Below are 57671 nucleotides of genomic sequence, written 5' to 3'. Positions count from 1 at the left end.
ATAATACAAGAGTTATATTTGAATCAAATGCTGGAGAGAAGCTTTGTTTGCTCGGTGTAGATGATGTAGGGCTAGAGCGCGATCGTTTAGATTTAGCATTAGCTGATTGTCAAGAAGACGGTTTTCGAATTTTGATTAGTCACAATCCTGCTATTATACACAAAATGTCTGGAGAAGAAGGAATTTCTCTTATACTAAGTGGACATACTCATGGAGGACAAATTCGTTTATTCCATTTTAAAAAATATTTAAAGGGTGGCGTATATCATTATTCGAATATGACACTTTTTGTTAGTAATGGGTATGGAACGACGCTTGTTCCGCTTCGTTTCCGGGCACCTGCTCAAACACATATCATTACTTTAAAACAAAAAGAATAGGAGATTTTTAATTTTTAAGGTGGGGGAAATGATGCCAACTTTAAAAGGAAAATATAATATAAAAGCAGTTTCAAAGATGCTTGGGATTCAACCGAGTACACTTAGAGCGTGGGAAAGACGCTACCATATTGTTGCCCCAAAACGAAATGATGCGGGGCATCGATTATATACAGAGGAACATATACAAATCTTAAAATGGTTAATAGACAAGGTAAATAAAGGGATTACAATTGGACAAGCTGTGCAAATATTAGAGAGAAATCGGTTGCAAAATCACAATGAAATAGAAGTGGCATATAATAAAGAAATGCTTTTAGTAGACGATATTCTACATTCTTTGCTAAAATTTGATGAAGTAAAAGCTTCTTCATTCGTAAATGAGGCATTTAGTATATACCCAACTGAAAAAGTGATTACACACATATTTCTCGAAATTACAAAACAGTTGGAGAAATTAGAAGGAACAAATCAAGTTACAATGGTACAAATGCAATATGTAGAATCGTTTTTAGGCTCGCGTATCGGCATGATTTATCATAACGCGCATGTGCCGAAGTCCTCAGCTTTACAAAGTGTTTTTGCGTTTTGTGGACCGGGAGAAGTCCAGACATTACAGCTGTTTATTTTAACAATTTATTTACGATTGAAAGGTTACCAAACTATATATATTGGGACAGGCTTGCGAGAAGATGAAATCAATGAAACGATTGCACAACTGGAACCGGATTATGTAGTGATATCTTGTTTACAAATGAAAAATGTGCAAGATACAATGCATGTAGCTCATAGCTTGCAAAATCAGCATGAAAAGCTTAATGTGGGTCTTATTGGATCAGCCATCTCACATATTTCAACAGACCAATCGTTTGAGAGCGAGTATGTATTGATAGGAAATACAAAAGAAGAGTGGGATGAATGGTTAAAAATGTCAGAATAGTTGTTCGAAAAGAACCATCCATTTCCCATTTCATATAATAAAAATTAGAATCGATGGTTTTACGTAAGGAGGTTATAAGATGAGGTTGGAACGCTTGAATTATAATAAAATAAAAATTTTCCTAACGTTTGATGATTTATCAGAACGCGGATTGACCAAGGAAGATTTATGGAGAAACGCACCGAAAGTACAGCAACTATTCCGTGATATGATGCAAGAAGCGAATAAAGAACTTGGATTTGAAGCAAATGGCCCGGTTGCTGTGGAAGTATTTTCTTTACAAGCGCAAGGGATGGTTGTAATTGTAACAAAAGAAAATCATGATACGGAGATAGAAGATGATTTTCGCGATGAGTTTATTGAGATGCAAGTAACTCTAGATGAGAGTGAACATATATTATATGAATTTGCTACATTAGAGGATGTGATCAATTTATCAGAACGCTTATATAACCTAGGGGTTACCGGCGGAAAGTTATACACATGGGATGGACGTTTTTATCTCTGGATGGAGGAAGAAACACAGCTTTTAAAAGCGGATTTTATCGCGATTTTAGCGGAGTATGGTAATCCTGCAACAGTAACGATTTACCGGATTATGGAGTATGGTAAATCATTAATGGATTCTCAGGCGATTCAACAAATACATCATTATTTTATTTTAAAAGGAAACCTCAGCTAATTAGCAATAGCTTGAGGTTTTTGTTATGACTATATTTTGATTATTGAATAGAGAGATATAAAAAACATTTAAATATTTAAGTATTTTACTTTTCTAAAAGCAATAAAAGGACTATAATAATAGTGAAAACGCTTGCAATAAAAAATTATTTGCATATATTTGTTAGCGTTTTCTATTGCATTCAAAATTTAACGGTGTATACTAGGCAATGAAGGTTTACTAAACAAGTGAAATTACAGGGGGTTTACTTACTATGGTAGCCGAAAAGGGAACTCAAACACAAACACAACAAAGGGAACAACATTTTGAATTGTTGAATTCAACACAAATTGTTATTAATGAAGCATTAGAAAAATTGGGTTATCCAAACGAAGTATATGAATTACTGAAAGAACCGATTCGTATGATGACAGTAAAAATTCCAGTTCGTATGGATGATGGGACTGTTAAAATATTTACAGGGTATCGTGCGCAGCACAATGACGCTGTTGGTCCAACGAAAGGTGGAATCCGCTTCCATCCAAATGTAACAGAAAATGAAGTGAAAGCACTTTCAATCTGGATGAGTTTAAAATGTGGTATCGTTGATTTACCATATGGTGGAGGGAAAGGCGGAATCATTTGTGATCCGCGTGAGATGTCTTTCCGTGAATTAGAAAGATTAAGTCGTGGATATGTACGAGCAATTAGCCAAATTGTTGGCCCAACAAAAGACATTCCTGCTCCAGACGTATTTACAAACTCACAAATTATGGCATGGATGATGGATGAATATAGCCGTATTGATGAATTTAATTCACCAGGATTCATTACTGGTAAACCGCTTGTGTTAGGTGGTTCCCACGGACGTGAAACAGCGACTGCAAAGGGTGTAACGATTTGTATTCGTGAAGCTGCGAAAAAACGCGGTATTGATATTAAGGGAGCGCGTGTTGTTGTTCAAGGATTTGGTAACGCTGGTAGTTTCTTAGCTAAGTTTATGCATGATGCTGGTGCGAAAGTAATTGCCATTTCAGATGCTTATGGTGCGCTGCACGATCCAAATGGATTGGACATTGATTATTTATTAGATCGTCGTGATAGCTTTGGTACCGTAACAAAATTATTTAACAATACAATTACAAATAAAGAATTGTTAGAACTGGAATGTGATATTTTAGTTCCAGCTGCAATTGAAAATCAAATAACAGAAAAAAATGCAGCTGATATTAAAGCGAAAATTGTAGTAGAAGCAGCAAATGGCCCAACTACATTAGAAGCAACAAAAATTTTAACAGACCGCGGCATTCTTCTTGTTCCAGACGTACTCGCAAGCGCTGGTGGAGTTACAGTATCTTACTTTGAGTGGGTACAAAATAACCAAGGTTATTATTGGTCAGAAGAAGAAGTTGAACAGCGTTTAGAAAAAGTAATGGTAAAATCATTTGAGTCTATTTATGAAACATCTCAAGTTCGTAAAGTGAATATGCGTTTAGCAGCTTATATGGTTGGTGTGCGTAAAATGGCAGAAGCTAGTCGCTTTAGAGGTTGGGTATAATAGAATAGAGTATTTGGAAAGCGTGGTTTCCTTTCGAGGAAACCACGCTTTTTTTAGGTGAATAATGAAGTGAATATGGCTGATTCAGAAGTGAGAAAGGGCTACTATCCTTTACTTTTGGAGCGATCTATCATCATTGTATGTTAGATGATGATAAGGTTTTTTGAAAGAAAAAGATAAAAAGAACGCTTGTTCTATACGAACGTTTGTGCTATACTTTTTGTAGATAAACAAAGCGGATATAAAATAAGGAGAGATGAGAGAAATGAAAATGACAGCAGAACAAAGATTTATGATGCCAGCGGACGTTATGGAGCGAGTGGAAGTTTTACGAAATAAACATAGTAAGCGTGGATCGTTATTAAAATCAGTACATACATTTTTTGGTTTACATACGAAAGAAGATCGTATTTGGTTTTACGGCTTTTATGGAATCGCTGTAAGTATTATATTATTTATGGCAGTTACTTCTAACATTTTTGATTTATTCTTTAAATAAGAAAGATGCCATATGGACATAGCGTTTGAATACATATATAAAAGAGTGGTAATTTTTTAGAGCGGAGTTGATTAAAATGGCTATGTTCCCTATAGAGCGAAATTATATTGGCTATGGAAGTTCGAGACCAGGAATCCGGCTTTCAAAAGTAAGATTTATTGTGAGTCATGATACAGGGAATCCTGGTAGTAATGCGATAGGTAATAGAGATTATTTTCATGAAATACAGCCGAAAGCTTCGGCGCATACATTTATAGATGATAAAACGATATTAGAAATTATTCCAATTGATGAAGTAGCTTATCATGTAAGATACAATGTGCCTGCAGATAATGAACGATATGGTTATGATGCAAATAAAGCAGCGATCGGAGTTGAACTTTGCTATGGAGGAAATGTGAATTTTTGGGATGCGTATACACGTTTTACTTGGTACCATGCATATTTATGCCACTATTTTGGCTTGAATCCGAAAGCAGATATTGTATCTCATAAGATGCTGGATCCAACTCGGAAAATTGATCCTGAAAATGTACTGGGACAACAAGGGATTCGATTTCAGCAATTTTTAGCAGATGTCTATCGAATGTATGTCTCGTTTAGATGACAAATATATGAAAAAAGAATACAATAAAGATAGGTACCTACTGCTGAAAGTAGGTTTTTTCTTGTTTTATAAATAGAGTTTGAGGTAGAAGACTAGGAGTGAACCGAGTATGCAAAAAGAAGCAGCGATTATTATCGGGGGCGGACCATGTGGGTTGGCAGCGGCAATTTCTTTGCAAGAAGCTGGAATCAACGCGTTAGTAATTGAAAAAGGGAATATCGTAAATGCAATTTATCATTATCCAACTCATCAAACATTCTTTTCATCTAGTGAAAAATTAGAAATTGGTGATGTAGCTTTTATTACAGAAAATCGGAAACCAGTGCGTAATCAGGCGCTTGCCTATTATCGTGAAGTAGTAAAACGAAAAGATGTGCGTGTACATGCATTTGAGCGTGTAGAACAAGTACAAAAAGATGGAGAGTTCTTTGTTGTTCATACGAAAAAACGAGATGGAAATAAAAAAACATATAAAGCAAAGTATGTGATTGTTGCCACAGGTTATTATGATAATCCAAATTATATGAACGTTCCAGGTGAAGAACTTGACAAAGTATCTCATTATTTTAAAGAGGCGCATCCTTATTTTGATCGAGATGTAGTTGTAATAGGTGGAAAGAATTCCAGCGTAGACGCTGCGCTAGAACTTGTAAAAGCTGGAGCGCGTGTAACAGTATTGTATCGTGGTGGGGAATATTCACCGAGCATTAAACCGTGGATTTTGCCAGAATTTGAAGCGCTCGTACGCAATGGTACGATTCAAATGCATTTTCATGCTCATGTGGAGAGAATTACTGAGCATACGTTGACGTATACAATTGATGGGAAATCCTTTACAATTCAAAATGATTTTGTATTCGCAATGACAGGATACCATCCAGATCATAGCTTCTTGACGAAAATGGGAGTGGAGATTGATAGTGAAACGGGACGCCCACTTTACAATGAAGAAACGATGGAAACAAATGTGGATAACATCTTTATTGCGGGGGTGATTGCAGCTGGTAATAATGCAAATGAAATCTTTATTGAAAATGGACGATTTCATGGTGGAGCGATTGCACAAGCAATTGTATCAAGAGAGTCAAAATAAGCTGTCGAATTTCGACAGCTTATTTTTTAGTCATGCATAAACATTTTTTGGATTTTTTCGTGCGAATGAGCACATTCTAAAGCAACAAGCAATTTAATACGAGCTTTTTGTGCATTTAAACCGTATGTGAATACAACACCCATATCTTTTAATTGTTTTCCGCCACCTTCATAAGAATACACATCTTGAACGATGCCGTTGAAGCAACGGGAAACGAGAATAATCGGGATTCCTTTATGAATTAAACGTTGTAAGCTAGGCAATGTTCTTGGAGGTAAGTTACCTTGTCCGAGTGCTTCAATTACGATTCCATCTACTGGTAAAGTTTCGATTGCAGCTAATAATGTATCATCCATTCCAGCATATGCTTTTAATACAACAACATTTTTTGAAATTTGTCTAACTGTATAGGTCTCGTGATGGACTAAAGCATGATGGAATACGACGCCGCGTTTTGTTACCATACCGATTGGTCCGTACTGAGGACTTTGGAATGTAGCAACATTACTCGTATGCGTTTTCGTTACATTTGTAGCACAGTGAATTTCGTCATTTAATACAACTAAAACACCTTTTCCAATCGCTTCGTCACTACTTGCGACTTTGACTGCAGATAAGAAGTTATATAAGCCATCAGCACCTAATTCATTACTAGAACGCATTGCGCCTGTTACAACGATTGGGACATTTGCTTGTACTGTTAAATCAAGAAAATAGGCCGTTTCTTCTAAGGTATCTGTACCATGTGTAATGACTACACCATGAATATTTTCATGCTTGACTCTTTCGTCAATGATGACTTGCAATTGTAACATCTCACTCGGTGTCATATGAGGAGAGGGAAGATGGAATACATCTTCAACAATTAAATCAATATCATTTTCTAAATCAGGTATAAATTTCAAAAGAGGGTTTTGTTTTCCTGGTTGCACAACCCCAGTTTCTTTATCTTCCTCCATTGCAATTGTTCCACCTGTGTGTAAAACTAGGATCTTCTTCAATGCCTATACCCCTTTCGGTTGAAAATACATTTAGAACATATCATGATTTTAGCAATTTCGACAATGAAAATGTATAAAAGTTTAGAGGGAAAATGAGAATAAAATGAGATTGGTTCGTAATTTTCTATGTAGTAAAGATAGAGAGATAAGGGAGTAGGGAAAAATAAAATGATAAAGAGGAGCGAATTTGTTGAAAAAAGTGGAGAAGTTTATCATACATATATTGATTGTCCAGTTCATTTGTATATGTCTGATACAGTTGCTACTTATGCAGGGATCTTCCATTACATATTTATCGAAAATCGTTTATTATGAAGGAGTCATGCTTAAAACGAAGACAGACATTTTAGAAGTGAATAAGTAGTTTTCATTTTCTTCTTATGAGGATTATGCTACAATAATTAAGGATGAAAAGGATCGAAACTGACAGAGGGAAGCAGGGGGAACATACCTGCTTTTCATTTTGTTTTATAAGTGAAAAATGAGGTGTTACAAATGGATAAACGAATTTCAATTGCGATAGATGGTCCAGCAGCAGCTGGGAAAAGTACAGTTGCAAAAGTTGTAGCAAAACAACTTTCTTATGTTTATATTGATACAGGTGCAATGTATCGTACACTTACATATGCTGCTCTTGAGAAGAATATTGATATTGAAAATGAAGAAAAATTAATGGAAGTTTTGCAAAGCATACGTATTGAATTTCAACAAGGAAAAGATACACAACAAGTCTTTTTAAATGGACAAGATGTCTCTGAAGTGATTCGTACACCAGATGTAACAAATCGTGTATCAATTGTAGCAAAGCATCGTCTTGTTAGAGAAGAGATGGTACGCCGTCAACAGGAGTTAGCTGTACAAGGTGGCGTTGTGATGGATGGACGTGACATTGGGACGCATGTACTTCCTGATGCTGAGGTGAAAATCTTTATGCTCGCTTCTGTTGAAGAAAGAGCGGAACGAAGACATTTAGAGAATGTGAAGAAGGGTTTTGCCTCTAATTTAGAACAATTGAAAAAAGAAATTGCTCAGCGTGATAAACTAGACTCAGAACGTGAAGTATCTCCGCTGAAAAAAGCTGAAGATGCGTTTGAATTAGATACAACTTCTTTATCCATTGAAGAAGTTGTTCGAAACATTATGGATATCGTCTCTGAAGCATTGCAAAAATAAAGAAAGGGGAATCGTCCTCTTTCTTTTTTTATAGAAGAAATGATACGGCAGAGTACACTTTTCTTGACAAATATGTAAATTTATAAGAAGTTAGTTAAAGAGGGATTGAACTGTCAGAATATATTCGCTATTATATTTCAAAACATACTTTATTCAAAACGATTTTGCTGTATACTATTTATAGAGGGTTAAAATCGCTTTCTACAAAATGTATTGTAATGGAATATATGTTACACTTTCTTATTAACATGCAAATGAAAGCATTTGTTTTCATTTCGTATATACATAAAAGCTTTGTCAATTCTGTAGGGAGGTATTTCCATGGTAGAGAAAATGAATGAAGAAGTTGTGGATTCAAAAGTATTACAAGTAGGTGATATTGTTACAGGTTCTGTAATAAAAGTAGAAGAAAAACAAGTGCTTGTAAATGTTGGATACAAAACAGATGGTGTAATTCCAATTAGTGAATTAGCTAACGTTCATATTGAAAAAGCAAGCGATGTTGTAGAGGTAGACCAAACTCTTGAATTAAAAGTAATTAAATTAGAAGAGGATGATCTTGTATTATCAAAACGTGCTGTTGATGCAGAAAAAGCATGGGTAGAATTACAAGAGAAATTCACTTCTGGTGAAGTGTTTGATGTTACTGTAAAGGATATTGTGAATGGTGGTTTAGTGGTAGATTTAGGTGTCCGTGGATTTATTCCAGCTTCACTTGTCGAAGTACATTATGTAGAAGATTTTACTGAATATAAAGCGAAAACATTAGCTGTAAAAATTGTAGAACTAGATCGCGAAAAAAATCGTGTGATTCTTTCTCATAAAGCAGTTGTAGAACAAGAGTTAGATTCTAAGAAAAAAGAAGCGATTTCCTCTTTAAAAGAAGGCGAGATTGTGGAAGGCACAGTGCAACGTTTAACAGATTTTGGTGCCTTTGTAAATGTTGGTGGGGTAGATGGATTAGTTCATATTTCGCAAATTTCTCATGAACGCGTGGGACAACCGTCTGATGTGTTAGAACAAGGACAAAAGGTGAAAGTGAAAGTATTAGCTGTTGATGCGGATACACAACGCATTTCGCTATCAATTAAAGCAGCAGCACCAGGACCTTGGGAAAATGTCGCTGATGAAATAAAAGTAGGCGATGTTCGTGAAGGTACAGTAAACCGCATTGTTACATTTGGTGCTTTTGTTGAGATTTTACCAGGTGTCGAAGGACTTGTGCATGTGTCACAAATTGCAAATCGTCACGTAAAAAATCCAAATGAAGTATTAGAAGTTGGACAAGAAGTGAAAGTAAAAGTGCTTGAAGTAAATGCAGCAGAAAAGCGTATTTCTTTAAGTATAAAAGAAGCTCTTGAAGAAAATAATGTAACAGAAGATTATAGTCAATATGAGCCAACTTCTGAGTCTGCAACTTTCCAATTTAGTGATATTATTGGAGAACAATTGAAAAAATTAAAGAAATAAAGAGGGATATAAGTGGCAAGAGAGAAACGTAAATTAGAACATATTGAATATGCTCTTTCCACTGGACAGTCTCGTACACATGGCTTTTGTGATATTGAATTTGTCCATAAAAGCTTACCAAATTCAAGTTTTGAAAGTGTTACATGTGAAACTAAAATCGGCGAACTTTCACTAAGTTCGCCGATTTTTATCAATGCGATGACTGGTGGTGGAGGAGAGCGTACATTACACATCAATGAACAACTAGCATATGTAGCAAAGTATCATCATCTTGCGATGGCCGTCGGTTCCCAAATGGCAGCGTTAAAAGAGAAACGAGAAGTAGACTCGTATCGAATTGTAAGAAGAGTAAACCCAAATGGTATTGTGTTTGCAAACTTAGGAAGCGAAGCGACAGTTGAACAGGCAAAATGTGCTGTTGATATGATTGAAGCGAATGCTTTGCAGATTCATTTAAATGTGATTCAAGAATTAACGATGCCAGAAGGAGATCGAGATTTTACAGATGTATTAAAACGAATTGAAAACATTGTCCTTACTTCTGAAGTTCCTGTTATTGTGAAGGAAGTGGGGTTTGGGATGAGTAAAGAAACGGTTCAGCAGTTAGCTAACATAGGTGTAACAGCTATAGATATTGGTGGTCAAGGCGGTACAAACTTTGCTGCTGTAGAAAATGAAAGAAGAAACCGTATGCTCTCTTACTTTAATAATTGGGGCATTCAGACAGCTCCTTCCATAATAGAAGCGTCCTCTACAAATAATACCCTCTCGCTCATTGCATCAGGTGGAATCCAAACGGCACTTGATGTAGCAAAAGCGATTGCTTTAGGAGCACAGGCAACGGCTTTTGCTGGCTATTTTTTGCGGATATTGATGAATGAAGGCATGGATACATTAATTGAAGAAGTAGAATTGTTACATACCGATTTACGATTTATCATGACAGCTCTTGGGGCGAAGAACATTTTAGAACTCCAGCAAGTCCCTCTTGTTGTGAAAGGTGATACATATCATTGGTTAACGCAGCGTGGCATTGATACGATGTATTATAGTCAGAGGTAACAGAGAATCTTTTTAATCTTCTGTTACGATATGAGGAAAAATAAGAAATTAACCAAAAAATCAACCGAATGGTTGGTTTTTTTTATATATTCGTTTTATGCAATGAAGTGGTGAGGGCTAGTACGGTCCTAAAATAGCGAGATAAAAGATAATAAGATTTTCAGCTAGAGAGAAGTAGAAGTGTTGGCGAGTGTAGCTAGGGGTTTACAAATAAGGAGATTGGAAAAGAACTTTGTATTTCTATTTCCACAGTAAAAACACATAGTATTAATATATATACGAAGTTTCAAGTTTCTAATTGTGTAGAAGCAGTAAAGAAAGTGTTGGAACTTGGAGTTATCACGAAGAAGAACTGAAAAAACAGCTAGTATGAGCTGCTTTTTCAGTTCTTTTTTAATGCTGATTTTGCTTGCGAGCTTGCTCTGGTGTATCAAGCCCTGTGGCACCTGGATATTGAAGCGACTGATCACGATCAGATTCAACGCGGCGCGATTGTTTTAGTTTCTTTTCTTGACGATCTTTTCCCATTGTTTCCTACACCTCCTTATTACAAAGTGTTGCTGATATACGAAAAACTATACCGAAAGAAGAAAGAGATTAATTTTTATAAAAAGTTCCCATAATGGAAATGATAGGAGGGAAAAATATGGATGGAGGTTATTTTTATTTTTTGGCATGGATGGGCTGGATTATTACTACGTTTTTTATGAAAAAAGAATCCATTAGGTGGAGAATGAGTGCTTTCATTTTACTTTTTATTGTTTGCTCGCAATTTACATTTTCTATCGCGTCTTTCTCACTCTCGGTGAACGCTCTTTTTATTAGCATCATTGCTTTCGGAATCGTTGGAATATATTCGGTATGGCAAAAGTTATACACGCTGTTTTCAGCTCTTATTGTTGCGATGCTATATACAAGTTTTCATTTATTAGAAGTGTATGACCCAATTTGGATTATAATCAACCGAACCTTAATGTTAAGCGCAGCTCTTGTATATGCATCTGTGTTATTGCATCGAGATCGCTTATTACGTCTTTGTGCTTTATATATAGGGATGATACAGGGAGAAATCTTAGTAGCGTTTATCTTTCGTAAGTTGCATTTTCCGTATGAACTTGGCAGTTTGCTGTTTTTTGATAGTATCGCTGTTTCTACGTTATTTGTAGCTATTTTATTTTGGGTTACGAAAGTCTCTGCCTTTACCGGGCAATTTAGAAAAAAACATGTAAAAGAAAGGCAAGGATAATACATGACTGAATATACACCAGCCATTTTGTGTGGCGTTATTGCGGGAACAATAACAAGAATCTTTATGCTTCGTACGGATACGAGGCAATATCCTACTCGTCTGCATGGGAAAATTATTCACATTGCGATGGGGTTAATTGCAGCTGCTCTTGGGGCGATTGCGATTCCATCTATTTTGAAGAAAGATTTTTCAGCAATTACATTTTTAACACTAGCAGCATCACAATTTCGAGACGTGCGAAATATGGAACGAAATACATTGCAACAATTAGATGGATATGAGCTTGTACCGCGCGGGCATACGTATATTGAAGGAATCGCGTTAGTATTTGAAAGCCGCAATTACTTGGCGATGTTAACATCGTTTGTAACAACCCTCACCTATATCGGATTTCGTTCATGGATAGCTGGCATCATCGCTGGTATCGTGTGTTTCTTTATTGCTAAAATATTAATGTCAGGCAAAAGGTTGCGCGATCTTGTCGAGATTGAGCATGTGCCACTTCGATTTGAGGGGGCGGGACTTTATATCGATAACATTTATATGATGAATATTGGGTTGCCAGCGAGGCAAGAAGAAATTATGAAGTATGGAATGGGGTTTATTTTAAAGCCAAAATCGATTGATGCAAGAGTTACAATTTCTAATCTTGGGCAAAGGCAAGCGATATTACATGACGTTTCGGTAGCGCTAGGTATATTTAGAGATTCCGGAACGCCTGCTTTAGTACCATTGGCAAAACGTGATTTAGAAGATGGAAGAGTAGGTATATTTGTGCTTCCGCAAGATCAAGATGTGGAAAAAGCCATCGCCGTCATAGGGAATGTCCCAACATTAGAAAGTGCGGTTCATATGTCATCTGAAGCTCCAAAAAGAAGGGGAGATGTGAGATGATTTTGGAAAGTTATATTCTTGCTGTTATTACGACAGCGCCAGAAAAATTTGCTGGAGGAGCACCGCTATTTGTTTGTGAATCGAAAGAGGAAATGGAGTTTGTCGCAAACAATTTAGAAGCCATTTTAGATGGAATTGCTCATCGCTTACAAGAGAATGTATATATTATTGTGAAACATTAGTAACGTATGATATAATATGAGATGTTTTGATATAATGAGAAATATTCTGGAATGCAAATCCCTTCTTGCACAAAGAAGGGTTTTTTACATAATAAACAGAAGCAAGTTGAAAGGATGAGAGCATATGCCAAAACCAGTAGTGGCAATAGTGGGACGCCCGAACGTAGGGAAATCCACTATTTTTAATAGAATTGTTGGAGAAAGAGTTTCTATTGTTGAGGATATTCCGGGAGTAACACGAGATCGTATTTATAGTGCAGGAGAATGGTTAAATCATGAATTTAACATTATTGATACAGGTGGAATTGATATTGGAGACGAACCGTTTTTGACACAAATTCGTCAACAAGCAGAAGTAGCGATTGATGAAGCGGATGTTATCATTTTTATGACAAATGGTCGCGACGGTGTAACGGCAGCTGATGAGGAAGTAGCAAAAATTTTATATCGTTCTAAGAAACCTGTTGTACTTGCGGTAAACAAAGTAGATAATCCAGAGATGCGCAATGAAATTTATGACTTTTATGCATTAGGATTTGGCGAGCCGTTCCCAATTTCAGGTACACATGGATTAGGGCTAGGGGATTTACTTGATGAAGTAGCACAGCATTTTCCTAAAGTGGAGGAAGAAGAATATGATGATGAGACAATCCGTTTCTGTCTCATTGGTCGTCCAAATGTAGGGAAATCATCACTTGTCAATGCGCTTCTTGGTCAAGAACGTGTTATTGTAAGTAATGTGGCAGGGACAACGCGTGATGCTGTCGATACACCATATACGAAAGATGATCAAGATTATGTTATTATTGATACAGCTGGAATGCGTAAAAAAGGGAAAGTGTATGAGAGTACCGAAAAGTATAGTGTACTTCGTGCATTAAGAGCAATTGAACGCTCTGATGTTGTCTTAGTCGTATTAGATGGTGAAGAAGGAATTATTGAACAAGATAAAAAGATTGCTGGATATGCGCACGATTCAGGACGAGCTGTTGTGATCGTTGTGAATAAGTGGGATGCAGTGAAAAAAGATGAGAAGACAATGAAGGCGTTTGAAGAGAATATTCGTGCTCATTTCCAATTTTTAGATTACGCACCGATTGTATTTTTATCTGCAAAAACGAAAAAGCGTACGCAAACATTGCTGCCAGTTATTAATCAGGTGAGCGAGAGCCATAGCATCCGTGTACAAACGAATGTATTAAATGATGTAATTATGGATGCGGTAGCGATGAACCCAACGCCAACACATAACGGTAGCCGCTTGAAAATTTTCTATGCAACACAAGTAGCGGTGAAACCACCAACATTTGTTGTGTTTGTAAATGATCCAGAATTAATGCACTTTTCATATGAGCGTTTTTTGAAGAACCGTCTTCGCGAATCGTTCGGATTTGTAGGAACGCCAATTCGAATTATTGCTAGAGCAAGAGACTAATGGGAGAGGATGTGATTTTATGACAAAAATCACAGTAATAGGAGCAGGTAGCTGGGGGACAGCGTTAGCGATGGTATTAGCTGACAATGGTCATGATGTACGAATTTGGGGGAATCGTCCTGAGCTTATGGATGAAATAAATACGAAGCACGAGAATAAACGATATCTTCCGGGGATTACATTGCCAAGCACAATCGTAGCCTACTCTTCTTTAGAAGAAGCGTTAGTGGATGTAAGTACGGTACTTTTAGTTGTACCAACGAAAGCGTACAGAGAAGTATTGCAAGATATGAAAAAAATAATTTCAGGACCAATGACTTGGATTCATGCAAGTAAAGGAATTGAACCTGGAACATCAAAACGAATTTCAGAGATGATTGAAGAAGAAATTCCAGAACATCTTATTCGAGATGTTGTTGTGTTATCAGGACCGAGCCATGCGGAAGAAGTTGCTCTTCGCCAAGCGACAACAGTTACTTCGGCTGCGAAGCGTATGGAAGCGGCTGAAGAAGTACAAGATTTATTTATGAACCATTATTTTCGAGTATATACGAACCCGGATATTATCGGAGTAGAACTTGGTGGAGCGTTAAAGAATATTATTGCGCTAGCTGCTGGGATTACAGATGGACTTGGGTTAGGTGATAATGCGAAGGCTGCTTTAATGACACGCGGATTAACGGAAATTGCCCGTTTAGGAAGAAAGATGGGCGGGAATCCATTAACATTTGCAGGCTTAACAGGAATGGGTGACTTAATTGTGACTTGTACAAGTGTGCATAGCCGCAACTGGCGAGCTGGAAATATGCTTGGTAAAGGACATTCTTTAGAAGAAGTACTCGATAGTATGGGAATGGTCGTTGAAGGTGTTAGAACAACAAAAGCCGCTCATGAATTAGCAGAAAAAATGGAAGTTGAAATGCCAATTACAGCAGCTTTATATGATGTATTATTTAATGGGAAAAATGTGAAAGATGCAGTCGGTTCATTGATGGGCCGTGTTCGTAAACATGAAGTTGAAGCGATACCTGATTTATCTCGCATTAACAGGCAGTAAGGATCTCGCTTCAAGAACGAGGAACAGTTTGATTGGTGAAGGCGGGGACGCTGATTCAAGCGTCACTCTCTTTTAAGAAAGAGCGACAAAAGTGCAAATGTACTTTTGTCGCTTTTTTTATAGGTTTTTTCACCATTTTTTCTTTTTTGCATAGGATAAAGAGTAACTTGAGGAGAGGGTGAAGGAAAATGGATCATAACATTTTCAATAACATTGAGAAGGAAGCGAAAGTGAACAAAGAAGATATTTTTAAATTGGCATCGTCTGTGCAAAATGCCAATTTACGAGATGAGAAAGTGCTGCGCCAATTAATTCATCAAGTGGGAGCCATAGCGGGGCGCGAAGTACCAAAAGAGCAGGAAGATCAAATTGTAAAAGCGATTATTAATAATAATATGCCAACAGACTTTAACTCGCTAAGTAAAATGTTTAAAAAATAAAGGATAGGAAACACAATGTTTATAGATTGCATATAATAACTTTGAAAAAATGGGAATAGAGGGCTGTTTGGGGCGTATTTGGTCAACCGGAGTGAATCTGTTCACTTCGGTTTTATTTTGTTGTTCTTGTGCAGAGTATGATATAGAAATGAAAATAAAAGGTTAGGAAGAGTGATTGATGATAAAAATATATTTGTTTAAATTTTTCAATTTGTTAAAATAATATAAAAACCATTAATGAATAGAGAGGTGTGTATATGTCTGAGGGGCTTATGAAAATGTGGTTTTCTTTGGGGGCAATGGGGTTTATGTTCATTGCAGTTATCTTTATTTTGCTGAGTCGGCATAAAATCAAGAATGAATTTTTGAAAGGGATTACAGCTAGTATTGCGTATACACTTATGATCGTATCTGGCATTGTTATTTTTCTTGTTGTGTTTAGCGGACCGGTGGAGCAATAAAGTGAACATGATTTTTTTAATAGGTGTTCACCAATTTTACGTAATCATGTAGCGACTTTCGAAATGATAATGATGAAGAAAAGAAGGTTAGCAAGGGCATAAAGGGTGAATGTTCGATGAAAAAAATTTATATTATTTTAATATTTTGCTGTACAAGCATGTTAGTTGGATGTATGTACCCGCGAGAAAATATGAAGCAAAACGCAGTTCCTTATGAAGATCAATTACAAATGGTTCAAAAGGCAGTTGATACATATAAGGAACAAAATAATGGGCTACTTCCTATTAAGACGCGTGACATGAATACACCATTATATCAAAAATATCCTATTGATTTTCAAAAAATAGCACCACGTTATATACCGGAGGCACCGGGGAATGCTTATGAAAGCGGTGGTGTATATCAATATGTGTTGGTGGATGTTGAAACAAATCCAATGGTAAAATTAATTGATGTAAGAATGGCAGAACAGATTCGCGATATTACGCTAAAATTGCGGATGTATCGTGATGAACATCAGTATCCTCCTTATAAAAAAGTGATTGCTGATGGAGTGTATGAACTTGACTTTAAGAAGATGGGGTATAAAGATGTACCACAGGTAACGAGTCCTTATTCTGGAAAAGGGTTGCCGCTTGTCATCAATGAAAAGGGAGAAATATTTGTCGATTATCGAATGGATTTATATGAAATGCTGCAAAGAAACAAAGGGACTGCTAAGGAGGGAGACGATATTCGAAATATGCTATTTAAAGATTCGCCGTTTGTACCTGCTTACTCTTTACCTTATACAGTAAAAGATGGAGAACCAATTTTTTTTAAATGATAAGTCATGAACCTTTCTTTTAGCGAATAAGTTCTAAAAGAAAGGTTTTTTTCATGCAATCCAACTTATGATATAAACAAAAAGTTCTTTTTAAATAGTCATATGAAATTAGGACAAAATCATATGATATATTGTCCGAATCTCTATAATATCTAAGATATTCATAGAGAACAGCATATGTATGATTCGTTCATGGAAAATGAATTATTCCCAAAAATCTTGAGGGAGGGAATCACTTGGAAAAGGTAGATATTTTTAAAGACATTGCTGAGCGCACAGGCGGTGATATTTACTTTGGGGTGGTAGGAGCTGTTCGAACTGGAAAATCAACATTTATTAAGAAATTTATGGAATTAGTTGTTATTCCAAACATTGAAAATGAATCTGATCGTCAACGTGCACAAGATGAATTACCCCAAAGTGCTGCTGGACGTACCATTATGACAACTGAACCAAAATTTGTTCCAAACCAAGCGGTTTCCATACAAGTTGATGACGGTCTTGAGGTAAATGTTCGATTAGTAGATTGTGTGGGTTATACAGTTCCTGGAGCGAAAGGCTATGAGGATGAGAATGGTCCGCGCATGATTCATACACCTTGGTATGAAGAACCGATTCCATTTCATGAAGCTGCAGAAATTGGAACGCGTAAAGTAATTCAGGAACATTCTACTATTGGGGTTGTCATTACAACTGATGGAACGATTGGTGAAATTCCAAGGCGCGACTATATAGAAGCAGAAGAACGAGTTGTAAATGAGTTAAAGGAAGTTGGAAAACCATTTATCATGATTATTAATACAGTACAGCCATATCATCCAGATACAGAACAGTTACGACAAAGTTTATCTGAAGAATATGATATTCCCGTTATTGCAATGAGTGTGGAGAGTTTAAGAGAAACAGATGTATATAATGTACTTCGTGAAGCTCTATTTGAATTTCCTGTCTTAGAGGTGAATGTTAATCTTCCGAGCTGGGTGATGGTATTACATGAGGGGCATTGGTTACGACAAAGTTATCAAGAGGCTGTTCAAGAAACAGTAAAAGATATAAAACGACTTCGTGATGTAGATCGTGTCGTTTGGCAGTTTAGTCAATACGAATTTATTGATCGAGCAAGTTTAGCGGGAATTGATATGGGGCAAGGGGTAGCGGAAATTGATTTATATGCACCAGATGAATTATATGATCAAATTCTAAAGGAAGTTGTAGGAGTAGAAATTAGAGGAAAAGATCATTTATTAAAGCTCATGCTAGACTTCTCTCATGCAAAAACAGAATATGACCAGGTATCAGATGCTTTACGAATGGTAAAGCAAACGGGTTATGGGGTGGCGGCTCCAGCTTTAACAGATATGAGCTTAGATGAACCGGAAATCATTCGCCACGGTTCACGATTCGGTGTTAAGTTAAAGGCTGTTGCACCATCTATCCATATGATTAAAGTGGATGTTGAATCTACATTTGAGCCCATTATCGGTACAGAAAAACAAAGTGAAGAACTTGTGCGTTACTTAATGCAAGATTTTGAGGATGATCCGCTATCAATATGGAATTCTGATATTTTTGGACGTTCACTTAGTTCGATTGTTCGTGAAGGAATTCAAGCAAAATTATCGTTAATGCCAGAAAATGCCCGCTATAAATTGAAAGAAACATTAGAGAGAATTATTAACGAAGGATCTGGCGGATTAATTGCGATTATATTATAATGAAAATCCCTCTGCGTGCAGAGGGATTTTACACTTTTGTAGAGTATATACTTGAAAAATAAATAGTCATTATCTAATACTTTATTGTATATTGTCAAGTTTCAACAGATTTTCACATTTTCAGAGCAACAAATTCCTTAAAAATATTGAATTATAAAGAAGAATCGTATAATATAGGCGTTGATAATGATTTATCTACGTCTTTGTAGTATAGAATTTGTAAAAATTGCCTACAAATGAAAGTAAGACTCATTTTATGATCATTATACAGTCTTATCTTTGGGAGGAGGTGAATGGCATGAACAAGACAGATTTAATCAATGCTGTTGCAGAAGCAAGTTCCCTTTCTAAAAAGGACGCAACAAAAGCAGTTGACGCTGTTTTTGATTCTATCTTAGAAGCTTTAAAACAAGGTGATAAAGTACAATTGATCGGATTTGGTAATTTCGAAGTTCGTGAGCGTGCGGCTCGTAAAGGTCGTAACCCACAAACTGGTGAGGAAATTGAAATCGCGGCAAGTAAAGTACCTGCATTTAAACCTGGTAAAGCGTTAAAAGATGCGGTTAAATAATCCTTACATATTACAGGGAAGAAGAGTTTCCTTTTAGGAGGCTCTTCTTTTTGCTTTTAAAAACATAAATATGCTAGAATGTGTTCGTATCATTTTTAGGTTTCTTGGGAGGGCTAGCGGATGGCAAAAGTTAACTTAGAGCAAATTGAACATGCAGTGCGCCTTATTTTAGAGGCGATTGGTGATGATCCAACTCGTGAGGGAGTACTTGATACACCAAAACGAGTTGCAAAGATGTATGCAGAAGTATTTTCAGGAATGCATGAGGACCCAAAAGAACATTTACATAAAGTGTTTGGGGAAGATCATGAAGAACTTGTATTAGTAAAAGATATTCCATTTTACTCCATGTGTGAGCATCATCTTGTTCCGTTTTATGGAGTTGCTCATGTTGCATATATCCCACGTGGCGGAAAAGTAACGGGCTTAAGTAAGTTAGCTCGTACTGTAGACACGATTGCGCGCCGTCCACAGCTGCAAGAGCGTATTACATCAACAGTAGCAGACTCTATCATGGAAGTGTTAGAACCGCATGGTGTTATGGTCGTGGTGGAAGCAGAACATATGTGTATGACAATGCGCGGTGTGAAAAAGCCAGGTGCTAAAACAGTAACTACAGCTGTACGTGGTGTATTAGAAAACGATGCAGCAGCACGCAGTGAAATTTTGTCTTTTATTAAGTCTAAGTAAAGAAAAGCGGGAAACTGCTTTTCTTTTTTATTTATGAGTAGTTGAGATCAGTGCGGAATGAAGAACAATGTACATGGATGAAAGCTTCACTTTATTTGAGACAACCAAGTTTTCATTATAGAAAATCAAATGTATGTGTTATAATAGGTTTTATGAATTAGAAAACAAGGGTGATTTTTTGTGTGTGACATCTACAGAGGATATGCGGATATAAAGGAGCAGTTGTTAGAAAAACTGCGCCATCCTTATTTTATAAATTATATTGAGGAACCATTTGTTGATGAAGAAAAGGTAGTACTTTTATACACCGCTTTAAAGAATGCAAATTTACATAAAGAACAAATTGAACATTATGTAGTAACAATTATGCTTGTACAAATTGCGCTTGATACACATGAAAAAGTATCGAATAAGGCAGATCAAGAAGCAAGTGAATCACATAAGTGTCGTCAACTCACAGTTCTTGCAGGAGATTATTATAGTGGTTTGTACTACTATTTATTATCAATGAATTGTGATATTGTTTTAATTCGTGCGCTTGCAGAAGGGATTAAAGAAATTAATGAGCATAAAATCATGCTGTATCAAAAGGCATATCACACAGTAGATGAAATCATTGAAAGTGTTATGACAATCGAATCGGCGCTTTTACAAAAAACATGTGATCATTTTCAAATATCACATTGGAAACCATTTATAGCACATGTATTAGGGAAAAATCGTCTTCAAAAAGAGTATCGATTGCATGCTGAAAAACAAAGTGCACCTGTTTTTGAAGCGGTTCGAGCCATTTTATTAAATGATGATGAAAAAAATGTGAAAACCGTCTTTGAGGATTGGTTAGAAAAATTGAACAAGCAGAAACAAATATTTTTGCAAAATCATAAAGAATTTGGAGATATCGTTTCTACTTTAAAAGACAATTTGAACACTTAAGCAATTTTATATTGGAGGAAGGGTAAGAGCATGCAGCAATCAAAAGAAGAAAGAGTACATGACGTCTTTGAGAAGATCTCTGATAAATATGATGTAATGAATTCAGTAATTAGTTTTCAAAGACATAAAACGTGGCGTAAAGAAACGATGCGCATTATGGATGTTCAACCTGGTAGCAAAGCATTAGATGTATGCTGTGGAACCGCAGATTGGACGATTGCACTTGCAAATGCAGTAGGGCCAAATGGTGAGGTGAAAGGTTTAGACTTTAGCGAAAATATGCTAGCTGTTGGGAAAGAAAAGGTGAAGGCTTTAGGATTAGAGCAAGTAGAACTTATGCATGGGAATGCGATGGAACTCCCATTTGAGGATCATACATTTGATTACGTAACAATTGGATTTGGTTTGCGGAATGTTCCAGATTATATGCATGTATTGAAAGAAATGACACGAGTAGTAAAACCTGGCGGGAAAGTAATTTGTTTGGAGACGTCACAACCAACGATGATTGGTTTTCGTCAAATGTACATCTTGTATTTTAAATATATAATGCCGCTATTTGGAAAATTGTTTGCGAAAAGTTATAAGGAATACTCCTGGCTTCAAGAGTCAGCAAGTACATTCCCAGGAATGAAGGAATTAGCTAGAATGTTTGAAGATGCTGGACTTGAGCGGATACAAGTAAAACCATTTACCTTTGGAGTAGCAGCTATGCATTTAGGGGTTAAGCCAGAATCAGAATAGAAAAAAGATGTTTTAGGTTAAGGTGAACAATATGAAGTTACAACTTATGTACTCTTTTTTACGATCAGATATTAATGTGATAGAAAAAGAATTAAAAAAGACGGTTGCTTCTGAGCAACCGTTAGTGGAAGAGGCAGCACTGCAACTGATTGAAGCTGGTGGGAAACGAATTCGCCCTGTATTTGTACTTCTTGCAGGGAAATTTGGGGAATATAAATTAGATGCGATTAAGCATGTAGCGGTTGCATTAGAACTTATTCATATGGCATCCCTTGTTCATGATGATGTGATTGACGCTGCTCTATTGCGACGTGGCAGTGCAACAGTGAATGCAAAATGGGGAGATCGTATTGCGATGTATACGGGAGATTATTTATTTGCAAAATCTCTTGAATGCATTACGAATCTAGAGGTTCCAGAAGCTCATCAAGCCTTGTCTTATACCATTTTAGAAGTATGTAAAGGTGAGATTGAACAAATTAAAGACAAGTATAACTATGATCAAAACTTACGAACATATTTGCGTAGAATAAAGAGAAAAACGGCGCTGCTCATTGCTGCAAGTTGTCAGTTAGGTGCAATTGCTTCTGGGGCAAGTCGCGATACGGTAAATCGCTTGTTTTGGTATGGGTATTTTGTCGGCATGTCGTATCAAATTATCGATGATATTTTAGATTTTGTTTCGACAGAAGAGAAACTTGGCAAACCTGCTGGTGGAGACTTATTGCAGGGGAATGTTACACTTCCAGCTTTGTATGCGATGGAAGATCCGAAGCTTCGAGAGAAAATTGTATCTGTTCATGAAAATACAACAGCAAGCGAAATGAAGGAAATCATCTATGCTATTAAAATGAGCCCGGCAATTGATCGAGCATTTGCATTTAGTGAACGTTATTTACATAAAGCTTTAGAAGTGATTAAACCATTGCCGAGAGGACAGGCGAAATATGCTTTGCAAAATGTAGCAAAGTATATTGGAAAAAGAAAATTTTAATATTTTTCTAAAAAACAAAAAAATCTCTCTATTTCAAAACTATTGCACAATTGTGATAAGGGTGTTAATATGTGTGTGGGGATATACAATTACATACATAATTCAGAAGTGGAGAGATTTTTTTATGGAAAAAACATTTCTAATGGTAAAACCAGACGGCGTACAACGTGCCTTCATTGGGGAAATTGTAGCTCGTTTTGAGAAAAAGGGCTTTCAATTGGTTGGTGCGAAATTAATGCAAGTTACTCCGGAAATTGCAAAGCAACATTATGCTGAGCATGTAGAAAAGCCTTTCTTTGGTGAATTGGTAGATTTTATTACATCTGGACCTGTATTTGCAATGGTATGGCAAGGAGAAGGTGTAGTAAATACTGCTCGTAACATGATGGGGAAAACAAGACCACATGAAGCAGCACCAGGTACAATTCGTGGCGATTTCGGTTTAACAGTTGAGAAAAATGTAATCCACGGTTCTGATTCTTTAGAAAGTGCTGAACGTGAGATCGGTATTTTCTTCAAAGAAGAAGAGTTAGTAGATTATTCAAAATTAATGAATCAATGGATTTACTAATTATTTTAAAATAATTTGTAAACGCTTTAATAACTGTGATAATAGTGAAAAGTGCAAGAGGATGATGATTTTCCTCTTGCACTTTTTCGTTTCTAATAGTTACGAAGCTAAGTTTAGTGTGATATATTGATACATAAAGTAAACGTTCGATTCATAAAGAGCTTTCCTTTTGACAATTAACGGAATCGAAAATTATAGTTAAACAAATAGCGTGTTCTATCATGCGATTTCAGTGTTTTTAGCATGGCGCGTAGAACATGAAATACATATAAGAAAAGAGGAATAACCGATGAGATATATAACAGCTGGTGAGTCGCATGGTCCACAACTGACAACGATTTTGGAAGGGATTCCGGCAGGTTTACCTCTAGTCGCGGATGATATAAATGCCGAGTTAGCGAGACGACAAAAAGGGTACGGCCGCGGGAGACGCATGCAAATTGAAAAGGATCAAGTTCAAATTGTAAGTGGTGTAAGACATGGTCACACAATTGGTGCACCCATTGCACTTGTTGTAGAAAATAAGGATTTTACCCATTGGACGAAAATTATGGGAGCAGCCCCTTTAACTGAGCAGGAAAAAAAGGAAATGAAACGACAAATTACAAGGCCAAGACCAGGGCATGCCGATTTAAATGGTGCCATTAAATATGGTCATCGAGATATGAGAAACGTACTTGAGCGTTCTTCAGCGCGTGAAACAACAGTTCGAGTAGCGGCAGGCGCTGTGGCAAAGAAAGTGCTAGCAGAGCTTGGTATTAAAGTCGCAGGACATGTGATCGAAATTGGTGGTGTGCGCGCTGAACAAACAACTTACGAAACAATTGAACAGCTGCAAGAAATTACCGAAGCATCTCCTGTTCGTTGTTTAGACGAAGAAGCTGGGAAAAAGATGATGCAAGCGATAGATGATGCGAAAGCAAGTGGCGATTCTATTGGCGGTATTGTAGAAGTTGTTGTGGAAGGCATGCCAATTGGAGTTGGAAGCTATGTGCATTATGATAGAAAGCTTGATGCGAAATTAGCAGCAGCAGTTATGAGCATTAATGCCTTTAAAGGTGTGGAAATTGGTATTGGGTTTGAAGTGGCTCATCGTCCAGGAAGTCAAGTTCATGATGAAATCCTTTGGAACGAAGAAGAAGGATACACGAGAAGAACGAATCATGCTGGCGGTCTAGAAGGTGGTATGACAACAGGCATGCCAGTTGTCGTTCGCGGGGTTATGAAACCTATTCCAACATTATATAAACCTCTCCAAAGTGTTGATATTGAAACGAAAGAGACTTTCTCAGCGAGCATTGAGCGCTCTGATAGTTGTGCTGTACCAGCGGCAAGTGTTGTAGCGGAAGCAGTTGTTGCATGGGAGCTGGCTACAGCTTTAGTGGAGCAATTTGGAGCAGATCGCATGGATTGTATTCGTGAAAATATTGAGAGACATAATGAATACGCGAGGGAATTTTAATGGAAAGTATACACATTCAAACAACATCAAAAAAATATGATGTATATGTTGGCAAACATGTACTATCCTCTTTGAAAGAGTTTGTTCAACATATGAAACCAGCTGTTTCAAATGTCATGATTATTTCTGATGAATCTGTTGCAACTTTGCATTTACAGAAAGTGAAAGAGGCTTTGCAAATAAAGCAAGATGTGTTTTCATTTGTTATTCCAAGTGGAGAAAAAGAAAAGTCATTTGAAAATTTCTATGCAGTCCATACAGCGGCACTTGAGAACAAGCTCGATCGCAATTCTTTAATCATTGCACTAGGCGGCGGAATGATTGGCGATTTAGCAGGATTTGTAGCAGCTACATTTATGCGGGGGATTCGCTTTGTTCAAGTACCGACAACACTGTTGGCACATGATAGTGCAGTGGGCGGGAAGGTAGCTATTAATCATCCTTTAGGGAAAAATATGATCGGGGCGTTCCATCAACCAGAAGCGGTGTTATACCATACGCCATTTCTAGATTCACTGTCTGAAACAGAATGGCGCTCTGGATTTGCTGAAGTAATCAAACACGCTTTAATCGGAGATGTAGAATTATATCATTGGTTAAAAAATAATGTGACAACATTAGCGGATTTACGAGATGATAAATTAGTTTATGTATTAAAACGTGCAATTCCTGTTAAAGCGAAGATTGTAGCGCAAGATGAGACAGAAAAAGGAGTGCGTGCGCATTTAAACTTTGGGCATACGTTAGGACATGCTTTAGAAAAAGAATTAGGATATGGCAATATCACACATGGTGACGGTGTTGCAATCGGCATGTTATTTGCTGTATTTTTAAGTGAACAAATGTATAAGATTGACCTCGGGTATAAAGAGTTAAAACAGTGGCTTTTGCAGTATGGCTACCCAAGCATGCCAAGGCATTTGAATGTGGAGCGTCTTGTAAATGTGATGAAACAAGATAAAAAAGCAAATGCTGGAACAATTCGTATGGTACTTATGCAGGAATATGGGGGCGTGCATGTCGTATCTATTTCAGATAAGACCGTTCACACTTCATTAGAAGCATTTCAAAAAGATATGGCATTGGATGAAGAAATGAATTTTTAATGATGGTGACGGCTGTAAGAGAGTATGTAGTATAAGAAACGGTTTCTTATATTGCCGCTGGATTAAACAAAATGACTGGGGGAAGAAAAATGAAAGTGAAAGAGCAGTTGTTAAGTTTAAATGCGTATGTACCTGGCAAAAACATTGAAGAAGTAAAGAGAGAGTATGGACTATCGAAAATTGTTAAGCTAGCATCGAATGAAAATCCATTCGGTTGTTCGAAACGTGTAAAAGAAGCATTAACTTCATTAACTGAGCAATATGCACTATATCCAGATGGCGCTGCATTTGAACTTCGTCAAAAAGTAGCGAATCATCTGAAAGTGCAGCCAGAGCAACTTCTATTTGGTAGTGGATTGGATGAGGTTATTCAGATGATTAGTCGTGCTTTATTACATAAAGACACGAATGTTGTGATGGCGAGTCCGACTTTTTCTCAATATCGTCATCATGCTGTTATTGAAGGGGCTGAAGTTCGTGAAGTACCGTTAAAAGATGGGGTTCATGACCTAGATGCCATGTTTGAGCAAGTAGATCACAATACACGCATTCTCTGGATCTGTAATCCGAATAATCCGACTGGTACATATGTAGAAAAGCAGAAATTACTTTCATTTTTAGAGAATGTTCCAAAGTCATCACTTGTTATTATGGATGAAGCATACTATGAGTACGCAGGTGCTGAAGATTATCCGCAAACATTACCACTTCTTGAAAAATATGAAAACCTTATGGTGTTACGTACATTTTCGAAAGCTTACGGATTAGCTGCTTTTCGGATTGGGTATGCTGTAGGACACGCAGAGTTAATAAAGAAGTTGGAAGTAGCAAGATTGCCATTTAATACATCGACTGTTGCACAAGTCGTGGCATCAGTGGCAATAGATGATCAATCCTTTCTGCAAGAATGTGTGAAAAAGAATGCGGAAGGTTTAGAACAATATTATCAATTTTGCAAAGAATATGATGTGTTTTATTATCCATCTCAAACGAATTTCATTTTTTTAAAGATTGGTCTTCCGGGTAACGAAGTGTTTGAGAGATTAATGCAAAAAGGATATGTTGTTCGATCGGGTGCACCGTTTGGTTTATTGGATGGTATTCGTATCACCGTTGGTTTAAAAGAAGAGAATGCTGAGGTTATTGCGTTGCTTGCAAATTTCGTGAAAGAACATGTGAAGAAAGAAGAGACATACTCTTAATTGATAATAGCGGCCTCCTATAAGGGGAGCCGCTTATTTTATTCCGCTATTTTAGGGCAGTAAGACTCTCACCGCGAGATTCAAGGAGAGTGGTGAAAGTGAATATCGATGCTTGTAGTCTGATCTGTAATTTGTGAAATGACATTGTGAAAAGTTTCGTTTTATGTGTTTGCACGGCAGAGAAAGAAAGCTGTACAATAGAGATAGATAATACATATATAAGTAAACATATAGGAGGGAAAAGGATGGCAAATATAAGGCGAGAAAAAGGATTAAATGGAACGATTACGATACCTGGAGATAAATCGATTTCACACCGCGCTGTTATGTTTGGAGCGATAGCGGAAGGTACAACAAAAGTTTCAAATTTTTTATTAGGAGAAGATTGTTTAAGTACCATTGCATGTTTTCGAAAACTCGGTGTGAAAATTGAACAAAGTGGAAACGATGTCACGATATATGGAAAAGGATTAGGTGGGTTGCAGGAGCCAAAAGAGGTATTAGATGTGGGGAATTCCGGAACGACCATTCGTCTGATGCTTGGTATTTTAGCAAATGTACCTTTCCATTGTACAATAATAGGAGATGATTCTATTGGAAAACGTCCTATGAAACGTGTTACAGGTCCTCTTCGTCAAATGAATGCACAAATAGATGGTCGAGAAGATGGACAATATACACCATTATCGATTCGAGGCGGGAATGTAAAAGGGATACATTATCATTCTCCTGTTGCAAGCGCACAAGTAAAATCAGCAATTTTACTTGCTGGATTAAAAGGAGAGGGTATTACAACGGTAACGGAACCATTACAATCACGCGATCATACTGAGCGTATGCTACGTGCATTTGGCTGTACAGTAGAAGTAACGGACCAAACAGTTTCACTGCGAGGAGGACAATCTCTCATAGGAACGGAGATTGAGGTGCCTGGTGACATTTCTTCAGCAGCCTTTTTCCTAGTTGCAGGTGCGATTGTTCCGAATAGTAAAATCGTCTTAAAAAATGTTGGCTTAAATCCAACGAGAACAGGGATAATAGATGTTTTGCAAAAAATGGGGGCAATTCTTTCGATTGATCATGTACGAAATGAAGAATTTGAGCCATGTGGAGATATTACAATTGAAACTTCAAAATTACAAGGAATAGAAATTGGAGGCTCGTTAATTCCAAGATTAATTGATGAAATTCCTATTATTGCTTTACTAGCGACACAGGCAACTGGCACAACGATTATTAAAGATGCTGAAGAACTAAAAGTAAAAGAAACAAATCGTATTGATACAGTTGTAGAAGAACTGCAAAAGCTAGGCGTAAAAATTGAAGCGACATCAGATGGTATGATTATATATGGAAATCAGAAGCTACAAGGAAGTATTGTTGATAGTTATGGGGATCATCGCATTGGAATGATGCTTGCGATTGCTTCTTGTATCGCTGATGGCAAGGTTGAAATACAAAGAAGTGAAGCGGTTTCCGTATCTTATCCAAACTTTTTTGATCAGTTGGCATCTTTGTAAATAAAAGGAATGCACTTTATTTGAGAAAATTCTTTTCCACTCCTTTTAGTTGCTTAGTAGTCAACTGTTGTTTATGATTAAGTGAATAGATGAGAATATTTTTAGATTAAAGGAGATATATATGCAAAAGTTTGAACAAGCTGTTTCCTATATTGAAAATGGAGAGGTAGAAAAAGGTTTACAGCAATTAAAAGAACAGGTGAAGCAAGGGACGGACGAGGAGAAATACGATATTGCTCGCTATTATCATACACTTGGGTTTGTGGAGGAAGCGCTCGCGATTGTAGAAGATTTACACCTTCTATATCCTGAAGAAAGTGAATTTACAATATTTTTAGCAGAGCTATATATTGATTTGGATAAAGAAGATGAAGCAATTGAGGTACTTCATGATATTCCTGAAGATGACGATTTTTATGTACAATCTTTATTACTTGTTGCAGATTTATTCCAAATGCAAGGTTTTGATGATGTTGCCGAACAAAAACTATTAAAGGCGAAAGAAATCATGCCAGAAGAGCCTGTCATTATATTTGGTCTTGCTGAATTGTATAGCAGTAAAGGAGAAGAGAAAAAGGCGATTCAGTATTACCAATCATTACTTGCTGAACATAAAGTAATGGGAGGTGTTGTTATTGCTCTTCGCCTTGCAGAAACGTTAAGTGCGATTGGAAATTGGGAAGAAGCAATCCCTTATTATGAAGAAGGATTGGAAGAACAGAAAGATATTCATTCTTTATTCGGATATGCATTTACTCTTTATCAAGGAGAAGAATATCAACGAGCAATTAATGTTTGGCAAGAATTGAAGGAATTAGACCCAGAATATGCATCATTATATATGTATTTGGCGAAATGCTATGAAAAAGAAGGGATGCTTCAAGAAAGCTATGAAACACTTCACGACGGTATTAAAGTCGATGAGTTGTCCGTGCCGCTTTATGTAGAAATGGCAAATATTGCAGCGAAGCTAGGAAAGATGGCGGAAGCAGAAGAAGTTCTTCAAAAGGCTCTGCAATTAGATCCAGGACATTTAGGAGCAACATTAAAATATGCCTATATCTTAAAAGAGCAAGAGAAATACGAAGAATTAATTCGTGTTGTAGAACATGCAAGAGAAAGTGGAGAACAAGATACGCAATTACTTTGGGATCTTGCGTTTGCTAAAAAACAATTAGAAATGTATTCGGATGCATTAAAACACTATGAAAGTGCATATACTTCTTTTAAGAATCATCCAGATTTCTTGGAAGAGTACGGTTACTTCTTATTAGAAGAAGGTATGCGAAAAGAGGCGAAAGAAGTATTTACGCGCTTAATACAACTAGATCCGACACAAATTCATATTGAGGAATTGTTATATAATTTAGAGGATTTTTCATAAGTTGGAAGGAAACTGAATGCTACTTCTTGAATCTAAATAAAAAAAAGAAAGACAGAGGAGGGACTTAGGCGCTATGAATACCCCTGTTTCTGTAAACGAGAAGAAGGATTTTGTGAAATGGTTTTTAAATAATTACCAACTGAAACAGCGTGAATGTGTATGGATTTTAAATTATTTAATGAGTCACGATCAATTAATGCATAAAGTTCACTTTGTAGAACATGCAAAATATTGTCCGCGTGGCTTGATTATGTCAGCTAATTGCGTGAAAGAAACTCCGTTTCATTTTTTTAAACAAAATGTAATGACAACGGATGCGGAAAAATCTTTTCATGATATTCGTCTCAATCGGGATGAAGATATTTATATTCAACTTAATTTTAAATCATCGTTCCAAAACCCAAATTATGTGGCAGTATTGGAGGAAAATCCATATTTACCAAAGCATATTGAAGTAAATGAGAAGGATCGTTTACTTGCAGAGCGCTTTTTAGAAGAAAGTGTTTTTTCATTCCGAAGAAATCGTCTTTTAAAGCAAATTGACGAGGCGTTAGACAATCATGATCAAGAAGCTTTTCGTAGACTAACAGCTGAATTGAAAACTTTATAAATATTTTTGTTGTTTATTCCGCTATTTTATGAGAAGCGAGACTCCGCCTTAAGATGTGGAGCAACAAGAAAGATAGTAAGAAGTAGGCCTTTTCATCAGTAGGGATGAAGAAAACTCCTGCTGCTTAAATCTTCATTTTATTTTTGACAACTTTCTGACTTTTTAAGAAAAACTACCTATATTGGGTGGTTTTTCTTTTTTTACCTGTTTTAGTATGGTTTAATATATATAAAGTGAAAGTTCTGTCAGTTGTATAGAGATTTATGAGAAGGAGGGATGAAAGTTGAGATGGGCTGTAAAAGATGCAGAACAGTTTGTACAAGCAAGGGAATATGTAGATACGTGTATTATACCTCTTCTCTCAATTTCAGTAGCGAAAGAGATGAAGGCGCTTGTAGAACAAGGAGAATTTATTGAGGTTTTGAGCATGGCGTTAGAGAGAGAATATAAAGGGAGAGTTCTGCTATTACCAGCTTTTACTTACTTAGCAGAAAATCAAGAAAAAGAGAAAGAGAGACTGGAAGGATGGACGAATCATTTACAAGAGCAAGGGATACAGCATATTGTGTATGTGACAAGTGACGTTGCTTGGAAACAAGTTAATGTATCACAAGGACAATTATTTTGGTTGCCAGCTATATCATTAGATCAACTTAGCGATCAAGCAAAAAGAGAAGTCATTCATGCTCATATTAAAAATATAATGGACTTATTAACTGAAAAATGGGAAAATATAAAATAAATATATATTTCTCATTATTGGGAGAAGTGTGATATTGACCTGCGAATGTGGGTATTATATCATGATAGTGTCCTAGTTTTTATTTTTATACGATTTTGTCACGAGGGGACAATTTCTGATAGAGGGGGGAAATTTTCGTGAGTGAGAAAGAGCATCGTGTATCAAGAAGACAGTTTTTGAACTACACACTTACAGGTGTGGGAGGATTTATGGCAGCTGGAGTTTTAATGCCGATGACACGCTTTGCACTTGATCCAGTATTAAGAAAAGAAGATGGGGGAGAGCTGGTTGCTGTTGCACAAGTAAAAGAGGTTACGACAGAGCCAAAACGTTTTGATTTTAAAGTAAAACAAGTTGATGGATGGTACAAGTCTGAGGAGCCTAAATCTGCATGGGTGTATAAAGATGAAAGCGGAGACATTGTTGCGCTTTCTCCGGTTTGTAAGCATTTAGGTTGTACAGTAAACTGGAATTCTGACAAGGCACATCCAAATCAATTTTATTGCCCGTGTCACGCTGGACGGTACACAAAAGATGGCGTCAATATTAAAGGTACACCGCCTCTTGCTCCATTAGATGTGTACGAATCGAAAGTAAAAGGTGGAACACTTTATTTAGGAAAAGCTAAGCCACGAGGGGGTGCGAAATAGATGTTAAATAAAATTTATGATTGGGTAGACGAGCGGCTAGATATTACACCGATTTGGCGTGATATTGCTGATCACGAAGTGCCCGAACATGTCAATCCAGCACATCATTTCTCAGCATTCGTTTACTGCTTCGGAGGACTTACATTTTTTGTAACAGTTATTCAAATTTTATCAGGAATGTTTTTAACGATGTACTATGTACCAGATATAAAAAATGCTTGGGAGTCAGTTTACTATTTACAAAATGAAGTTGCATATGGACAAATTGTTCGCGGTATGCATCATTGGGGCGCTAGTCTTGTAATTGTAATGATGTTTTTACATACACTTAGAGTTTTCTTTCAAGGTGCTTATAAAAAGCCTCGTGAACTCAATTGGATTGTAGGCGTTCTTATTTTCTTTGTTATGCTAGGTCTTGGTTTTACCGGATATTTATTACCGTGGGATATGAAAGCGTTATTTGCAACAAAAGTAGGGATTCAAATTGCTGAGCAAACACCGCTCATCGGTCCTTATATTAAAACTTTACTTGCTGGTCATTCCGAAATTGTCGGTGCTCAAACATTAACTCGCTTCTTCGCTATTCACGTCTTCTTCTTACCAGCAGCACTTCTAGGCTTAATGGCCTTCCACTTCATCATGATTCGCAAACAAGGTATTTCCGGTCCGCTATAAGAATTACAAAATTAAAGGGGAAAAGAAATAAAGGAGGGAGATTATGCATCGCGGCAAAGGGATGAAGTTTGTAGGAGATTCGCGGGTACCTGTAGTTAGAAAACAAAATATTCCGAAAGATTATTCCGAATATCCGGGCAAAACGGAAGCGTTTTGGCCAAATTTCTTGTTAAAAGAATGGATGGTTGGTGCCGTTTTTTTAATCGGCTATTTATGTTTAACAGTGGCCCATCCATCACCGCTTGAGAGAATGGCAGATCCCACAGATGCAGGATATATACCATTGCCAGACTGGTATTTCTTATTTTTGTATCAGCTCTTAAAATATTCATACGCTTCAGGGTCATTTACAGTAATTGGAGCATTTATTATGCCAGGTATCGCTTTTGGGGCATTAATGTTAGCGCCGTTTCTTGATCGTGGCCCTGAAAGACGCCCGTTGAAGCGTCCGGTAGCAACTGGATTTATGCTGTTAGCAATCGCGTCTATTGTTTACTTAACTTGGGAGTCTGTAGCACATCATGATTGGGAAGCTGCTAAAAAACAAGGTGAAATTGTTAAGACGGTACAAGTTGATAAAAACGATGAAGGCTATAAATTATTGGAAAAGAATACATGTTTAACATGTCACGGCGATAATTTACAAGGTGGAGCAGCAGCGCCAGCACTACAAAACTTAACGTTAAAGCCAGAAGAAATTGCTAAGATTGCAAAAGATGGAAAAGGGGCAATGCCGAAAGGGGTATTTAAAGGAACGGACGAAGAATTGAAGAAACTTTCGGAATTTATAGCAAAATATAATGAAAAATAAGAAGGAAGCCGACTGCAAATTTGTAGTCGGCTTTGTTAATGAAAAGAAAAACTTTGCTATAATAGAGTAGAATTTTTCTTTATTATTTATGCGTAACAAGATTTTATGTTGTGTGAAAGGTGTTGTACAGAGAGAGTGATATATTTATATGCAATTTTAAGGCAACGTTCTGTTTTATGGTTGTTGCTGATTGTTAATATATTGGGAACAATTTATGGATTTATTTGGTATGAAGAGCAGTTGAGAGAGACATCGTATTTATTTTGGCCTTTTGTTCCAGATAGTCCGATGGCAAGTTTCTTTTTTGTATTTGTTTTAATCGCATTTTTACAAAAGAAAAATTGGGGGTTGATAGAGGCTTTAGCAATTGTTACTTTAATGAAATATGGCATTTGGGCTGTTGTGGTGAATGGGATTCTATTTGTAATAAAGGAGCCGCTTGGAATGATGAGTTATATGCTCGTTTTGTCGCATCTTGCAATGGCTATGCAAGGGCTATTATATGCACCGTATACCCGCATGAAAAAATGGCATCTTATTATTTCAGGTCTATGGATTTTACATAATGATGCGATTGATTATTTATTTTGGCAAATGCCACGGTATGGCATTATGCATTTGTTCGTAGATAAAATTGGTTATTTTACATTTTGGCTCAGTATAGCTGTATTAGGAATTACGTATTATTATTGTTTCAGTAGCAGACGAAAACAATTTTCATTATGAAATAAATAAAGGATTGGGGAAAGTAAATGAATAAAAATCAGATAGGGATAAGGTTACTACATCGCTTCATAAACTTAATCGTCTCGTATTGCATCGCATTTTCTATTTTTGCGATCGCAACGGTAATCGTTGTCTATGGAAAATGGTTATATTATGCGGATATACATCTTTTAAATATACCAGATTTAGCAAATATGAGTGAGTCAGAAATTAAGAAGAATTATGATGTACTGATTACATATCTTTCACCTTTTTATGAAGGATCATTACAGTTTCCGACATTACATATGTCCGCAGAGGGAAGAATTCATTTTGTGGATGTGAAAAATATTTTAGTACATATTCAATACGGAATGTGTGTAACGATCATAGTGGCCTTGCTAGGTGGATGGTATATGTTACGTAAGCGACAAATTAAGTTTTTATTAAATGGTGCTATTTTAACGATTACTATTCCGGTTATACTGATATTACCGATTGCTATAGATTTTGAAAAGAGTTTTATACTATTTCATAAACTTTTATTTCGCAATGATTATTGGCAATTTGATAGTGAAAAGGATCCGGTTATTAATATGTTACCAGAGGTATTCTTTATGCACGCGGCATGTGGGATATTATTGCTCATTTTAGGTGGAAGTCTACTATCTTATTGTTTATATAGATATGTAAAAAGAAATTTTGCTTAGCTGGAGAAATAATTTTCAGCTTCATTCTGTTCTATTCTTGTCCATCTCAACATATTTTGTACTAGTAGTTATAGGGGGGACAGGAATGAAGCGAGCATTGTTTGGAATGATAGCATTTCTGCTTATCATGTTTCCAGTACGTATATATGCTGAAGAATGGAATGAATTAGCAGGACTGTTAGATGACTCTTTGCAACTTGTCAAACAAAAAGAGGATGAAAGAGCAATTCAAGTGTTACAACATTTCTCTAAGCAATTTGTACAAAGTGAATATACAAAGCAAAAAAAAGTGACACCTGCTCATTTTCGGATTATTTCATTAGCATATGAGAAAGCGCAGCAATCTCTTGAAGGAAAACATGTAGATAGACAAATTAAGATAAATGATACGTTAGCGCTCCAATTGGCAGTAGATGCTGAGGTGTCTAAATATCAACCGCTATGGATGGAGCGAGAAGAGTCGGTGATGGGAGCCTTTGCAAAGATGGAAAAAGCCATGCAACAAGAAGATGAGGCTGATTTTCAACAATCATTAAATACCTTTTTGTATGAATTTGATATTATTTATCCAAGCCTTATGATTGCGTTGCCAGAAAATCAAACGCAGCGTGTGAATGCTCATTTATCCTATTTGGATGAATTTCGGAATATGATGTTGAAACATAAAAGTGGTCAAACGCAATTAGGCATTATTAAAGGAGATTTGCAAAAAATATTTCAAACAGTAAAGAAAGATGGGATAGATACATCTCTTATTTGGTTTATGACTATTACGGGTGGGATTATTTTATTCACATTAACATATGTTGGATGGAGAAAATATAAAGGAGAGAAGGCGAAGCGTAAAAGTAACCTTACATCTAAAAATCGTTAATATTACGAATAAAGGGAAGGATTGTAAGGTTTCTTTATTGACAATGTTTCAAGAAAAAAATAGAATGAAAAGTACTAATAATTAAGACTTAGGTGGAGGTTCATGATGTTTTACTTAATTTACTTCGCAATCATTATGATCATACCGTTATATGCACAGTCTAAAGTACGCAGTGCTTATAGTAAGTATTCACAAGTATATTCTACATCAGGTATGACAGGAGCGGAAGTAGCTCGAAAAATATTAGATGAAAACGGTTTGTACAACGTTGCAGTAGAAGAAACGCCAGGGCATTTATCAGATCACTATGATCCAACAACAAAGACAGTTCGATTATCGACAGATAACTATTATGGACACTCTGTTGCAGGAACAGCTGTAGCAGCCCATGAAGTAGGGCATGCGATTCAGGACGCAAAAGATTATAACTTTATGCGTGTTCGTCATTCTCTCGTTCCCGTTGCGAATTTTGGATCAAATATGTCATGGGTTTTTGTTTTAATTGGTATATTTGCTCAAATGTCTGGTTTATTACTATTAGGAATCTTTTTAATGGCAGCAGGTGTACTTTTTCAGCTTGTTACTTTACCAGTTGAGTTTGATGCATCTAAACGTGCGATGCAACAAATTGAGGCACTTGGGATTGTATCAACGGATGAGTACGGTCAAGCTCGTAAAGTATTGAATGCGGCGGCGTTAACATATGTAGCAGCAGCGGCTGTTGCAGTATTTGAATTATTGCGTCTCGTATTAATTTATACAGGTATGCAGCGCAGTGATGATTAAAGGCTATCGATTTTGATAGTCTTTTTATTTTCTATCCATATAGGATAAAACATTTCGATTCTTTAATTTGAGAGTAGAAGTATAGGAAGACAGCGTGCAGTGAAAGGATAAAAATGAGAAAATAAAGAACAAGTACAATAAGTGCAGGTGATCAGATGCAATATCCAGATTTTTTAATTCAGCATGTGAAAGAAAAGAGCACACCTTATCAATTGGAAGGTTTTTTAAGTGGACAAGGCCCAAAAAATCCGAAATTCATGCTTGTTGGCGAAGCACCTGGTGAGACAGAAATTCACAATGGTATTCCGTTTAGCGGCCGGGCAGGAAAACATTTGATGGAATTTTTAAATCATCTTCATATTACGAGGGAAGAAGTGTATATTACGAGTGCAGTTCGAAGTAGACCTTATAAATGGAAAGAAAAAAAAGAAAAAAGCGGGGAAGTGATTCAGAAAAAGTATAATCGAACACCAAATCAAAAAGAGATTGTTGCGCATGCTCCGTTATTAGATTATGAATTGGAACAAATAAAGCCGCGAATGATTGTCACGCTTGGAAATATTGGACTGCAGCGTTTAGTGGGACGAAATAAGAAGATTACGGATGTTCACGGAAAACTACTGAAGCAATCCGTACGAAAGCTAAAAGATATAAATAGCTCGGAATTTGTATGGACAAGAAAAGAGTATTATATCTTTCCTACCTTTCATCCAGCATCTATTTTTTATAATCGAAGTTTATTGGATATTATATACGAAGATTTAGAAAAGTTGAAGGAGTACATACATCATTAAAAGAGAGAGAAAACTTTTCTCTCTCTTTTAATGATGTAACGGATTTTTATTTTCATCGAGGGTGAATCCTTCACCGACGACATCGTGCACATCACTAACAGCAACGAAGGCGTGAGGATCAATGGAAGTGATAATGTTTTTTAATTTAACAATTTCATTTTTAGCAACGACACAATATAATACATTTCGCTCCACTTTTGTGTAGGATCCAACCGCTTTTAAAAAAGTTGCTCCGCGGCCCATTTCTAATGAAATTTTGTTAGCAATTTGGTCATTTTTATCAGAAATAATGGTAGCACCTTTTGCAGCGTAAGCACCTTCTTGCATAAAATCAATGACTTTCGCCCCGATAAAAACAGCAACTAATGTATACATGCCTTCACGATAAGATAAGTATGTAAGGATGGAAACAACAATCACAACTGCATCAAACATAAACATCGTTTTTCCCATACTCCAACCGATATATTTATGGGCGAGCCGCGCAATAATATCAACGCCGCCGGTCGTTCCGCCATACTTAAATATAATTCCAAGGCCAATACCAATAAATGCACCTGCAAAAAGTGCTGCCAATGTCATGTCGTTTTGCAAGTTTACATGTAGTTTAAACAGTTCATAACGTTGAAAAATCCATAAGAAGAAAGATACGCTAAAGGTTCCAATTAACGTATATAAAAATGTTGTTCGACCAAGCAATTTCCAACCGACGAAAAATAGAGGAATGTTTAAAATTAAGTTTGTATAGGAAGGGTCGAGTGAAAAGAGGAAGTATAATAGTAATGTAATACCTGTAAATCCACCTTCTGCTAGATGGTTTTCAATATTAATATTAACAATACCGAAAGAAAAGATAGCGGAACCAATAAGAATGAAAATAACATTGTGAATCTGCAAGTTTGTCTTCATATAGAAAGCCCCCTCAATCATGTAATGATTTGCATTGCTCCGCTTAAACGGCCAATAGATGACAAAAAAGAATAGCCAGTAAGAGTTCAGGTAGTTTAGGCGAATCTTTTATAAAAACAGCATTGTGAAAGAGAATTTCACTTTATTATAGTCTATCCAAAAAAACGGAGCAAATCGGTAAATATGGGGGAATAATATTTGTCAAATTGCGATGAATTGGCTAACATGAAAGAGGAAGGAATAGAGGTGAACAAGATGCAATCAAAAACGATGAAAGATATGCAAAAGGAAGTAGATGCATATATTGGTCAATTTAAAGAAGGCTATTTTAGTCCGCTTGCAATGATGGCTCGCTTAACAGAAGAAATGGGTGAACTTGCAAGAGAAATCAATCACTATTACGGTGAAAAACCAAAGAAAACGACTGAAAAAGAGATAACGATTGAAGAAGAGCTTGGCGATGTATTATTTGTGATGATTTGCATGGCAAATAGTTTAAATATTGATTTAGAAACAGCGCATAACACTGTAATGAATAAATTTAATACACGTGACAAAGATCGTTGGACACGCATTGAAGAGGGAGAGGAAGAATGATGAAAGACATTAAAGTAATTATTGCAGGACCTAGGGGTCGTATGGGACATGAAGCAGTTCTTCTTATGGAAAGAACACCGCATTTTCAATTTGTAGCAGCTGTTGACTATAAACATGGTGGGGAAAAGATTTCAGACTTACCAGGAATGCCTGCGTTAGATGTTCCGATTTATGAAGATTTACATACTTGCTTAGGTGAGATTGAAGCAGATGTGCTATTAGATTTAACAACACCAGAGGTAGGCAAGAAGCATGTGACACTTGCGGTTGAACGTGGCCTTCGCTCCGTTATTGGCACAACTGGATTTACAGAAGAAGAGTTACAGCACTTAACAGATACAGCGAAGGAAAAAGAAGTGGGAACCATTATTGCACCAAACTTTGCAATCGGGGCAGTATTGATGATGAAATTTTCTCAAATGGCGGCGAAATATTTCCAAGATGTTGAGGTAATTGAATTGCACCATGATCAAAAATTAGATGCTCCTTCTGGAACGGCTGTAAAAACAGTAGACTTAATTCGTCAAAATCGTGAGCCGAAGCAGCAAGGTCATCCAAATGAAACAGAGCAATTGAAAGGAGCACGTGGTGCAAATGTGGATGGTATTCATATTCATAGCGTGCGTTTACCAGGTTTAATTGCACATCAGGAAGTTTTATTTGGCGGGGATGGACAAATGTTAACAGTTCGTCATGATTCATTCAATCGAGCTTCCTTTATGTCAGGGGTAAAACTTTCTATCGAAACAGTAATGAACTTGGATCATCTTGTATACGGTTTAGAGAATATTATGGACTAAGGGAGAGATAACGGATGAAAATTGCCTTAATTGCACATGACAAAAAGAAAGATGATATGGTTTCGTTTGCATACGCATATAAACCAATTTTTGAACAACATGAACTTTTCGCGACAGGAACAACAGGCCTTCGTATTATGGAAGCAACAGGGCTTGCTGTTATAAGATATCAATCAGGTCCTCTTGGTGGTGATCAAGAAATTGGTGCTATGATTGCAAAAAATGATTTAGACATGGTCATTTTCTTCCGAGATCCGTTGACAGCACAACCGCATGAACCAGATGTAAATGCACTACTTCGTTTATGCGATGTATATGCAATTCCACTTGCAACAAATATGGCAAGTGCTGAAATGTTAATGCATGCATTAGATCGGGGAGATTTAGACTACCGAAAGTTTAGAAGATGAGGGGAACTATTATGAGTGGATTACATATATTAGCGTTTGGTGCTCATGCCGATGATGTTGAAATCGGCATGGCAGGCACTATTGCCAAATATACGAAACAAGGATATGAAGTTGGTATCTGTGATTTAACAGAAGCGGACTTATCTTCGAATGGAACAATTGAGCTAAGAAAAAAAGAAGCTCAAGAGGCCGCGCGCATTATGGGTGTAAAGACGCGAATAAACTTGGCGATGCCTGATCGCGGTCTATATATGAAAGACGAATATATACGTGAAATTGTAAAGATGATTCGTACATATAAACCGGCGCTAATTTTTGCACCATACTATGAAGATCGTCACCCTGATCATGCCAATTGTGCAAAGCTTGTAGAAGAAGCAGTCTTTTCAGCTGGTATTCGCAAATATATGCCAGAAATTTCACCGCACCGCGTGCAATCTTTTTATTATTATATGATTAATGGTTTTCATAAGCCAAACTTTTGCGTAGATATTAGTGAACATCTTTCTGAGAAGGTAGCAGCATTAGAAGCATATGAAAGTCAATTTACAACGGGAAGTGATGGCGTAAAAACGCCTTTAACAGAAGGATATGTGGAAACAGTAGTAGCTCGTGAGAAAATGTTTGGAAAAGAAGTTGGAGTTATGTATGCGGAAGGATTTATGAGCAAGAAGCCAGTTTTATTACATGCTGATTTAATAGGAGGATGTAAATGAGATTAAAAATAGGTATTACATGTTATCCTTCTGTAGGTGGTTCTGGAGTTGTTGGAACAGAACTGGGCAAGCAATTAGCTGAAAGAGGCCATGAAATTCATTTTATTACATCAGGTGTTCCATTTCGTTTAAATAAAGTATATCCAAACATTTATTTTCATGAAGTAACAGTGAACCAATATTCTGTTTTTCAATATCCGCCGTACGATCTAGCATTGGCAAGTAAAATGGCAGAAGTTGCACAGAGAGAAAATCTTGATATATTACATGTGCACTATGCAATACCACATGCGATTTGTGCCTATTTAGCAAAACAAATGATTGGAGATCATATTAAAATTGTTACAACACTACATGGAACGGATATTACTGTACTTGGTTCAGACCCTTCACTGAATAATTTAATTCGATTTGGTATCGAACAATCCGACGTTGTTACTGCCGTATCTCACTCTTTGATTAAGGAAACGAATGAACTTGTGAAACCAAATAAGGATATTCAGACTGTATATAATTTTATTGATGAGCGTGTCTATTTTCAGCGAGATATGTCTCAACTAAAAAAAGAATATGGTATAAGTGAAGAGGAAAAGGTATTGATCCATATTTCAAATTTCCGCAAGGTGAAACGTGTGCAAGACGTTGTGCAGGCTTTTGCTAAAGTTGTAAAAGAAGTCAATGCGAAGCTATTGCTTGTTGGCGATGGACCAGAGTTTTGTACGATTTTACAGTTAGTGAAAAATTTACATATAGAGGAACGTGTCTTGTTTTTAGGGAAACAGGATAATGTAGCAGAGCTACTTGCTATGAGTGATGTGATGTTACTTTTATCAGAAAAAGAAAGCTTTGGTCTTGTTTTACTAGAAGCAATGGCTTGTGGTGTGCCATGTATTGGTTCGCGAGTTGGGGGCATTCCAGAGGTTATTAAACATGGTGAAACGGGATATATATGTGAAGTTGGTGATACGTCAGAGGTAGCGAAGCAAGCTATACAACTTCTTCAAAATAAAGAGCTCCATCAAAATATGGCGGACCAAGCATTAGAAACGGTGCACGAGCAATTTCGTTCAGAAAATATCGTTTCACAATATGAGGCAATTTATTATGACATATTAAGGGATGACAACAATGAAACGATTTAAAAGAGCTGGAGCAATTATTGAGACGTTAAAGCAACATGGACATGAGGCCTACTTTGTAGGAGGAAGTGTACGTGACTTTATTATTGATCGGCCGATAGGAGATATTGATATCGCTACATCTGCTCTTCCAGAAGAAGTGATGAAATTATTTCCAAAGCACGTTCCTGTTGGTCTTGAACACGGAACGGTTATCGTTTTGCAAGATGGTGTACCATATGAAGTAACTACGTTCCGTACAGAGAGTGATTATGAAGATTTTCGCAGACCAAGTAGTGTACAGTTTGTTCGCTCGTTAGAAGAAGATTTAAAACGGCGTGATTTTACAATGAATGCGATTGCGATGAGTGAGGATGGAGAAATCATTGACTTATTTGGAGGTCAAGATGCCATTCAAAAGCGAGAAATTGTGACAGTAGGGAATGCGGCAGAGCGTTTTCAAGAAGATGCGCTGCGCATGATGCGTGGTATTCGATTTGTGAGTACGTTAGGATTTTCTTTAGAAGAGAAAACAGAGTGTGCGATTGAGCGCTACGGTCATTTATTAGAACATATAGCGATTGAAAGAATTACTGTTGAATTTGAAAAGCTATTAACGGGTCCATACTGTGTAAAAGGACTTCAAAAATTAGTAGAGACGAAATTGTTTATGCATTTACCGTACTTACAAATGTCAGAGGAGAAAATTTTAAAGGCTACGGAGTATAACTGGGGGCCTTTTGAAACAGAAATTGAAGCATGGGCGTTTTTCTTATATTGTATAGGGGAAGAACATCCATCTGTATTTTTGCGTCAATGGAAATTTTCAAATAAAAAAATAAAAGAAATTGTGGCTGTTTTGTTAGCCATTCGTGCTCGAAAGACAAAAGAGTGGGATGCAGTTTTCCTATATCAAACTGGTGTACAAATTGCTCTTATGGCAGAGAGAGTCTATCAAGTGATGATAGAAGAATACAATATGTCTGTAGTAGGCGAAGTGCAAAGATTATTTGATTCATTACCAATTCAGAAGCGTCAAGAAATGAACGTAAGCGGTAATGATTTATTAAGTTGGACAGATAAAACACCAGGCCCTTGGGTAGCGGAAGTATTACAAAAAATTGAAGAAGAAATTTTGCAGAAGCGATTGGAAAATGAGAAAGAGGCGATAAGGGGGTGGATTGAAGAATGCAATCTACTATGAGAAAACAATTGTTACAAATTTTTTCCGAGGCAAATGGAGAATTTGTATCTGGACAAACGATAAGTGAAAAGCTTGGTTGTTCTAGAACGGCTGTGTGGAAGCATATGGAGGATTTGCGCACAGAAGGTTATGAATTGGAGGCGGTTCGCCGCTTAGGATATCGAATTACGAGTAAACCAGATAAAGTGACAGCAAATGAAATTCAATTAGGGCTACAAACAGACTTTATAGGGAGAACGGTATACTTTGAAGAGTCGGTTGAATCTACGCAGCATATTGCAGCGAAGCTTGCATATGAAGGTGCAGCGGAAGGAACAATAGTCGTTGCTGAAGAACAAACAGCAGGGAGAGGACGCTTAAGTCGAAAATGGTATTCGCCAAAAGGAACTGGAATTTGGATGAGTATTATTTTACGTCCATCCATTCCTGTTCATCATGCGCCTCAGCTTACTTTATTAGCTGCTGTTAGCGTGGCGCAAGCAATCGAGAAATGTACGGGCGTGGATGTAGGGATTAAATGGCCGAATGATATTTTAATAAATGGAAAAAAAGCTGTAGGTATTTTAACAGAAATGCAAGCTGATCCAGATAAAATTAATGCAGTTATTATGGGGATTGGAATTAATGCCAATCAACAAATAGAACATTTTGTTGATGAGATTAAACAAATTGCTACCTCTTTAGCCATCGAGTCAGGAAAACCAATTGTTCGTGCAGAACTTATGCAGCAAATCTTTTTACAAATGGAGAAACTGTACAAAGAATACTTAAATAATGGATTTACGGTTGTTAAGCTTTTATGGGAAAGTTATGCAGTGAGTATTGGAAAAGAAATTATAGCTCGTACAATGAGGCAAACGATTACCGGTGTAGCGAAAGGGATTACCGATGATGGCGTCTTACTATTAGAAGACCATCAAGGTCATATTCATCATATCCATTCTGCTGATATAGAAATGAACTAAAAAGAAGCTTCTATGGAGGAGCTTCTTTTATTGTGTAAATTTCATGTACTGTAAGAGGAAAGAAGATTATTTTTTCGAAAAAATGTAGTCATTTTTATTCTCAGTTTGCTATAATTATTTCGAATATGGGCAGTATCGAAGCGAACTGCACCGTTATTCCAAGCAGGGAACAATAATAATTTGGATTCTGCCTTGATCCAATAATGGACTGGGACAGAGGGATGAATCATGCCGATTTACACATACTACCCTTCTGCCCTTTTATGGTCAGAAGGGTTTTTTTATATCATTTCGGCCATCGCCTCTCTCCTAAATAAAGGAGGAGTAATGTTTGAAAACGAAAACGGATTTTTTGAAAATGAAACAGAAAGGTGAGCCGATTACGATGCTGACAGCGTATGATTACCCATCAGCTAAGCTAGTAGAGGAAGCTGAAATCGATATGATTTTAGTTGGAGATTCTCTCGGAATGGTTGTACTTGGATATGATTCCACAGTACCTGTGACGGTAGAGGATATGATTCATCATACAAAAGCTGTCCGCCGAGGAGCGAAGAACACGTTTGTTGTAACAGATATGCCATTTATGTCTTATCATGTATCGCTGGCAGAGACTATGCATCATGCGCGCCGCATTGTGCAAGAAGGCGGAGCGCATGCTTTAAAAGTAGAAGGAGCTGGAGAAGTCATTTCCACTATTCATTATTTAACGAACGCAGGAATTCCCGTTGTTGCCCATCTTGGGTTAACGCCACAGTCTGTCGGTGTATTAGGTGGTTATAAAGTACAAGGGAAAGATGCTGAAAGTGCAAAACAATTAATAGAAGATGCGAAGAAATGTGAAGATGCTGGAGCAATCGCTCTTGTATTAGAATGTGTACCGATGCAGTTAGCAAAGATAATATCAGATGAGTTAGTTATTCCGACAATTGGCATCGGTGCTGGTAAAGATGTGGATGGGCAAGTGCTAGTCTATCATGATTTGATTTCTTATGGAGTAAATAGAGTTCCGAAATTTGTCAAGCAATATACGGCTGTTCAGGATGAAATTGTGCGCGGGATTTCACAATATGTTGCTGAAGTAAAAACAAGACAATTTCCAGAAGAACAATATTCATTTACGATGAAAGAAGAAGAGTATGTAGCGTTATATGGGGGAAAACAGGGATGAAAATGATAACAACCGTGCAGGACATGCAACAAATTGCAGGCGAACTTCGGGCAAGTGATAAAGAAATCGGGTTTGTTCCAACAATGGGATATTTACATGAAGGACATGCAACTTTATTGCGTCAGGCGAGAAAAGAAAATGAAATTGTCATTTTAAGTGTATTTGTGAATCCGTTACAGTTTGGACCAAATGAAGATTTCGATCGTTATCCAAGGGATATAAAGCAAGATGAAAGAGTGGCAAAAGAAGCGGGCGTTGACTACTTATTTTATCCGAGTGTAGAAGAAATGTATCCAGCAGAACAAACAACAAAAATAGAGGTTGTAAAACGTACAAATGTTTTATGTGGGAAAAGACGACCAGTTCACTTTGCAGGTGTTGCGACGGTGTTGATGAAACTGTTTCATATTACAATGCCAACTCGTGCTTATTTTGGGATGAAAGATGCACAACAAGTAGCAGTTGTTGAAGGGGTTGTCAGTGACTTTCATATCCCAGTTACAATTGTGCCTGTTGAGATTGTTAGAGAAGCAGACGGTTTAGCGAAAAGCTCTCGCAACGTATATTTATCGGAGCAAGAGCGTAAGGAAGCGCCACATTTATACCGCAGCTTATGTATAGCAAAAAAGAAAATAGAAGAGGGAGAGCGTCATCCACAGAACATTACCACATTTGTAAAAGAATACATTGAAACGAATACAAATGGCATAGTTGATTATGCAGATATATATGCATATCCAGCCTTAACGCCATTAGAAACCATCAAAGGAAGAATGATTTTAGCAATTGCAGTTCAGTTTAAGAATGCACGATTAATTGATAATATAACATTAACGGTGCAATAAGGAGGAAACATCCATGTTTCGCACAATGATGAGAGCAAAGCTACATCGCGCAACTGTAACAGAAGCCAATTTAAATTATGTTGGAAGTATTACAATTGATGAAGATTTAATGGATGCTGTGGAAATTGTTGAAAATGAAAAAGTACAAGTTGTCAATAATAACAATGGAGAGCGCCTAGAGACATATGTGATTAAGGGGGAGCGTGGTAGCGGCGTCATTTGTTTAAATGGAGCTGCAGCAAGACTTGTACAGCCTGGAGATAAAGTGATTATTATTTGTTATGGCCTTGTATCAGCTGAAGAAGTCTATAAACAAATACCCAAAATTGCAGTGCTAGATGATCACAATCAAATGATTGAAATGTTAAGTACTGAAAAGGCAGGCAGTGAAATATAAAGTGAAACTTTAATTAGCGGGAGATTTTTCATCTCGCGCTGATTATGAGCCCTTACGAATCGGGCTACTGCTCTAAAATAGCGGGATAAATGGTGGGAACAGGAGTCAGAAGGCTCCTGTTTTTTTATTGGCTATTATAAGAATTTCTTTTCTATATGGTTCCCTTTTGGAAAAGCAGCATCATTGGAAGCGTAAAATCCGTTCATTTTATGCATCTTTTCATTAAGATAAGACAAAACGTGGTATAGTAACAATATATGAATTTTTGTTGTTTGAAAGGTAAGAAATTGAGGTGTTACATATGAGTAAACGTTATGTCGTTGTCGACTTAGAGACGACAGGGAACTCTTGGAAAGATGGGAAAGATAAAATTACCCAAATCGCCGCTGTTGTGGTGGAAGGTGGAGAAATATTAGAAATTTTCTCGTCTTTTGTGAATCCAAAGAGGGAGATTCCCCCATTTATTACAGAATTAACAGGGATTGATGAAAATCTTGTAAAACAAGCCCCGCTATTTCGAGATGTAGCCCCGATGATTGTTGAGCTATTACAGGGTGCTTCTTTTGTTGCACATAACGTTCACTTTGATTGGAATTTTTTAAAAGAAGAATTAAAGCAGGCTGGCTATGCAGATATACATTGTCCTAAAATTGATACGGTTGAATTGGCACAGATTTTATTGCCGACAGCTGATAGTTATAAATTGAGAGATTTAGCTAAAAAACATGAGTTAGAGCACGATCAACCACATCGTGCAGATAGTGATGCTCTTGCAACGGCAGAATTATTTTTACAATTTCTCACTCAAATTGAAAAACTACCGCTTGTTACTTTGCAATCTTTATATGAACTGAGTGATGTATTTCAAAGCGATATGTCTCATATTCTTTCAGAAAATATTCTCAAGAAAATGACGGATGGCAAAGAAGAAACTGAGAAATATGATATATATCGAAATATTGCACTGCGAAAGCGCAACTATTCGTTGCACTTAGGTGAAACTCAATCGTCTAAATTTAGCGTTTTTTTGCAGAAGTCAATGGAACAACTTGAGAAAAAGATGCCTAAATTTGAAAAAAGAGAAACGCAACAACAAATAATGAAAGAAATATATGCTGCACTACAAGACGCACGTTTTTCATTAATAGAGGCTGGAACAGGGACAGGGAAGACGTTAGCTTATCTTCTTCCAAGTATTTATTTTGCGAAGAAAAAAGAAGAACCGGTTGTGATTAGTACGCAAACGGTGCAGTTGCAGCAACAAATATTGGAAAAGGAAATACCATTATTACAAAGTGTACTGCCATTTCCTTTTGAAGTTGCTTTACTAAAGGGAAGGAAACATTATCTTTGTTTACATAAATTTGAGTATGCTTTACAAGAAGATGAGAAGAATTATGATGTTGCTTTAACGAAAGCGAAAATTTTAATATGGTTATTGCAGACGGAAACGGGTGATTGTGACGAACTTAATATTCCAGAAGGTGGAAAATTACTATGGAATCGAATTTGTAGCGACGCATATAGCCCAAGTGGAGTTCAAAGTAGTTGGTTTAGTCGTTGCTTTTATCAGCGGGCGAAGAATCGGGCATTATTTGCAGATATTGTGATTACAAATCATGCATTACTATTTCAAGATTTTATTAGTGAGGAATCGCTTTTTTCATCTTATAAGTACATTATTTTTGACGAAGCACATCACATTGAAGAAGTGGCAAGTCGAACGTTAGGAGAGCGTTTTTCATGTATGTATTTTCAAATGGTTTTATCACGCCTTGGTACGTTGGATACAGATGACGTACTAGCTAAGGTGTATAAAATGATGAAGGAATCAGGACTAGCCTCTCGCTCTACATTTCGGAAGATCAGTCATAGGTTGAAGGAAATGAAGTTTGATGCTGATGAACTTTTTCAAATGTTGCGCGCATTTATATTGCAGAAAACAAAGCAAGAACAAAGTCAAAATAACAATATACCACTTATGTATCGATATCATACTGAACGAGAGTACGGAAAGCTATGGAGTGGTATTATAGAATTAACAAGTCGATTTATATTTGAATTAAAAGATTTGAGTACGGATTTGGAAAAGCAAGCTGATTTGCTGCAAAGTAGAATGAAGTGGAAAATGCATGTTGTTACGGGTGAGTTTTTCCATTTAATTGCCGCACTCCGAAAGATGACTCATTCTTTACAAGTACTTTTATTAGAAACAAATACATATGTGACATGGATGGAAACCGAAACAAAAGGGACCATTCATTCAACAATGTTATATGCACAGCCTATTCATATTGGGGAAAGACTTGCGGATGAGTTTTTTGCGGAGAAAAGAAGTGTTATTTTTACATCAGCTACATTAACGGTGAACCATACTTTTGACTATATAAAAGAAGAACTTGGGTTAGAGGATTTTGCGCCAGCTACATTAACTGTTCCATCACCGTTTCGTTATGAAGAGCAAGTGAAATTAATGGTTCCAACAGATATTCCCCTTATTAAAGAAGTAAAGGAAGAGGAATATCTTAGTGAAATTTCTCAACAGATTAAAAAGATTGCGCAAGCTACAAATGGAAGAATGCTCGTATTATTTACTTCCTATGAGATGTTGAAAGAAACGTACGCAAAGTTAAAAAATGAAGCTGCATTAGAAGAATATATATTGCTCACCCAAAGTGTTCACAATCGTAGTCGCAGTCGTTTAATCCGGAAATTTCAAGAGTTTGATAAAGCGATATTATTAGGAACTAGTAGTTTTTGGGAAGGAATTGATATTCCAGGGGCGGCATTAAGTCATCTTGTCATTGCTCGTTTACCATTTACCCCGCCTCATCAACCGATGATGGAGGCAAAAAGTGAATGGTTGAAGAAAAACGGAGAAGATGTGTTTACAAAGTTAGCGCTTCCGCAAGCAATTCTTCGGTTTAAACAAGGTTTTGGTCGATTAATTCGAACTACTTCGGATACAGGTACTGTATTTGTGTTAGATCGCCGGTTAACAACATCTTTTTATGGAGAAAAATTTTTACAATCAATCCCGAATGTTCCGCTTTATGAAGAATCGTTAGATGAACTTTTACGCCGCTTATAAAATGAATAAATATGAAAAATACGCCTGAAGTAGCGTATGCTTCAGGCGTAAACGATGTGGGGAGGAGGAATTTTATTTTTTTCTTACTTCTTATATACAAATTGTATTGCTTTTCGACTTGAAACCTTTTTTTGCTGTACATGTCCTGCTATAATAGATGGGTGATGAAGCAGGGGTTGTAAAGAATGTACTATTATTGTAACCGCATTGCGTTCTTCTATAATTAGAAATTTTGTGTAACGGAGGAGTTTTCATGGAGAAGAAAATAGAAGTGCTATCAACAACGCGTATAAAATATTCATCTGATTTGTATAAAATTGTTGATAGTTTAAATCGCACTTTAAAGGAACAGGACCTCATGTTCGGATTGGCGTTAGACGAAAACGAAAAAGAAACAGCAATATTTACGATATACAGAACGTAGTGGTACAATGAAAAAGTGGATCTTTGCCATCATTATCGTTATCGTTGCTATTGGATTGTATGGGGTGCATGTTTATCATGCTACATTGGAAAAGAAAATTCCGAAAGAATCAAAAGTTGCAGCAATTGCAAAAGAAAAAGCGAAGCTGACAAAGGTAAAATCCGTTGATTATTATAACGGGAAATCTGCATATGCAGTCGTACAAGGTGTAGATGAAAAAGGAGAACAACTGATTGTATGGGTACCTGAGAAAAAAGGAAAAGTTCTAGTAAGGAAAAAGAGTGAGGGCATTTCTGAAAAGCAAGCTATACAAAAAATGATGGAGTATTTGGAAGCGGTAAACAAAGAATCAAAGCCGCAACTTCCAAAAGAAATTGTAAAAGTAAAATTAGGTATCGAAAAAGATGTTCCGCTTTGGGAAATTACATATATTGATCAAGAAGGTCGTTATAAGTATTATTATCTGAGATTTCAAGATGGGGAATTTGCTGCATTTTACAGCATTGAAAAATAGATACAGGGGGAAAACCACAAATGAAATTAGCAAAGCGAGTAGCTGCTTTAACACCGTCTGCAACTTTAGAAATTACAGCAAAGGCTCAGGCGCTAAAAGCCGAAGGGCATGATGTCATTGGTTTAGGAGCAGGAGAACCTGATTTTAATACGCCGGAGCATATTATAGATGCTGCACATAAAGCGATGTTAGAAGGACATACAAAATATACACCTACTGGTGGATTACAAACGCTAAAACAAGAAATTGTAAAGAAATTTATGCGTGATCAAGAACTAACGTATGATCCGACAGAAATTATTGTATGTAACGGTGCAAAACATGCACTTTATACACTCTTTCAAGTATTGCTTGATGAAGGAGACGAAGTGATTATTCCAACTCCTTATTGGGTAAGTTATCCAGAACAAGTGAAACTTGCTGGTGGAAAACCAGTTTATGTGGAAGGGTTAGAAGATAATCAATATAAAATTACAGCAGAGCAGCTACGTGAAGCGATTACAGAGAAAACAAAAGCTGTTATCATTAATTCACCGAGCAATCCAACAGGAATGATTTATAGCAAGGAAGAATTAAAACAGCTTGGAGAAGTATGCTTAGAACATGACATTTTAATTGTTTCTGATGAAATTTATGAAAAGTTAGTTTATGGCGGAGTAAAATATACTTCAATTGCTCAGCTTTCTAATGAATTGAAAGAACAAACGATTATTATAAATGGTGTATCTAAATCACATTCTATGACAGGGTGGCGAATTGGATATGCAGCAGGAAATAAGCAACTTATTAAAGCAATGACAAATTTAGCAAGTCATAGTACATCAAACCCTACTTCAATTGCTCAATACGGTGCAATTGCTGCATATGCAGGGCCACAAGAACCTGTGGAAATGATGCGACAAGCATTTGAAGAAAGATTGAACATCATTTATAATAAATTAATTCAAGTTCCTGGTTTCACTTGTATCAAACCACAAGGTGCATTTTACTTATTCCCAAATGTAAAAGAAGCGGTAGCGCTAGCTGGATACAAAACAGTAGATGAATGGGCAAAAGCGTTGTTAGAGGAAGAAAAAGTAGCACTTGTTCCTGGAACAGGATTTGGTGCTCCAAACAATGTCCGTTTATCATATGCTACATCTCTTGAGCAATTAGAGAAAGCTTTAGAGCGAATTCATACATTTATGAAAGGTAAAGTGCAGGCGTAAAAAGAATATTTTTGATTTGCACTTTCAATCCATTACTTTGAACAAATGAACATGACCTCCCTATATAGGGAGGTTTTTTGACGAATTGTGGAAAAAGAAATGCTATGAGGTTGTGTTATACTAGAAAGCGAGGTGTTTTGGTCATGAAGAAAAAAATGATGTTACAGTGGTTTGAACAGGGGAGTATTGCCATTCCAAAATTGCTTATGATGCACTATAAAAAATTAGGCTTAAATGAGATGGAATTTATGGTTGTACTTCATGTTCATACTTTTTTAGAGTCGGGTAATTCGTTTCCAACTCCTTCTGAAATTGCAGAACGAATGACAATTTCAGAAATGAAGTGCATGGAAATGATTCAATCATTAATTCAAAAAGGTTTTCTTGCTTTAGAAGGTGGACAAAAGTCTGAAGCGAAGATGTGCGAAAGTTATTCTTTACAACCACTTTGGGAAAAAATATTACATTATTTAATGAATGAAACAATAGAAGAAGAGCAGAAAGAACAAAAACAGTTACAAATGAATTTATATACTATTTTCGAACGTGAATTTGGGAGACCATTGTCACCATTTGAATGTGAGACATTAGCAATGTGGCAAGATCAAGATCAATATCATCCTAATTTAATTCAAGCTGCTCTTAAGGAATCTGTAATGAGTGGAAAGCTTAATTTTCGATATATTGATCGGATTTTATTTGAATGGAAAAAGAATGGCATCAAAACAGTAGATCAAGCGCAAGAGCAAGGACGGAAGTTTCGAGCGAATCAGCAACGCTCACATCAGATAACAAAACAAGAGACAAAGTACACAGGGAAAGTCCCTTTTTATAATTGGTTGGAGCAATAATGTAGGAGGAAATGTATGTTAAATAAAACACAAATTCGCTATTGTCTAGATACAATGGCGAAAATGTACCCAGAGGCACATTGTGAATTAATTCATGATAATCCATTTGAACTTGTCATTGCGGTTGCTTTATCTGCACAATGTACAGATGCACTTGTAAATAAAGTGACAAAAAATTTATTTCAAAAATATAAAACGCCAGAGGACTATTTGAAAGTTTCTTTGGAAGAATTACAACAAGACATACGTTCAATTGGGCTTTACAGAAATAAAGCAAAAAATATTCAAAAGCTATGCAGAATGCTAATCGATGAGTATGATGGGAAAGTTCCTGCCGATCGTGATGAATTAACAAAATTACCAGGAGTAGGCCGAAAGACGGCGAATGTAGTTGTTTCTGTTGCTTTTGGCATTCCGGCAATCGCAGTCGATACACATGTGGAACGAGTGAGTAAGCGTTTAGGAATTTGTCGATGGAAAGACTCTGTTTTAGAAGTTGAAAAAACATTAATGAAAAAGGTACCTATGGAAGAATGGGGCGTTACTCATCATAGACTGATTTTCTTTGGACGTTATCATTGTAAGGCACAAAGGCCACAGTGTGAAGTATGTCCGTTATTAGAAATATGTCGTGAAGGGAAAAAGCGGATGAAGGTGAAGTAGGGAATGGAAAAAAAAGTTGTGGAGATACCGCCTGAGTTTCAATGTGAGCCGTTTTTCAAAGAAAGTGAAACAAAAATAGTATACACATGTAGTCAATCATTTAAAGAATTAATCCAAAACACTTATTTTTTGTTTGATATAGAACAAAAATATCAACCGTGGCGTAAAGTAGAGAAGAGTATACCGGCAGTGCTGCAAATGTGGGCGGATAAAAAAGAAGATCTTTCGAAGTTATTTAAAGAGAGAAAAAGAAACGAAGCGAAAGCGCCTATGGTTCATTTCAGTGCTTATTTATTATCAATCTTATATTGGATGAATGAAAAAAGAATATCTAGTTTAAAGGATATAAAACAGAATACGGAGAAGTTAAAACTACAGCCTGTTAATTTTATGGAACGCTATACATTTATTATAGAGCAACCGAACCATTACCATTCGTACATCCAATTGACACAGCTATATATTGAAATAGAAAAAATATATGCCAAAAACATGATGATAAAAAAGAAGTCACTATCTTAAAAGTAGATAGTGACTTCTTTTTTATTGTCCATCTGGTTGAGGATTCGATTCTCCACTAGTTCCACCAGTTGGCTGTTCTGGTGGAGTTTGTTGGGGTTGCTGATTCTGCTGTTCTTGTTGTTTTTTTGCTTCTTCTTCAGCTTTACGCTTTTCTTCCTCAGCTTTTTTCAGTTCTTCTTCGGCCTTTTTCTTCAGTTCTTCTTCAGCTTTACGCTTTTCTTCCTCAGCCTTTTTCAGTTCTTCTTCGGCTTTTTTCTTCAATTCTTCTTCAGCTTTACGTTTTTCTTCTTCAGCTTTTTTCTTCGTTTCTTCTTCAGCTTTCTTTTGAGCGTCTACATTTTGACCAGGAACGGTAAAGGAAACGCCAGCTGGACTACTTGTGCCAGTCCCTTTTTTTGCTACGACAGAGAAGCTATATGTTACACCTGGTTTTACACCGCCAAGTGTAGCAGATGTTCCTTTTACGGATAAGCTACCACTAGAACCGTCATTTGCTTTATAACTTGCCGCATAAGATGATGCATCAGAAGGACCAGACCAACTTAATGTAATTGTATTTGATCCTGCGTCATAAGAAGGCGTTACACCAGTTGGTGGATCTACCTTAATTTGTTTAATCGCATCTTTTTTCGCACCTTTTACGTAAAGTTCGCCATTGATTCTTTCTACGGAAGAAGGTTGCTCAAAACGACTGCGGTCTGTTGCAAATTTACCCATCATGACTTTAAACATTTGTTGAGCAATTTTTGTTGAGCGGTCGCCTATATAGTTTTCTGAACTATCCTTTTCGTAACCTGTCCATACCGCCATTGTATATTGCGGTGTATATCCGGCAAACCAACTATCGCGGTTCGCATCTGCTGGAATATCATATTTTTCAATAACCGATTTGTCATAGTTTTGCGTCCCTGTTTTACCAGCAAGATCGACGCCTGAAACATAAGCTGCTGAGCCAGTACCGCCAGATCCTGGTCTGACAACATCGCGAAGCATATCTGTAATCATATACGCCGTATAGTCTTTCATTACTCGCTCTTCTTTTGGTTTAAAGTTTTTCTTCTTACCATCAGGGAAGACAACTTCTTTTACGAAATGAGGTTTATTATAAATACCGTCATTCCCAAATGTTGCATAAGCACCAGCTACTTGTAACGGAGAACTTTCATTACTACCGATTGCTGCTGATTCATATGGTCCTTTTTTAAATGTCATACCGAGTTTTTCAGAAAACTCTTTTGACTTATTTAGTCCGACTGCTTGAGCAGTTTTTAATGCTGGGATGTTTAAAGATTTTTTTAATGCTTCACGCATTGAAACGTCCCCTTTATAGCTGCTCGTTGCATTTCGAATTTTTGTACCATCTGAGTACGTATATTCTGAGTCATTTAATTGATGATAAGTTGACCATTGCATATATTCAATTGCTGGGCCGTAGTCAAAAATAGGTTTCATTGTAGATCCAACTTGTCGATCTAAATCAATGGCTAAGTTATGACCTTTAAATGTTGATTTACTTTCTTTACGTCCAGCACCTACTGCACGAACTTCACCAGTTTGTGTGTCCATAAATACGAAAGAGCCTTGGAATTTATCATTTGGATATCGAATAACATCTCCATCTAAAATCTTTTCAGCATAATCTTGCGCTTTTGTATCAAGAGTTGTATAGATTTGTAATCCATCAGATCCAATATTTACATCAGGGATTTGCTTTTCAACTTCTTTTACAACTGCATCTAAAAAGGCAGGATAAGGCATTTCAGTAATCTCTTTAGAGGGAAGGAGTCCTTCTGTTACTGGAATTGCCATCGCTTCTTCCATTTGCTGTTTTGTAATAAAGTGATGACGATGCATTAATGTTAAAACAACGTTGCGACGTTTCGTTGCACGCTGTTCATTTTCTTTTTTCGTTGGATCATAAATATTAGGACCTTGTGGTAAGCCAGCGAGCATTGCAGCTTCATGTAACTTTAAATCTTTCAAATCTTTTCCATAATAATTTTGTGCTGCTGTTGCTACGCCATAAGAGCGATTACCTAAATTAATTTTATTTAAGTACATTTCTAAAATTTCATGTTTAGAGTATTTCTGTTCTAGCTTGTAAGCTAAATACCATTCTTGTACTTTTCGTTTTGATGTTTTTTCCATCGTAAGGAAGTAGTTTTTAATTACTTGCTGTGTAATTGTACTACCACCTTGTGAACCGAACCCGCCTGTGATGTTTTCCATAATGGCTTTTCCTGTACGCTTAAAGTCAATTCCGTCATGGTCATAAAATCGAGCATCCTCGGTGGCAAGAAAGGCATTTTCAACTACTTTTGGAACTTGATCATAAGTGATAGCAGTCCGTTTCTCAGCACCATATTCATAAAAGAAGTTACCATCTTTATCATAAAATTTAGTTGATAGAGGATTGACAAGTTTCGCTTTGTCTAGTTTTGGAGCATCTTTCACTATGACAAAGAATGCCGAAACTCCAGCTACAAGTCCGACAATGCCAAGAAGCAGGCAAGTCACTAAAAATTTCTTGAAAAAGGAGCCTTTTTTCTTGGGTTTATCCTTTTTATTTTTATCTTTCGTTTGCTGTTTTGCATGTTTTCGTTCTGTACGAGAACGATAATTTTCTGACATTATACTTTCTCCTACCTTTCATCTTCTCCCCAAAAGTCGAAAAAAGAGCCTTATTTTTGACTCTATCACGAAAAATAAACCATGTCTAGTATAGAAATATAATCGATTCGAGGATGATAACCGCATGATAACAAAGAGCCGTGTTCTTCAATTTCTTGTTTTGTAATTGATTTTCGGCCCCCGGTATCTTTGCGATTCCAAAATGAAATAACGTGTTTTGCATCGAGTAAATAAATTTCGTCATAAAGTGTAAATTTAATAATGACGAATGCAATTCCATCATGAGCAATAACTTGTTTCATATGCTCAATTTGGTGCAGATGGAAGTTTTGGAGCGGGAAACTTGTTTTGTTTTTTGTTTCCTTTGCTTCAAAATCAATGTATTTCCCCTTATAAACACCGTTGTAATCTGTTGTAGAAGGCTGTTTAAAATAAGCTTCTCTTACAACTGCAGCACTTCGGGCAGGATAATCCACTTTTACAATTTGAAGAGGTGTTGGCTTTTTATGTACACAGGCAATATTATGACTCAAATAATATTGATTTGTTTCATTTAGTTCCTCTTCAAGAGACATCCCCCTGTTACTATAAGTATGTTTTTTCATTTTTGTTTTTTGAGGTTGTAAAGCTTGATTATATCTTTTTCCGTTTGGGTAACGAATGGTCATGTTTTGTCCACTCCATCTTGCTTAGAATCACTTACACAGGTGATTATATCAAAAAAAACAACGAAAATGCGATTTTTTTAAAGAGAGGTGGTGAATGAATGCGACGTAACGGGAGTGAAGAAAAGAATTGGAAACGAGATGAAGAAATGGTTTCGTTTACAAAAGAGGAGAAACAACTCATTACCTATATTAAGGAAAAGACTGCTATCGCAAATATGGATAACATTTCGCGTACACGAACTTATCAAGAATACTATTTGCGAAATAAAGAGGTTGAGTGGTCTTTTTTAGCGAGTATGGTTTCGAGAAATGCTGGCTGGAATATGACAGATTTAGAAGGAGAAAATTACTCGAATATCCTATCTAAAGGGATGAGAAAACAATTATTTCTTACATATGAGAAAGCGAATTGCCTTATTTTTTTAGATGCTTATCCACAGTTATTACTATATGAAGAGAGTAAAAAGAGAAATAGAGCTTTCTTTCATTTGTTACCTTCTTTTTATGTGTCTGCTTTTATGGAAAAGGAATGGAAACGTTTTTGGAGAGAAGGAAATAAAAAGCGGTTAATGATAGCATTAATTATTAATGAGCAAAATAAAATTCAAAAACCAGTTATTGAAAATCGGTATATTCAGTCTCGTGTATTGGATCGATTACTTTTTAAAATGCAAGAACGATTTCATTTAAACGCAGTTGTTTTTCCGACTTTAGAAGGGAATTTATATG

At 36.6% G+C, this 57671-nt stretch carries 64 protein-coding genes and 1 pseudogene (2 of these 65 running past the window's edge); 60 read left to right on the top strand and 5 right to left on the bottom strand.

Annotated features, from left to right (window positions below; genetic code table 11):
* From MR063_RS06110 to MR063_RS06080, 7 genes are all read left to right on the top strand, one after another.
* Positions 1–380, top strand: the final stretch of a protein-coding gene (locus MR063_RS06110; protein WP_242195247.1) for a metallophosphoesterase. Its footprint begins 397 nt before the window's first position; the window shows 380 of its 777 coding nt (coding positions 398–777); its start codon lies beyond the left edge, outside the window; the stop codon is at positions 378–380.
* Between the two features lie 31 nt (positions 381–411).
* The gene (locus MR063_RS06105; protein ID WP_242142634.1) at positions 412–1317 is read left to right on the top strand and encodes a MerR family transcriptional regulator; all 906 of its coding nucleotides are present in this window, start codon (positions 412–414) and stop codon (positions 1315–1317) included.
* A 79-nt stretch (positions 1318–1396) separates the two neighbouring features.
* Complete coding sequence (locus MR063_RS06100; RefSeq protein ID WP_242142635.1) at positions 1397–1999, top strand: genetic competence negative regulator; 603 nt, start codon at positions 1397–1399, stop codon at positions 1997–1999.
* 253 nt (positions 2000–2252) lie between these two features.
* On the top strand, positions 2253–3536 hold the full coding sequence (gudB, locus tag MR063_RS06095) for a Glu/Leu/Phe/Val family dehydrogenase (protein WP_242195243.1): 1284 nt from the start codon (positions 2253–2255) through the stop codon (positions 3534–3536).
* Positions 3537–3801: 265 nt separating this feature from the next.
* Positions 3802–4035, top strand: coding sequence for a DUF3961 domain-containing protein (locus MR063_RS06090; protein WP_242142637.1), 234 nt, complete (start codon positions 3802–3804; stop codon positions 4033–4035).
* A 76-nt stretch (positions 4036–4111) separates the two neighbouring features.
* Positions 4112–4642 (top strand): peptidoglycan recognition protein family protein, encoded by a 531-nt coding sequence (locus MR063_RS06085; protein ID WP_242195241.1) that lies wholly within the window; start codon positions 4112–4114, stop codon positions 4640–4642.
* A 109-nt stretch (positions 4643–4751) separates the two neighbouring features.
* Positions 4752–5735 (top strand): YpdA family putative bacillithiol disulfide reductase, encoded by a 984-nt coding sequence (locus MR063_RS06080; RefSeq protein WP_242195238.1) that lies wholly within the window; start codon positions 4752–4754, stop codon positions 5733–5735.
* Between the two features lie 26 nt (positions 5736–5761).
* Here MR063_RS06080 and MR063_RS06075 read toward each other — a convergent pair whose 3' ends face one another.
* Positions 5762–6736: an asparaginase gene (locus MR063_RS06075; RefSeq protein ID WP_277927783.1), complete on the bottom strand. Its 975-nt coding sequence runs from the start codon at positions 6734–6736 to the stop codon at positions 5762–5764.
* A gap of 190 nt (positions 6737–6926) precedes the next feature.
* Between MR063_RS06075 and MR063_RS06070 the strand changes: the two genes are divergently transcribed.
* From MR063_RS06070 to MR063_RS22080, 5 genes are all read left to right on the top strand, one after another.
* Complete coding sequence (locus MR063_RS06070) at positions 6927–7100, top strand: DUF5359 family protein (RefSeq protein WP_242142640.1); 174 nt, start codon at positions 6927–6929, stop codon at positions 7098–7100.
* A 131-nt stretch (positions 7101–7231) separates the two neighbouring features.
* Entirely contained in the window at positions 7232–7909 is a 678-nt protein-coding gene (gene cmk, locus MR063_RS06065; RefSeq protein ID WP_242195235.1) for a (d)CMP kinase, read from the top strand.
* A 321-nt stretch (positions 7910–8230) separates the two neighbouring features.
* Entirely contained in the window at positions 8231–9379 is a 1149-nt protein-coding gene (gene rpsA / locus MR063_RS06060; RefSeq protein ID WP_242142642.1) for a 30S ribosomal protein S1, read from the top strand.
* 12 nt (positions 9380–9391) lie between these two features.
* The gene (gene fni / locus MR063_RS06055) at positions 9392–10441 is read left to right on the top strand and encodes a type 2 isopentenyl-diphosphate Delta-isomerase (protein ID WP_242142643.1); all 1050 of its coding nucleotides are present in this window, start codon (positions 9392–9394) and stop codon (positions 10439–10441) included.
* A gap of 218 nt (positions 10442–10659) precedes the next feature.
* Complete coding sequence (locus tag MR063_RS22080) at positions 10660–10797, top strand: LuxR C-terminal-related transcriptional regulator (protein ID WP_396021821.1); 138 nt, start codon at positions 10660–10662, stop codon at positions 10795–10797.
* Between the two features lie 37 nt (positions 10798–10834).
* Here MR063_RS22080 and MR063_RS06045 read toward each other — a convergent pair whose 3' ends face one another.
* Positions 10835–10969 (bottom strand): YpzI family protein, encoded by a 135-nt coding sequence (locus MR063_RS06045; protein WP_003206535.1) that lies wholly within the window; start codon positions 10967–10969, stop codon positions 10835–10837.
* Positions 10970–11087: 118 nt separating this feature from the next.
* Between MR063_RS06045 and MR063_RS06040 the strand changes: the two are divergent.
* From MR063_RS06040 to MR063_RS05895, 30 genes and pseudogenes are all read left to right on the top strand, one after another.
* Positions 11088–11698, top strand: a pseudogene (locus MR063_RS06040) (YphA family membrane protein).
* The gene (locus MR063_RS06035) at positions 11691–12584 is read left to right on the top strand and encodes a YIEGIA family protein (RefSeq protein WP_242142644.1); all 894 of its coding nucleotides are present in this window, start codon (positions 11691–11693) and stop codon (positions 12582–12584) included. The pseudogene MR063_RS06040 and the gene MR063_RS06035 overlap by 8 nt, the downstream one beginning before the upstream one ends.
* Positions 12581–12766, top strand: coding sequence for a capping complex subunit for YIEGIA (locus MR063_RS06030; RefSeq protein ID WP_242142645.1), 186 nt, complete (start codon positions 12581–12583; stop codon positions 12764–12766). The genes MR063_RS06035 and MR063_RS06030 overlap by 4 nt, the downstream gene beginning before the upstream one ends.
* Before the next feature lie 124 nt (positions 12767–12890).
* On the top strand, positions 12891–14201 hold the full coding sequence (gene der / locus MR063_RS06025) for a ribosome biogenesis GTPase Der (RefSeq protein WP_242142646.1): 1311 nt from the start codon (positions 12891–12893) through the stop codon (positions 14199–14201).
* Positions 14202–14220: 19 nt separating this feature from the next.
* The gene (locus MR063_RS06020) at positions 14221–15258 is read left to right on the top strand and encodes an NAD(P)H-dependent glycerol-3-phosphate dehydrogenase (protein WP_242195232.1); all 1038 of its coding nucleotides are present in this window, start codon (positions 14221–14223) and stop codon (positions 15256–15258) included.
* 188 nt (positions 15259–15446) lie between these two features.
* A complete protein-coding gene (locus MR063_RS06015) occupies positions 15447–15698 on the top strand; it encodes a stage VI sporulation protein F (RefSeq protein ID WP_011984303.1) in 252 nt (83 codons plus the stop codon).
* Positions 15699–15955: 257 nt separating this feature from the next.
* Positions 15956–16159, top strand: coding sequence for a DUF2768 domain-containing protein (locus MR063_RS06010; protein WP_242195229.1), 204 nt, complete (start codon positions 15956–15958; stop codon positions 16157–16159).
* A gap of 116 nt (positions 16160–16275) precedes the next feature.
* Complete coding sequence (locus MR063_RS06005; RefSeq protein ID WP_242195225.1) at positions 16276–16986, top strand: hypothetical protein; 711 nt, start codon at positions 16276–16278, stop codon at positions 16984–16986.
* Positions 16987–17222: 236 nt separating this feature from the next.
* Complete coding sequence (spoIVA, locus tag MR063_RS06000; protein ID WP_242142650.1) at positions 17223–18701, top strand: stage IV sporulation protein A; 1479 nt, start codon at positions 17223–17225, stop codon at positions 18699–18701.
* 298 nt (positions 18702–18999) lie between these two features.
* Complete coding sequence (locus tag MR063_RS05995; RefSeq protein WP_001043860.1) at positions 19000–19272, top strand: HU family DNA-binding protein; 273 nt, start codon at positions 19000–19002, stop codon at positions 19270–19272.
* A gap of 120 nt (positions 19273–19392) precedes the next feature.
* Positions 19393–19962: a GTP cyclohydrolase I FolE gene (gene folE, locus MR063_RS05990; RefSeq protein WP_242142651.1), complete on the top strand. Its 570-nt coding sequence runs from the start codon at positions 19393–19395 to the stop codon at positions 19960–19962.
* A gap of 180 nt (positions 19963–20142) precedes the next feature.
* Positions 20143–20898 carry a heptaprenyl diphosphate synthase component 1 gene (locus tag MR063_RS05985; protein WP_242195223.1) on the top strand — a complete coding sequence of 252 codons (756 nt, stop codon included), beginning with the start codon at positions 20143–20145 and terminating at the stop codon, positions 20896–20898.
* 30 nt (positions 20899–20928) lie between these two features.
* On the top strand, positions 20929–21642 hold the full coding sequence (locus MR063_RS05980; protein ID WP_242195219.1) for a demethylmenaquinone methyltransferase: 714 nt from the start codon (positions 20929–20931) through the stop codon (positions 21640–21642).
* Positions 21643–21673: 31 nt separating this feature from the next.
* Positions 21674–22636, top strand: coding sequence for a heptaprenyl diphosphate synthase component II (gene hepT / locus MR063_RS05975; RefSeq protein ID WP_242142654.1), 963 nt, complete (start codon positions 21674–21676; stop codon positions 22634–22636).
* A 124-nt stretch (positions 22637–22760) separates the two neighbouring features.
* On the top strand, positions 22761–23207 hold the full coding sequence (gene ndk, locus MR063_RS05970; protein ID WP_011984311.1) for a nucleoside-diphosphate kinase: 447 nt from the start codon (positions 22761–22763) through the stop codon (positions 23205–23207).
* Positions 23208–23496: 289 nt separating this feature from the next.
* Complete coding sequence (gene aroC / locus MR063_RS05965) at positions 23497–24669, top strand: chorismate synthase (RefSeq protein ID WP_242195216.1); 1173 nt, start codon at positions 23497–23499, stop codon at positions 24667–24669.
* Positions 24669–25775 (top strand): 3-dehydroquinate synthase, encoded by a 1107-nt coding sequence (gene aroB, locus MR063_RS05960; RefSeq protein ID WP_242195213.1) that lies wholly within the window; start codon positions 24669–24671, stop codon positions 25773–25775. Before aroC ends, aroB begins: the two co-directional genes overlap by 1 nt.
* 89 nt (positions 25776–25864) lie before the next feature.
* Entirely contained in the window at positions 25865–26977 is a 1113-nt protein-coding gene (gene hisC, locus MR063_RS05955; protein ID WP_242195209.1) for a histidinol-phosphate transaminase, read from the top strand.
* Positions 26978–27222: 245 nt separating this feature from the next.
* Positions 27223–28497, top strand: a complete 1275-nt coding sequence (aroA, locus tag MR063_RS05950) for a 3-phosphoshikimate 1-carboxyvinyltransferase (protein WP_242195207.1) — start codon at positions 27223–27225, stop codon at positions 28495–28497.
* A gap of 121 nt (positions 28498–28618) precedes the next feature.
* Complete coding sequence (locus MR063_RS05945) at positions 28619–29881, top strand: tetratricopeptide repeat protein (RefSeq protein ID WP_242195204.1); 1263 nt, start codon at positions 28619–28621, stop codon at positions 29879–29881.
* Positions 29882–29954: 73 nt separating this feature from the next.
* Positions 29955–30491: a ReoY family proteolytic degradation factor gene (locus MR063_RS05940; RefSeq protein ID WP_242142661.1), complete on the top strand. Its 537-nt coding sequence runs from the start codon at positions 29955–29957 to the stop codon at positions 30489–30491.
* A 283-nt stretch (positions 30492–30774) separates the two neighbouring features.
* Positions 30775–31233 carry a YpiF family protein gene (locus tag MR063_RS05935; protein WP_242195202.1) on the top strand — a complete coding sequence of 153 codons (459 nt, stop codon included), beginning with the start codon at positions 30775–30777 and terminating at the stop codon, positions 31231–31233.
* A 137-nt stretch (positions 31234–31370) separates the two neighbouring features.
* A complete protein-coding gene (locus MR063_RS05930; protein WP_242142663.1) occupies positions 31371–31883 on the top strand; it encodes a Rieske (2Fe-2S) protein in 513 nt (170 codons plus the stop codon).
* Positions 31884–32558, top strand: coding sequence for a menaquinol-cytochrome c reductase cytochrome b subunit (qcrB, locus tag MR063_RS05925; protein WP_000932700.1), 675 nt, complete (start codon positions 31884–31886; stop codon positions 32556–32558). It abuts the gene before it with no gap.
* 43 nt (positions 32559–32601) lie between these two features.
* Positions 32602–33369 carry a menaquinol-cytochrome c reductase cytochrome b/c subunit gene (gene qcrC, locus MR063_RS05920; RefSeq protein WP_242142664.1) on the top strand — a complete coding sequence of 256 codons (768 nt, stop codon included), beginning with the start codon at positions 32602–32604 and terminating at the stop codon, positions 33367–33369.
* A gap of 135 nt (positions 33370–33504) precedes the next feature.
* Positions 33505–34095 carry a lipoprotein heptaprenylglyceryl N-acetyltransferase LhaT gene (lhaT, locus tag MR063_RS05915; RefSeq protein ID WP_472927034.1) on the top strand — a complete coding sequence of 197 codons (591 nt, stop codon included), beginning with the start codon at positions 33505–33507 and terminating at the stop codon, positions 34093–34095.
* A gap of 26 nt (positions 34096–34121) precedes the next feature.
* Positions 34122–34784 carry a lipoprotein intramolecular transacylase Lit gene (lit, locus tag MR063_RS05910; RefSeq protein ID WP_242195196.1) on the top strand — a complete coding sequence of 221 codons (663 nt, stop codon included), beginning with the start codon at positions 34122–34124 and terminating at the stop codon, positions 34782–34784.
* Positions 34785–34869: 85 nt separating this feature from the next.
* The gene (gene ypjB, locus MR063_RS05905) at positions 34870–35658 is read left to right on the top strand and encodes a sporulation protein YpjB (RefSeq protein WP_242195193.1); all 789 of its coding nucleotides are present in this window, start codon (positions 34870–34872) and stop codon (positions 35656–35658) included.
* Positions 35659–35760: 102 nt separating this feature from the next.
* Positions 35761–36444 carry a zinc metallopeptidase gene (locus MR063_RS05900; RefSeq protein ID WP_242142668.1) on the top strand — a complete coding sequence of 228 codons (684 nt, stop codon included), beginning with the start codon at positions 35761–35763 and terminating at the stop codon, positions 36442–36444.
* Positions 36445–36599: 155 nt separating this feature from the next.
* Entirely contained in the window at positions 36600–37238 is a 639-nt protein-coding gene (locus MR063_RS05895) for a uracil-DNA glycosylase (protein ID WP_242195190.1), read from the top strand.
* Between the two features lie 27 nt (positions 37239–37265).
* Here MR063_RS05895 and MR063_RS05890 read toward each other — a convergent pair whose 3' ends face one another.
* On the bottom strand, positions 37266–38147 hold the full coding sequence (locus tag MR063_RS05890; protein ID WP_242195186.1) for a YitT family protein: 882 nt from the start codon (positions 38145–38147) through the stop codon (positions 37266–37268).
* A gap of 255 nt (positions 38148–38402) precedes the next feature.
* Between MR063_RS05890 and MR063_RS05885 the strand changes: the two genes are divergently transcribed.
* From MR063_RS05885 to MR063_RS05805, 17 genes are all read left to right on the top strand, one after another.
* Positions 38403–38744, top strand: a complete 342-nt coding sequence (locus MR063_RS05885; protein WP_242195625.1) for a nucleotide pyrophosphohydrolase — start codon at positions 38403–38405, stop codon at positions 38742–38744.
* On the top strand, positions 38744–39544 hold the full coding sequence (dapB, locus tag MR063_RS05880) for a 4-hydroxy-tetrahydrodipicolinate reductase (protein ID WP_242195183.1): 801 nt from the start codon (positions 38744–38746) through the stop codon (positions 39542–39544). Before MR063_RS05885 ends, dapB begins: the two co-directional genes overlap by 1 nt.
* A gap of 14 nt (positions 39545–39558) precedes the next feature.
* Positions 39559–39954 (top strand): methylglyoxal synthase, encoded by a 396-nt coding sequence (gene mgsA / locus MR063_RS05875; protein WP_242195179.1) that lies wholly within the window; start codon positions 39559–39561, stop codon positions 39952–39954.
* A gap of 11 nt (positions 39955–39965) precedes the next feature.
* Positions 39966–40670, top strand: coding sequence for a bacillithiol biosynthesis deacetylase BshB1 (bshB1, locus tag MR063_RS05870; RefSeq protein ID WP_242195177.1), 705 nt, complete (start codon positions 39966–39968; stop codon positions 40668–40670).
* On the top strand, positions 40667–41812 hold the full coding sequence (gene bshA, locus MR063_RS05865) for an N-acetyl-alpha-D-glucosaminyl L-malate synthase BshA (protein ID WP_242195174.1): 1146 nt from the start codon (positions 40667–40669) through the stop codon (positions 41810–41812). Before bshB1 ends, bshA begins: the two co-directional genes overlap by 4 nt.
* On the top strand, positions 41799–42992 hold the full coding sequence (locus MR063_RS05860; RefSeq protein WP_242195171.1) for a CCA tRNA nucleotidyltransferase: 1194 nt from the start codon (positions 41799–41801) through the stop codon (positions 42990–42992). The genes bshA and MR063_RS05860 overlap by 14 nt, the downstream gene beginning before the upstream one ends.
* On the top strand, positions 42977–43957 hold the full coding sequence (locus tag MR063_RS05855; protein WP_242195168.1) for a biotin--[acetyl-CoA-carboxylase] ligase: 981 nt from the start codon (positions 42977–42979) through the stop codon (positions 43955–43957). Before MR063_RS05860 ends, MR063_RS05855 begins: the two co-directional genes overlap by 16 nt.
* Before the next feature lie 331 nt (positions 43958–44288).
* On the top strand, positions 44289–45128 hold the full coding sequence (panB, locus tag MR063_RS05850) for a 3-methyl-2-oxobutanoate hydroxymethyltransferase (RefSeq protein ID WP_242195165.1): 840 nt from the start codon (positions 44289–44291) through the stop codon (positions 45126–45128).
* The gene (panC, locus tag MR063_RS05845) at positions 45125–45973 is read left to right on the top strand and encodes a pantoate--beta-alanine ligase (RefSeq protein ID WP_242195162.1); all 849 of its coding nucleotides are present in this window, start codon (positions 45125–45127) and stop codon (positions 45971–45973) included. Before panB ends, panC begins: the two co-directional genes overlap by 4 nt.
* Before the next feature lie 13 nt (positions 45974–45986).
* The gene (gene panD, locus MR063_RS05840; protein WP_242195159.1) at positions 45987–46370 is read left to right on the top strand and encodes an aspartate 1-decarboxylase; all 384 of its coding nucleotides are present in this window, start codon (positions 45987–45989) and stop codon (positions 46368–46370) included.
* Between the two features lie 301 nt (positions 46371–46671).
* On the top strand, positions 46672–49461 hold the full coding sequence (gene dinG / locus MR063_RS05835; protein ID WP_242195156.1) for an ATP-dependent DNA helicase DinG: 2790 nt from the start codon (positions 46672–46674) through the stop codon (positions 49459–49461).
* A 253-nt stretch (positions 49462–49714) separates the two neighbouring features.
* On the top strand, positions 49715–49885 hold the full coding sequence (locus tag MR063_RS05830) for a YpmA family protein (RefSeq protein ID WP_012093755.1): 171 nt from the start codon (positions 49715–49717) through the stop codon (positions 49883–49885).
* A gap of 7 nt (positions 49886–49892) precedes the next feature.
* Positions 49893–50399 (top strand): cell wall elongation regulator TseB-like domain-containing protein, encoded by a 507-nt coding sequence (locus tag MR063_RS05825; protein ID WP_242195153.1) that lies wholly within the window; start codon positions 49893–49895, stop codon positions 50397–50399.
* A 20-nt stretch (positions 50400–50419) separates the two neighbouring features.
* Complete coding sequence (aspB, locus tag MR063_RS05820) at positions 50420–51607, top strand: aspartate transaminase AspB (protein WP_242195149.1); 1188 nt, start codon at positions 50420–50422, stop codon at positions 51605–51607.
* 143 nt (positions 51608–51750) lie between these two features.
* Positions 51751–52458: a DNA replication protein DnaD gene (gene dnaD / locus MR063_RS05815; RefSeq protein WP_242195146.1), complete on the top strand. Its 708-nt coding sequence runs from the start codon at positions 51751–51753 to the stop codon at positions 52456–52458.
* Positions 52459–52473: 15 nt separating this feature from the next.
* Positions 52474–53121, top strand: coding sequence for an endonuclease III (gene nth / locus MR063_RS05810; RefSeq protein WP_242142684.1), 648 nt, complete (start codon positions 52474–52476; stop codon positions 53119–53121).
* Between the two features lie 3 nt (positions 53122–53124).
* The gene (locus MR063_RS05805) at positions 53125–53643 is read left to right on the top strand and encodes a YpoC family protein (RefSeq protein WP_242195143.1); all 519 of its coding nucleotides are present in this window, start codon (positions 53125–53127) and stop codon (positions 53641–53643) included.
* A gap of 21 nt (positions 53644–53664) precedes the next feature.
* Here MR063_RS05805 and MR063_RS05800 read toward each other — a convergent pair whose 3' ends face one another.
* Positions 53665–56274: a penicillin-binding protein 1A gene (locus MR063_RS05800; protein ID WP_242195140.1), complete on the bottom strand. Its 2610-nt coding sequence runs from the start codon at positions 56272–56274 to the stop codon at positions 53665–53667.
* 65 nt (positions 56275–56339) lie between these two features.
* The gene (gene recU / locus MR063_RS05795; protein WP_242142687.1) at positions 56340–56942 is read right to left on the bottom strand and encodes a Holliday junction resolvase RecU; all 603 of its coding nucleotides are present in this window, start codon (positions 56940–56942) and stop codon (positions 56340–56342) included.
* Between the two features lie 98 nt (positions 56943–57040).
* On the opposite strand from recU, the gene MR063_RS05790 reads away from it, so the two are divergent.
* Positions 57041–57671 carry the 5' portion of a DUF2515 family protein gene (locus MR063_RS05790; protein ID WP_242195137.1) on the top strand. It continues 398 nt past the right edge of the window, so only the first 631 of its 1029 coding nucleotides appear in the window; the start codon lies at positions 57041–57043; its stop codon lies off the right edge, out of view.

The organism is Bacillus cereus group sp. BfR-BA-01492 (assembly GCF_022662815.1).
GTDB classification, from domain to species: Bacteria; Bacillota; Bacilli; order Bacillales; family Bacillaceae_G; genus Bacillus_A; species Bacillus_A cereus_BD.
The sequence above is the reverse complement of the archived record's forward strand: the minus strand, read 5'-3'. Positions and strand labels throughout refer to the sequence as shown.

Bases quoted from the DNA above. Each gene is read 5' to 3' on its own strand.
- MR063_RS05900 (WP_242142668.1), top strand. From the start codon at position 35,761: ATGATGTTTTACTTAATTTACTTCGCAATCATTATGATCATACCGTTA.
- MR063_RS06080 (WP_242195238.1), top strand. From the start codon at position 4,752: ATGCAAAAAGAAGCAGCGATTATTATCGGGGGCGGACCATGTGGGTTG.
- aroA (WP_242195207.1), top strand. From the start codon at position 27,223: ATGGCAAATATAAGGCGAGAAAAAGGATTAAATGGAACGATTACGATA.
- cmk (WP_242195235.1), top strand. From the start codon at position 7,232: ATGGATAAACGAATTTCAATTGCGATAGATGGTCCAGCAGCAGCTGGG.
- MR063_RS05890 (WP_242195186.1), bottom strand. From the start codon at position 38,147: ATGAAGACAAACTTGCAGATTCACAATGTTATTTTCATTCTTATTGGT.
- dinG (WP_242195156.1), top strand. From the start codon at position 46,672: ATGAGTAAACGTTATGTCGTTGTCGACTTAGAGACGACAGGGAACTCT.
- MR063_RS06030 (WP_242142645.1), top strand. From the start codon at position 12,581: ATGATTTTGGAAAGTTATATTCTTGCTGTTATTACGACAGCGCCAGAA.
- qcrC (WP_242142664.1), top strand. From the start codon at position 32,602: ATGCATCGCGGCAAAGGGATGAAGTTTGTAGGAGATTCGCGGGTACCT.
- panD (WP_242195159.1), top strand. From the start codon at position 45,987: ATGTTTCGCACAATGATGAGAGCAAAGCTACATCGCGCAACTGTAACA.
- hepT (WP_242142654.1), top strand. From the start codon at position 21,674: ATGAAGTTACAACTTATGTACTCTTTTTTACGATCAGATATTAATGTG.
- MR063_RS05945 (WP_242195204.1), top strand. From the start codon at position 28,619: ATGCAAAAGTTTGAACAAGCTGTTTCCTATATTGAAAATGGAGAGGTA.
- MR063_RS05995 (WP_001043860.1), top strand. From the start codon at position 19,000: ATGAACAAGACAGATTTAATCAATGCTGTTGCAGAAGCAAGTTCCCTT.
- qcrB (WP_000932700.1), top strand. From the start codon at position 31,884: ATGTTAAATAAAATTTATGATTGGGTAGACGAGCGGCTAGATATTACA.
- MR063_RS06035 (WP_242142644.1), top strand. From the start codon at position 11,691: ATGACTGAATATACACCAGCCATTTTGTGTGGCGTTATTGCGGGAACA.
- MR063_RS06015 (WP_011984303.1), top strand. From the start codon at position 15,447: ATGGATCATAACATTTTCAATAACATTGAGAAGGAAGCGAAAGTGAAC.
- dapB (WP_242195183.1), top strand. From the start codon at position 38,744: ATGAAAGACATTAAAGTAATTATTGCAGGACCTAGGGGTCGTATGGGA.
- bshA (WP_242195174.1), top strand. From the start codon at position 40,667: ATGAGATTAAAAATAGGTATTACATGTTATCCTTCTGTAGGTGGTTCT.
- MR063_RS05885 (WP_242195625.1), top strand. From the start codon at position 38,403: ATGCAATCAAAAACGATGAAAGATATGCAAAAGGAAGTAGATGCATAT.
- MR063_RS06105 (WP_242142634.1), top strand. From the start codon at position 412: ATGCCAACTTTAAAAGGAAAATATAATATAAAAGCAGTTTCAAAGATG.
- MR063_RS05940 (WP_242142661.1), top strand. From the start codon at position 29,955: ATGAATACCCCTGTTTCTGTAAACGAGAAGAAGGATTTTGTGAAATGG.
- folE (WP_242142651.1), top strand. From the start codon at position 19,393: ATGGCAAAAGTTAACTTAGAGCAAATTGAACATGCAGTGCGCCTTATT.
- MR063_RS05805 (WP_242195143.1), top strand. From the start codon at position 53,125: ATGGAAAAAAAAGTTGTGGAGATACCGCCTGAGTTTCAATGTGAGCCG.
- MR063_RS06090 (WP_242142637.1), top strand. From the start codon at position 3,802: ATGAAAATGACAGCAGAACAAAGATTTATGATGCCAGCGGACGTTATG.
- ndk (WP_011984311.1), top strand. From the start codon at position 22,761: ATGGAAAAAACATTTCTAATGGTAAAACCAGACGGCGTACAACGTGCC.
- panC (WP_242195162.1), top strand. From the start codon at position 45,125: ATGAAAATGATAACAACCGTGCAGGACATGCAACAAATTGCAGGCGAA.
- MR063_RS06010 (WP_242195229.1), top strand. From the start codon at position 15,956: ATGTCTGAGGGGCTTATGAAAATGTGGTTTTCTTTGGGGGCAATGGGG.
- aroC (WP_242195216.1), top strand. From the start codon at position 23,497: ATGAGATATATAACAGCTGGTGAGTCGCATGGTCCACAACTGACAACG.
- aspB (WP_242195149.1), top strand. From the start codon at position 50,420: ATGAAATTAGCAAAGCGAGTAGCTGCTTTAACACCGTCTGCAACTTTA.
- dnaD (WP_242195146.1), top strand. From the start codon at position 51,751: ATGAAGAAAAAAATGATGTTACAGTGGTTTGAACAGGGGAGTATTGCC.
- bshB1 (WP_242195177.1), top strand. From the start codon at position 39,966: ATGAGTGGATTACATATATTAGCGTTTGGTGCTCATGCCGATGATGTT.
- nth (WP_242142684.1), top strand. From the start codon at position 52,474: ATGTTAAATAAAACACAAATTCGCTATTGTCTAGATACAATGGCGAAA.
- MR063_RS05895 (WP_242195190.1), top strand. From the start codon at position 36,600: ATGCAATATCCAGATTTTTTAATTCAGCATGTGAAAGAAAAGAGCACA.
- gudB (WP_242195243.1), top strand. From the start codon at position 2,253: ATGGTAGCCGAAAAGGGAACTCAAACACAAACACAACAAAGGGAACAA.
- MR063_RS06045 (WP_003206535.1), bottom strand. From the start codon at position 10,969: ATGGGAAAAGATCGTCAAGAAAAGAAACTAAAACAATCGCGCCGCGTT.
- MR063_RS06020 (WP_242195232.1), top strand. From the start codon at position 14,221: ATGACAAAAATCACAGTAATAGGAGCAGGTAGCTGGGGGACAGCGTTA.
- MR063_RS05980 (WP_242195219.1), top strand. From the start codon at position 20,929: ATGCAGCAATCAAAAGAAGAAAGAGTACATGACGTCTTTGAGAAGATC.
- aroB (WP_242195213.1), top strand. From the start codon at position 24,669: ATGGAAAGTATACACATTCAAACAACATCAAAAAAATATGATGTATAT.
- MR063_RS05830 (WP_012093755.1), top strand. From the start codon at position 49,715: ATGGAGAAGAAAATAGAAGTGCTATCAACAACGCGTATAAAATATTCA.
- MR063_RS05855 (WP_242195168.1), top strand. From the start codon at position 42,977: ATGCAATCTACTATGAGAAAACAATTGTTACAAATTTTTTCCGAGGCA.
- MR063_RS05860 (WP_242195171.1), top strand. From the start codon at position 41,799: ATGAAACGATTTAAAAGAGCTGGAGCAATTATTGAGACGTTAAAGCAA.
- mgsA (WP_242195179.1), top strand. From the start codon at position 39,559: ATGAAAATTGCCTTAATTGCACATGACAAAAAGAAAGATGATATGGTT.
- MR063_RS06005 (WP_242195225.1), top strand. From the start codon at position 16,276: ATGAAAAAAATTTATATTATTTTAATATTTTGCTGTACAAGCATGTTA.
- rpsA (WP_242142642.1), top strand. From the start codon at position 8,231: ATGGTAGAGAAAATGAATGAAGAAGTTGTGGATTCAAAAGTATTACAA.
- recU (WP_242142687.1), bottom strand. From the start codon at position 56,942: ATGACCATTCGTTACCCAAACGGAAAAAGATATAATCAAGCTTTACAA.
- ypjB (WP_242195193.1), top strand. From the start codon at position 34,870: ATGAAGCGAGCATTGTTTGGAATGATAGCATTTCTGCTTATCATGTTT.
- hisC (WP_242195209.1), top strand. From the start codon at position 25,865: ATGAAAGTGAAAGAGCAGTTGTTAAGTTTAAATGCGTATGTACCTGGC.
- MR063_RS06085 (WP_242195241.1), top strand. From the start codon at position 4,112: ATGGCTATGTTCCCTATAGAGCGAAATTATATTGGCTATGGAAGTTCG.
- MR063_RS05825 (WP_242195153.1), top strand. From the start codon at position 49,893: ATGAAAAAGTGGATCTTTGCCATCATTATCGTTATCGTTGCTATTGGA.
- der (WP_242142646.1), top strand. From the start codon at position 12,891: ATGCCAAAACCAGTAGTGGCAATAGTGGGACGCCCGAACGTAGGGAAA.
- lit (WP_242195196.1), top strand. From the start codon at position 34,122: ATGAATAAAAATCAGATAGGGATAAGGTTACTACATCGCTTCATAAAC.
- MR063_RS05800 (WP_242195140.1), bottom strand. From the start codon at position 56,274: ATGTCAGAAAATTATCGTTCTCGTACAGAACGAAAACATGCAAAACAG.
- MR063_RS06100 (WP_242142635.1), top strand. From the start codon at position 1,397: ATGAGGTTGGAACGCTTGAATTATAATAAAATAAAAATTTTCCTAACG.